This is a genomic window from Methylocaldum sp. 14B (assembly GCF_002005105.1).
Classification (GTDB): Bacteria; Pseudomonadota; Gammaproteobacteria; order Methylococcales; family Methylococcaceae; genus Methylocaldum.
On record NZ_MSCV01000033.1, the window covers coordinates 1 to 57,671 of the forward strand.

42 protein-coding genes, 1 tRNA gene and 1 riboswitch (1 of these 44 running past the window's edge) are annotated in these 57,671 nt (G+C 56.3%); of the genes, 9 read left to right on the forward strand and 34 right to left on the reverse strand.

The annotated features are described in order from the left end of the window. Positions 1–75 precede the first annotated feature (75 nt). Positions 76–151, reverse strand: a tRNA-Lys gene (locus B2A78_RS20120). A 364-nt stretch (positions 152–515) separates the two neighbouring features. Here B2A78_RS20120 and B2A78_RS20125 point away from each other — a divergent pair. Continuing rightward, positions 516–1,268 (forward strand): hypothetical protein, encoded by a 753-nt coding sequence (locus B2A78_RS20125; protein ID WP_077731843.1) that lies wholly within the window; start codon positions 516–518, stop codon positions 1,266–1,268. Between the two features lie 368 nt (positions 1,269–1,636). Here B2A78_RS20125 and B2A78_RS20130 read toward each other — a convergent pair whose 3' ends face one another. The 8 genes from B2A78_RS20130 to B2A78_RS20165 all read right to left on the reverse strand — a co-directional run bounded on the left by B2A78_RS20130 (position 1,637) and on the right by B2A78_RS20165 (position 9,754). Then, the gene (locus tag B2A78_RS20130; protein WP_077731844.1) at positions 1,637–2,911 is read right to left on the reverse strand and encodes an FAD-dependent oxidoreductase; all 1,275 of its coding nucleotides are present in this window, start codon (positions 2,909–2,911) and stop codon (positions 1,637–1,639) included. Positions 2,912–2,956: 45 nt separating this feature from the next. Next, positions 2,957–3,088: a cytochrome bd-I oxidase subunit CydX gene (gene cydX, locus B2A78_RS20135; protein WP_077731845.1), complete on the reverse strand. Its 132-nt coding sequence runs from the start codon at positions 3,086–3,088 to the stop codon at positions 2,957–2,959. Between the two features lie 9 nt (positions 3,089–3,097). Further along, positions 3,098–4,234 carry a cytochrome d ubiquinol oxidase subunit II gene (gene cydB, locus B2A78_RS20140; RefSeq protein ID WP_077731846.1) on the reverse strand — a complete coding sequence of 379 codons (1,137 nt, stop codon included), beginning with the start codon at positions 4,232–4,234 and terminating at the stop codon, positions 3,098–3,100. A 16-nt stretch (positions 4,235–4,250) separates the two neighbouring features. Further along, positions 4,251–5,822: a cytochrome ubiquinol oxidase subunit I gene (locus B2A78_RS20145; protein WP_156881288.1), complete on the reverse strand. Its 1,572-nt coding sequence runs from the start codon at positions 5,820–5,822 to the stop codon at positions 4,251–4,253. Then, a complete protein-coding gene (gene cydP, locus B2A78_RS20150; RefSeq protein ID WP_077731847.1) occupies positions 5,819–6,022 on the reverse strand; it encodes a cytochrome oxidase putative small subunit CydP in 204 nt (67 codons plus the stop codon). The genes B2A78_RS20145 and cydP overlap by 4 nt, the downstream gene beginning before the upstream one ends. Positions 6,023–6,553: 531 nt before the next feature. Then, a complete protein-coding gene (locus B2A78_RS20155) occupies positions 6,554–7,285 on the reverse strand; it encodes a DUF2182 domain-containing protein (protein WP_166642438.1) in 732 nt (243 codons plus the stop codon). Positions 7,286–7,330: 45 nt separating this feature from the next. Then, the gene (locus tag B2A78_RS20160) at positions 7,331–7,939 is read right to left on the reverse strand and encodes a DUF1326 domain-containing protein (RefSeq protein WP_077731849.1); all 609 of its coding nucleotides are present in this window, start codon (positions 7,937–7,939) and stop codon (positions 7,331–7,333) included. A gap of 222 nt (positions 7,940–8,161) precedes the next feature. Then, the gene (locus B2A78_RS20165) at positions 8,162–9,754 is read right to left on the reverse strand and encodes a sigma 54-interacting transcriptional regulator (protein ID WP_077731850.1); all 1,593 of its coding nucleotides are present in this window, start codon (positions 9,752–9,754) and stop codon (positions 8,162–8,164) included. A 253-nt stretch (positions 9,755–10,007) separates the two neighbouring features. On the opposite strand from B2A78_RS20165, the gene B2A78_RS20170 reads away from it, so the two are divergent. The 3 genes from B2A78_RS20170 (at position 10,008) to B2A78_RS26190 (ending at position 11,789) form a co-directional block, all read left to right on the forward strand. Further along, positions 10,008–10,658, forward strand: a complete 651-nt coding sequence (locus B2A78_RS20170; RefSeq protein WP_077731851.1) for a DUF938 domain-containing protein — start codon at positions 10,008–10,010, stop codon at positions 10,656–10,658. 22 nt (positions 10,659–10,680) lie between these two features. Beyond that, entirely contained in the window at positions 10,681–11,412 is a 732-nt protein-coding gene (locus B2A78_RS20175; RefSeq protein WP_077731852.1) for an SDR family NAD(P)-dependent oxidoreductase, read from the forward strand. A gap of 212 nt (positions 11,413–11,624) precedes the next feature. Continuing rightward, entirely contained in the window at positions 11,625–11,789 is a 165-nt protein-coding gene (locus tag B2A78_RS26190) for a hypothetical protein (protein WP_166642439.1), read from the forward strand. A 32-nt stretch (positions 11,790–11,821) separates the two neighbouring features. On the opposite strand, the gene B2A78_RS20180 is transcribed toward B2A78_RS26190, so the two are convergent. Beyond that, complete coding sequence (locus B2A78_RS20180; protein ID WP_240502610.1) at positions 11,822–12,664, reverse strand: methyltransferase; 843 nt, start codon at positions 12,662–12,664, stop codon at positions 11,822–11,824. 233 nt (positions 12,665–12,897) lie between these two features. Between B2A78_RS20180 and B2A78_RS20185 the strand changes: the two genes are divergently transcribed. Next, positions 12,898–14,559, forward strand: coding sequence for a hypothetical protein (locus B2A78_RS20185; RefSeq protein ID WP_077731853.1), 1,662 nt, complete (start codon positions 12,898–12,900; stop codon positions 14,557–14,559). Between the two features lie 51 nt (positions 14,560–14,610). Here B2A78_RS20185 and B2A78_RS20190 read toward each other — a convergent pair whose 3' ends face one another. The 6 genes from B2A78_RS20190 to B2A78_RS20215 form a co-directional block, all read right to left on the reverse strand. Then, positions 14,611–15,063 carry a YaiI/YqxD family protein gene (locus tag B2A78_RS20190; RefSeq protein WP_077731854.1) on the reverse strand — a complete coding sequence of 151 codons (453 nt, stop codon included), beginning with the start codon at positions 15,061–15,063 and terminating at the stop codon, positions 14,611–14,613. 312 nt (positions 15,064–15,375) lie between these two features. Then, positions 15,376–17,031, reverse strand: coding sequence for a peroxidase family protein (locus B2A78_RS20195; RefSeq protein ID WP_077731855.1), 1,656 nt, complete (start codon positions 17,029–17,031; stop codon positions 15,376–15,378). 354 nt (positions 17,032–17,385) lie between these two features. Beyond that, positions 17,386–18,900: an FAD-dependent oxidoreductase gene (locus B2A78_RS20200; protein WP_077731856.1), complete on the reverse strand. Its 1,515-nt coding sequence runs from the start codon at positions 18,898–18,900 to the stop codon at positions 17,386–17,388. 222 nt (positions 18,901–19,122) lie between these two features. Beyond that, the gene (locus tag B2A78_RS20205) at positions 19,123–19,299 is read right to left on the reverse strand and encodes a DUF2970 domain-containing protein (protein ID WP_240502611.1); all 177 of its coding nucleotides are present in this window, start codon (positions 19,297–19,299) and stop codon (positions 19,123–19,125) included. Between the two features lie 79 nt (positions 19,300–19,378). Beyond that, a complete protein-coding gene (locus tag B2A78_RS20210; protein ID WP_077731858.1) occupies positions 19,379–19,807 on the reverse strand; it encodes a hypothetical protein in 429 nt (142 codons plus the stop codon). A gap of 16 nt (positions 19,808–19,823) precedes the next feature. Beyond that, positions 19,824–20,219, reverse strand: a complete 396-nt coding sequence (locus B2A78_RS20215; protein WP_077731893.1) for a hypothetical protein — start codon at positions 20,217–20,219, stop codon at positions 19,824–19,826. 249 nt (positions 20,220–20,468) lie between these two features. On the opposite strand from B2A78_RS20215, the gene metH reads away from it, so the two are divergent. Then, the gene (metH, locus tag B2A78_RS20220) at positions 20,469–24,170 is read left to right on the forward strand and encodes a methionine synthase (protein WP_077731859.1); all 3,702 of its coding nucleotides are present in this window, start codon (positions 20,469–20,471) and stop codon (positions 24,168–24,170) included. A gap of 113 nt (positions 24,171–24,283) precedes the next feature. Continuing rightward, complete coding sequence (locus B2A78_RS20225; RefSeq protein ID WP_168175485.1) at positions 24,284–26,107, forward strand: TonB-dependent receptor; 1,824 nt, start codon at positions 24,284–24,286, stop codon at positions 26,105–26,107. 7 nt (positions 26,108–26,114) lie between these two features. On the opposite strand, the gene B2A78_RS20230 is transcribed toward B2A78_RS20225, so the two are convergent. Then, positions 26,115–29,156, reverse strand: a complete 3,042-nt coding sequence (locus B2A78_RS20230; RefSeq protein ID WP_168175486.1) for an AAA family ATPase — start codon at positions 29,154–29,156, stop codon at positions 26,115–26,117. 851 nt (positions 29,157–30,007) lie between these two features. On the opposite strand from B2A78_RS20230, the gene B2A78_RS20240 reads away from it, so the two are divergent. Next, positions 30,008–30,259, forward strand: coding sequence for a glutaredoxin family protein (locus B2A78_RS20240; protein WP_077731863.1), 252 nt, complete (start codon positions 30,008–30,010; stop codon positions 30,257–30,259). 63 nt (positions 30,260–30,322) lie between these two features. Further along, positions 30,323–31,711 (forward strand): class II fumarate hydratase, encoded by a 1,389-nt coding sequence (locus tag B2A78_RS20245; RefSeq protein ID WP_077731864.1) that lies wholly within the window; start codon positions 30,323–30,325, stop codon positions 31,709–31,711. 340 nt (positions 31,712–32,051) lie between these two features. Here the strand turns inward: B2A78_RS20245 and B2A78_RS20250 are convergent, their stop codons facing one another. The 17 genes from B2A78_RS20250 to B2A78_RS20335 all read right to left on the reverse strand — a co-directional run. Then, complete coding sequence (locus B2A78_RS20250; RefSeq protein WP_077731865.1) at positions 32,052–33,674, reverse strand: MraY family glycosyltransferase; 1,623 nt, start codon at positions 33,672–33,674, stop codon at positions 32,052–32,054. A 203-nt stretch (positions 33,675–33,877) separates the two neighbouring features. Further along, on the reverse strand, positions 33,878–35,458 hold the full coding sequence (gene xrtD, locus B2A78_RS20255; protein ID WP_077731866.1) for a VPLPA-CTERM-specific exosortase XrtD: 1,581 nt from the start codon (positions 35,456–35,458) through the stop codon (positions 33,878–33,880). Positions 35,459–35,975: 517 nt separating this feature from the next. Then, positions 35,976–36,530, reverse strand: coding sequence for a YdcF family protein (locus tag B2A78_RS20260; protein WP_168175487.1), 555 nt, complete (start codon positions 36,528–36,530; stop codon positions 35,976–35,978). Between the two features lie 114 nt (positions 36,531–36,644). After that, positions 36,645–37,913: a glycosyltransferase family 4 protein gene (locus B2A78_RS20265; protein WP_077731868.1), complete on the reverse strand. Its 1,269-nt coding sequence runs from the start codon at positions 37,911–37,913 to the stop codon at positions 36,645–36,647. A 156-nt stretch (positions 37,914–38,069) separates the two neighbouring features. Continuing rightward, the gene (locus B2A78_RS20270) at positions 38,070–38,561 is read right to left on the reverse strand and encodes a putative colanic acid biosynthesis acetyltransferase (RefSeq protein WP_240502612.1); all 492 of its coding nucleotides are present in this window, start codon (positions 38,559–38,561) and stop codon (positions 38,070–38,072) included. An 89-nt stretch (positions 38,562–38,650) separates the two neighbouring features. Next, on the reverse strand, positions 38,651–39,925 hold the full coding sequence (locus tag B2A78_RS20275; protein WP_077731870.1) for a glycosyltransferase family 4 protein: 1,275 nt from the start codon (positions 39,923–39,925) through the stop codon (positions 38,651–38,653). Next, positions 39,922–40,995 (reverse strand): acyltransferase, encoded by a 1,074-nt coding sequence (locus B2A78_RS20280; RefSeq protein ID WP_168175488.1) that lies wholly within the window; start codon positions 40,993–40,995, stop codon positions 39,922–39,924. The genes B2A78_RS20275 and B2A78_RS20280 overlap by 4 nt, the downstream gene beginning before the upstream one ends. 1,205 nt (positions 40,996–42,200) lie before the next feature. Continuing rightward, entirely contained in the window at positions 42,201–43,700 is a 1,500-nt protein-coding gene (gene wzy / locus B2A78_RS20290) for an O-antigen polysaccharide polymerase Wzy (RefSeq protein WP_143735244.1), read from the reverse strand. A gap of 145 nt (positions 43,701–43,845) precedes the next feature. Continuing rightward, positions 43,846–46,425, reverse strand: a complete 2,580-nt coding sequence (locus B2A78_RS20295; protein WP_143735245.1) for a hypothetical protein — start codon at positions 46,423–46,425, stop codon at positions 43,846–43,848. Positions 46,426–46,550: 125 nt separating this feature from the next. Next, positions 46,551–47,678, reverse strand: coding sequence for a glycosyltransferase (locus tag B2A78_RS20300; RefSeq protein WP_077731875.1), 1,128 nt, complete (start codon positions 47,676–47,678; stop codon positions 46,551–46,553). Next, positions 47,675–49,003, reverse strand: a complete 1,329-nt coding sequence (locus B2A78_RS20305; protein ID WP_168175489.1) for a lipopolysaccharide biosynthesis protein — start codon at positions 49,001–49,003, stop codon at positions 47,675–47,677. The genes B2A78_RS20300 and B2A78_RS20305 overlap by 4 nt, the downstream gene beginning before the upstream one ends. Before the next feature lie 5 nt (positions 49,004–49,008). Continuing rightward, on the reverse strand, positions 49,009–50,133 hold the full coding sequence (locus tag B2A78_RS20310) for a glycosyltransferase family 4 protein (RefSeq protein WP_077731877.1): 1,125 nt from the start codon (positions 50,131–50,133) through the stop codon (positions 49,009–49,011). A 305-nt stretch (positions 50,134–50,438) separates the two neighbouring features. Further along, positions 50,439–51,380, reverse strand: coding sequence for a GDP-L-fucose synthase (locus B2A78_RS20315; RefSeq protein WP_077731878.1), 942 nt, complete (start codon positions 51,378–51,380; stop codon positions 50,439–50,441). Next, positions 51,373–52,461: a GDP-mannose 4,6-dehydratase gene (gmd, locus tag B2A78_RS20320; protein WP_077731879.1), complete on the reverse strand. Its 1,089-nt coding sequence runs from the start codon at positions 52,459–52,461 to the stop codon at positions 51,373–51,375. Before gmd ends, B2A78_RS20315 begins: the two co-directional genes overlap by 8 nt. Positions 52,462–53,630: 1,169 nt before the next feature. After that, positions 53,631–55,790: a hypothetical protein gene (locus B2A78_RS20325; RefSeq protein ID WP_205780847.1), complete on the reverse strand. Its 2,160-nt coding sequence runs from the start codon at positions 55,788–55,790 to the stop codon at positions 53,631–53,633. 363 nt (positions 55,791–56,153) lie between these two features. Beyond that, positions 56,154–57,050 (reverse strand): hypothetical protein, encoded by an 897-nt coding sequence (locus B2A78_RS20330; protein WP_077731880.1) that lies wholly within the window; start codon positions 57,048–57,050, stop codon positions 56,154–56,156. A gap of 114 nt (positions 57,051–57,164) precedes the next feature. Beyond that, positions 57,165–57,253: riboswitch (cyclic di-GMP riboswitch) on the reverse strand. A gap of 286 nt (positions 57,254–57,539) precedes the next feature. Next, positions 57,540–57,671, reverse strand: partial view of a VPLPA-CTERM sorting domain-containing protein gene (locus B2A78_RS20335; protein WP_077731881.1) — the 3' portion only. Its footprint extends 777 nt past the window's final position; 132 of the gene's 909 nt are visible here — the last part of the coding sequence; the start codon falls outside the window, past its right edge; the stop codon is at positions 57,540–57,542.

The window sequence follows — 57,671 nt, forward strand, 5'->3', positions numbered from 1 at the left end:
AAAAACTTTTGCGCAAAATTTGGGCAGCACGCCAAAATAAAAAAGGCCTGCATCGCTGCAAGCCTTTGATATTCCTGGTGGGCCGTGCTGGATTCGAACCAGCGACCACTGCATTAAAAGTGCAATGCTCTACCGACTGAGCTAACGGCCCAAAGAAGCGGAAATTATAATGACTGATTTCTTGTTCTTCAAGTCCATTACAAATGCTCTTTGCAATCCGCGACGGATCGAAGATCGGAATGAGCATTCATAATCTCTGGGCTTCCGTGTGCCTTCGATGGAAGGGATAATCACGGCTTCTCCCGCTTGCACCGCCGGCCCCACTCTGTCTCACTGTCTTTCCAGATATCCATGGCGCGCCTGAAATCCCCGCGCGCGTAACATTGCGTTATCCTAACCTGCCTGACAATTACTAAATCTACCAAACTATCGGCTATCGACCGGTCTTTTCCGGTCGTCGCATGAATCAATGTGGTGATCTGCGATTACCGCCATTACCGAAACTGCGCCGAGCTATGAGATTCACAAAAAGTCTTTTCAATACGCTGCTTTTATCCTTTTTTCTTTTCGCCCTGAGCGGATGTGTTTATTTCCGGCTGCTGGAAGCAAAAAATCAACTGGCCGACTTCGAACGGAATTTCCGGGTTCAGGTGACCGATGACTATTTTCACCTTGATTTCTTGCACCCGGTGCTATTGAGCGAGGATTTCCGCTATCTAACCAAACTCCATCCCAGCCGAATCGAAAAATTGCCACTGGGGTACCGGTGGTACCTGGATTTCCACCAAATGGATAGCCCTGCTCAGCCGGGAAAAACCATCGTTTTCCGCATGACGTTCAACGGGAAAGACAAACTCTCCGGCTGGGATTTCTCGCCGGTTTTTCTGGAAATGGCCCCCGCGACGTTTCTTGAGGCATCGATCAGGTCTCTCGGCAAAGGCAAGGTTGACGAGGGTCGTCGACAGTTGAAGGTCGATGCGGAAGACCTGCCGAGGGTTTCGGCAGCCCCTCCAAACCGGCGAAAAATTTTGGAAGTGTTGGGCCACCCGGCGGAAGAATCGCTGAAGGACGGTATGACGCTCTATGTTTACCGATTCAAGGCCGACGCCGTTCCGCTGGGTGAAGAAGGCGAAAATAGGCGGATTGCCGTAGCCAGACTTTATTTCAATCCGGTTACGGACGAATTGGTAAGAATGTCCAGCCGCTTTGTAGGCTTGAAGATCGCCATCGATTACCGAAAGCTCATCCAACTGAGCGGTCCCGGTTGAGATTTGTCGGTAAGAATCACCAGGGAACCTTCAACCTGTCTCACGGTCATTACAGTAAATACCAAGTGTTTTACTTGGTTTTTTAAGTTAAGACCGGAGGTTGTTATGGCCGTATTAGAAGCTACGACGTTAGTACTGGCACTTGGAACGATGTTCGGTATTTTGATTTCTCGCTTCAAGTAATTCAGTAGACCGTCAAAACGCGGCCGGTGTAGGTGTTTACGCTCTTGACGAATAAATGCATCGGCCGCGTCATTGATGAATTCCCGAGCCGCCTGTTTTCGCCCATTGGACCAAGACGGCGGCGTTTTTTTTCGGCTCTATTCGGTCCGGCGATCTACCTGCTGTGAGCCCCGGACCACGAATCATTAGCTCTTTTTTAACCGCACGATGCCCATCAGCCTCAAACCCAAGCGTTCGTAGAAGGGTTCGCTGATGCCTTTACGAATCTTGCGGATGAAATACTTCTCGAATGCGATCTTGGCCAAGTGTACCCAGCGCCCCTTGCTGGCCCAGGTGACGTTGCGCGGCGGAATCTGGGGACGGGCGATGAAGGCCACGCCGGTATCGCCGAGATCGGCCAGGCACAGGGCATTCCAGGTCGCCTTATGCGAGGGCTCCTTGCCGTCCAGCTGCTCGCGGATATTGTGCGCGGTAGCGGTCACCATGGATTCGATCATATAGCCGGTCTTGGGCGATCCCGTGGGTACGGGCGTGGCTTCCACCGGCGGAATGGCCACGCAGACGCCGACCGAGTAGATGTTCTTGAAAGTCGGGTTGCGCTGATACTCGTCGATTAGCACGAACCCCCTCGGATTCACCAGCCCTTCGATTCCGGCCACGGCATCGACGCCCTTGAAGGCGGGAATCATCATGGCGTGCTTGAACGGCAGCTCGTGCTTCTGCTTTTCCTGTCCCTTCTCGTCCACCTCAATCACATGCATCACGCCCTTCTCGATGCGGTCCACCTTGGCATTGGTGATGGCCTTGATGTGATGCTGGCGCAGTTCACCTTCCAAAAGACCCTTGGTGTCGCCCACGCCGCCCAAGCCGAGATGGCCGATATAGGGTTCGGAGGTAACGAAAGTGATCGGCACCCTGTCGCGAATCTCGCGCTTGCGGAGATCCGAATCGGCGATGAAGGCGTACTCGTAGGCCGGCCCGAAACAGGATGCACCCTGAACTGAACCGACGATGATCGGGCCCGGGTCCTTCACGAACTCGTCCCAGAATTCGCCGGCTTCGGCAGCGTGATCGACGTGGCAGACGGACTGCGTATGCCCGTGCGGACCGAATCCCGGCACTTCCTCGAACGCCAGCTTGGGCCCCGTGGCGATGACCAGGTAGTCGTAGTCGACATTGCTGCCGTCGGCCAGCTCGACCTGGTTTCGGTCGGGATGAACCCGAGTCACTTTCTGGTTGATGAAGTTAATCCCTTTTTTCTTGAGCATCGGCGCCAGTTCGACCTTGATGTCGTCCGGCTTTCGCCATTTGACGGCCACCCAAGGGTTCGACGGGACGAAGTGAAAAGTCGGGCTGTCCGAAATGACACAGACCTCGTCTTCTTTCCGGGCCAGGTGTTTCATTTCGAGAGCCATCGGAACGCCGCCTATGCCGGCGCCTAATATAACGATGCGGGCCATGATCAGCCTCCTCCGTTCTAGTTGTTAATCAGACTTTTGGTCGAACTACTTTGACGAACTACGCGACGCGCCGATCTCGCCGGCGTCCATATTGCATTCTGCCTCCAGCCACATCGCGTTGATGATGCCGAATGCGCAAGCGAAACCGACACCCAATATCCAAGCGAAATACCACATGTTTCTACCTCAATATAAAGAATGCTGATCCTTCAGCACTTTCTCCGGGGTAACGCTACCCCACAACACCCTATACACCCAGCGGGTATAAGCCAGAACGATGGGCAGGAAGATCACCGTGATCCAAAAGGCCAAAGCCAGGGTGAAATGGCTGGAACTCGCGTCCCAGATAGTCAGGCTGTGATTCGGATCGGTCGACGAAATCACGAGATACGGAAACAGCCCGAAGCCAAGCGATAGCAGCACCCCGGTGATGCCCAGCGAACTGAACAAAAAAGCTCCGACGGACGTGTGTTCCAGGGCCGAACGCCAAGCCAGGAGCAACCCCCCGAAACCGAGCGCGGGCGCGACTAGCATCCAGGGATGGGACATGAACTGACGCAGCCAGCCGGACGTCATGGCCACCGTCTTGTTGAGCGGGTTGGACGGGGCATCCGTACCCGGCATGGCTGTGATCTCCGGAAGATTCATCCCGAAGACAACCCATAGAGCCGCCAGGGTCACAGCGCCGATTACCACGGGCCCCAGGACCCGCACCACCGCCAGTGCTCGACGGTAGAGCACGCCTTCGGTGCGCCACTTGAGGTAAATCGCACCGTGAAAAAGGCTGATGAGCAGGCCGAGCACGCCGCAGAACAGCGCGAAGGGATTGAGCAGGGCGAAGAAGCTGCCGTCGTAATACGGCCGGAGATCGGCATCGAAATGGAACGGCACGCCCTGAACCAGATTTCCCACCAGAACGCCCAAGAGGATCGGCGGCACCGCTCCTCCGATAAACAGCCCCCAATCCCAGGCATTGCGCCAGGCGGGATTCTCCAGCTTGCTTCGATAATCGAACCCCGCCGGTCGGAAGAACAAGGCGAACAACACCAGCAGCATGGCCACGTACAGCCCCGAGAACAGAGTCGCATAGACCAACGGCCACACGGCGAACAAGGCACCTCCTAAAAGGACCAGCCACACCTGATTGCCTTCCCAGGTTCCACCGACGGTATTGATGACGGCCCGGCGTTCGAGGTCGTTGCGCCCGACAAACGGCAGGAGCGCGCAGATGCCGAAATCGAATCCGGAAGTCAGGACGAAGGCGATGATGACCACCCCGGTGAACAGCCACCAAATAATTCTTAGAGTCTCGTAATCGAACATGGTTTTTCTCCCGGTATTACGGCACTGAAGCCGCCGGATTCGTCTCGAAGTAATACTTCCCGGTATGCAGACTGCTCGGCCCCAGACGCACGTACTTGATCATGAGGAACATCTCGATGATCAGCAGAGCGGTATAGAAGAACACGAATCCGCCGATGCTGAACCAGAGCTGGTCGGAACTGATGTTGGACGCGGACAGATGGGTCGGCAGCACGCCCGAGATGGTCCAGGGCTGACGGCCGTATTCCGCCACGAACCAGCCGGCCTCCGAAGCGATCCACGGCAGCGGGATGCACCAGGTGGCGAGCCTGAGCAGCCATTTCTTTTGGTCGGCTACGCGCGTCGCGCAGAAATAGAAGGCCATGGCGAACACAAACAGCATGGTGAACCCGGCCGCGACCATCAGGCGGAAAGTCCAGAACAAGGGAGCCACCCGCGGAATCGTGTCGTTGGCCGCCTGTTGAATCATCTCCTCGGAAGCGCTGGCCGGATCGGCGGTGTACTTCTTCAGCAACAGGCCATACCCGAGGTCGGTGATGTGCTGGTCGAACAAAGTCTTGGTCGGCTCGCTCTTGTCCCCTGCCCGAATTTTCTGCAACTGACCGTAGGCGATCATGCCGCTTCGGATGCGCTTGGCGCTCTCGGCCCGGAGGTCCTTTAAGCCCTTGACATCCTCGTCGACGGAGCGCGTGGCGATGAGTCCCAGTACGTAGGGCACCTTGATGGCGAAATGGGTCTTTTCCGCTTCCTGGTCCGGGAATCCGATTATGGTGAAACTGGCCGGCGGCTCGTGGGTGTCCCATTCCGCTTCGATGGCCGCGAGCTTGATCTTCTGTACCTCGCCCGAGGTATAACCGCTTTCGTCGCCGAGAACGATCACCGACAGCACCGAAGCCAAACCGAACGCCGCCGCGATGGAGAACGAACGGCGGGCGAAGCCGAGATCGCGCCGCCGGATCAGGTACCAGGCGCTGATGCCCAGCACGAACATGGAACCGGTGACATACCCAGCGGCAACGGTATGCACGAACTTGACCTGCGCCACCGGATTGAAGAACACGTCCGCGAACGACGCCATCTCCATGCGCAGGGTCTCGTAGTTGAACGCGGACCCGACCGGGTACTGCATCCAGCCGTTGGCGATGAGAATCCACAAGGCCGAGAAACTGGTTCCGAAGGCGACCAGCCAGGTGACCGCCAGGTGCTGAACCTTGGTCAGTCTGTCCCAGCCGAAGAAAAACAGGCCCACCAAAGTGGATTCCAGGAAGAAGGCCATCCAGCCTTCGCTGGCGAGGATAGGGCCGAAGATGTCGCCGACGTAGTGGGAATAATAGGCCCAGTTGGTTCCGAACTGGAATTCCAGGGTGATGCCGGTGGTCACGCCCATCGCGAAGTTGATGGCGAACAGCTTGCCCCAAAACTTCGTCATGTCTTTATAGACTACCTTCCCGGTCATCACGTACACCGACTCCATGATGGCCAGAATGAAGGCCAGCCCCAGGGTCAGGGGCACGAACAGAAAGTGATACATGGCCGTGAGGCCGAATTGCAGCCTCGACAGGTTGACGATTTCTTCACCGGATATCATTTGATGCTCTCCTGGCGGACAAGAGGCGTGCGGTCTGATGAAAACAGATCCGCGACGGCGGGTTTCGGGACGTTTGGATCATGCCGGAAGAACGCGAACCACAAGACACTCAGCAGGACAATCTTGAGGACCAGAGCCAAGGCAATTTCCCACCGGAAATGGTCGCGTCCCTTTGAGAAATCTGAAGTGACGTTATTCATATCGAGTTTCCGGATGTTATTAATTCGTGGGCCACGGCGCTGCGTTACCCATTGTTATCCGGTCTCACGAAAGAAAAAGCCGTCCCTGGCCAGGGGGGAAACGCCGTTCTTTAGGGTTGGTCCCGCATGCTCGCTGATGACGGCGGATGCAGCCCGTCATCGTTTCCGGAGGGATTAGCCCTATATCACAGTTTGCTAATGTATTAACAAGCTCCGTGCCAAGCCGTATAACCCTTCCCTAGCAGGCCAGGAATCGGCTGCACCGCGATTTCGACGTTTCACCTGAAACGGCATTGAAACGGCGCGGTATATCCTGAAACAAAATGAAACTTAAAATACATCCGAGCGCTGACAGCCCTCGTCAAGGCAAGACCTTGCCCTTGCGCCGCTGCAAAGTTCAATTCGGTACAGGCGACGGGGGGCCGGCGAAAAACTTCGGTCGACAGAAAACGGAGCTCGAAACTCGTCCGATGGAGAACCTTGGGTGAAACCTGAGTCCCGATCCCCGCGTCTCAGGCGTAGTTCTTCGCGTCACAGCCACTGCACGCAACCCCAGGCAATCAACCCGAAGCCGATCAGTTTTCGTGTGCTTTCCCCTGCGCCGGGAACGTAGCGCTCCGCCAAGATCGCAAGGGTAATCAATCCCATCCACAGGACGTTCATGATGCCCACGGCGAACATCACCAGCATCTCCGCCCAACAGCAGCCCACGCAATAAAGACCGTGATGCAAGCCCAGTCGCAATCCGCCGCGCCAGCCGGGCCGTCCATGACTGAGAAGAAATCCCATGGGTGCGCGGCAGTGGCTCAGACAAGCCGTTTTCCATGGCGTGAATTGATAAAGGCCGCTCATAATCAGAATGGACCCGGACACCATGGAGCTGCGGCTATCCATCATCGGGGTTAGCCATCTCAAGCCGTGGAACTGCCACTGAAGCAAAGTGGCGATGATCCCGAACCCTACCCACAGCACGAAATAACCCAGTAGAAATGTCGGCAGATTAATCCGCGTTTCCGCCCGTCGCCCTCGGTCGATACGCACGATCAGCATCGTCATGGGCGCAACCACCGGCAGCATCATGGCCAGCATCATGATCAGCCACATCGACGCGGTCAGCCCGAAATCGGTCAAAGACCAACGCCAGGTACCGGTCGGCGGCATCCACATCCGGTCCATGGGCAAGCTGTTCATCGCCACTTGCTGCTGATAGAGCGCCCACCACGCGGCGATCGTGGCGGCGCCCAGTCCCGCGGCAATCAGCAAACCCTGGATCGTACTCTTAGAAATTCTCGCCGAAACGGCCATGGCCTAGGAGTGATATACGAAAGGGGAGAAATAGCCGTTGCGCCCGGAAAACTCCCAATCGAAGCCATAATCCCGATAGCGGTAAGACCCCGACTTCGCCACCACGGAAGGGTGAGACGGCACCACGCACAGAGGCGGATTGGCAATCGTGGCCTCGCCGCCGGCTATGCCGTCGATGGCGCGGATACTCACTTCCGCGAGATCGGACATCAGAAGACGCCGCTCCTTGCCGAGAGCCTCGTAGGTCATGGGCACGTGCTTCACACCGAGTACCTGGCCGACGAACCCCGCCAGTACGGCTGGATGTCCGCCGGACTGGCCGGAAAAGATTCGGACCAGAGCGTCCGACTGGGCACTATCCGCCCGTTCATCGAGATAAAGCGCCGCCTGCCAGTTGCCCTCCTTCATGTGTCCCGGCGCATAACACGCCAAAACCACATTGAGCCCGTCCAGCGTAACGCCTTCCGAACGACCTTTATCGATATGCCAGGCGACGAGCAGCTTGCAATCTCCTTCGCTAGGGGGATTGAACCACACGCACGGGCAGGCCGTTTCGCAGTTGCACGCTTCGAAATAGTTGCCTTCCAGATGCCAGGAATTGGATGTACTCATAAGTCGACTCCGTCAGATATGCTCATTGAATCGGCGTTTTTGGACAAGTTCTGGTCTAGAGCGTTTTTCATCCCAGTGTACGGATTCGTGTCGGGAAGGAAGAGCGTAGGTCGGCAATCCCTTGCCGACAAAGCCCTTTGCCGAGCCGGTACGTCGGCAAGGGATTGCCGACCTACATATGGGGCTCCCTTACACCGAATCAGAAAATGCTCTAAAACCGGGTTATCGATCCTTGGCTGTCTTGGACCTTTGAGGGCGAAACAGCGACGGATCGATGTCGAGCTCGCTCAGTTTCAGATATACCGCGCGCGGCGTCAGCTCCATCCATTCCGCCACCTGGTTGACGTCGCCCTGAAAACGCTTCAGCGCTTGCTCGAGGTATTCGCGTTCCGCTCGGTCCAAGACGTGTTTACGGATTGCCTTCCAGCCGCTTTCCAAAGGAGCGGCGCGATTCGGCCCGAGTTCGGCGTCTTTAATGAAGTTACCTTGAGTGAACAGCACCGCCCGTTCCAGGACGTTTTCCAGCTCTCGAACGTTGCCGGGCCACGAGTATGCCCGTAGCCTGTCCATGAGTTCGGCCGTCACGCCATGGATTTGCTTCCGGTAGCGAACGGCCAGACGCTTCAAGATCAGGTCGACCAGATGAGGGATGTCTTCCGGTCGTTCGGAGAGCGGCGGGATTTCCAATTTCACGACGTTGATACGGTAGTACAGATCCTTGCGGAAACTCCCGTCGGCTACTGCCTTTTCCAAATCGCAGTTTGTGGCGGCAATGATCCGCGTGTCGACACTCAAAGTGCGGTGCCCCCCTATCCGCTCCAACTCGCCCTCCTGCAATACCCGGAGCAGCTTGGTCTGCACCGCCGGCGTCAGTGAATCCACCTCGTCCAAGAACAAGGTTCCGCCATCGGCCCGCTCGAAATAACCCCGGTGAACCTCGATGGCACCCGTAAATGCCCCCTTCTCGTGGCCGAACAGCACGCTCTCCACCAAACCTTCGGGAATCGCCCCGCAGTTCACGGCGATGAAGGGTTTTTCGCTGCGCTCGCTCATGGCATGGATAGCACGCGCGACCAACTCCTTGCCTACCCCCGTCTCGCCGCGGATCAACACCGTGGCCGGGGTAGGCGCCACGATTTCGATCGCTCGCAATACCTGCTGCATGGCGGGCGACTGTGCCACGATGACCGGCCGTTCGACGCCCGGGAGCGTGGGACAGCGGCCGCTCATTTGGCACCATATCCGATGCATACGCTCTTCGATGCGGGCTTGTAAGTCGCCGGCAAGCGTCTGATCCGGCTTAGACTCCGGTTGGTTTCGATATTCGACCCCCGACAACCCTGCGGCGGTCTCGGGATTCAGATAGACCCCCACTTGACAGCCGTCATGGCCGAGCGCGATACGCCGCTCCAGCACGACCTTGGCGTAGCCGAAGTTGCGCGCCGCGATGGCGCCGAACACGCTGGACGTCATTCGGCACAATTCCGGTGAGTTCTTCACCCCCTCGCCGAACGGGCAGCAACTGCTGGCCACACGAATGCACTCGGCATCGCTGGAAACCAATGAAAAATGGCCGCCGATCTTATTCTTGAGTCCAATGATCAAGTCCGCGTAGCGCTCTCGATCGAGAGCCTCATCGAGGCCGTATTCGGCGCGGAACGTCTCCTCGAAAAACCGGCCCGCGCTACGGGCGATTCGCTCGATGATCTGCTCCGCCTGCGCCGTGCCCGCCTCCTCGCACAGATCCATCAGTTCGATGACGAAGGTCTGGAGAAATCCAATCGGCGTCAATTGCGAAAAGCTTGCCTGGTTCATAAAGGGCGCTCGTGCTACATCATGGACTTAATAGCCTAAACCTGATTTTCGAATTAAGAAATCATTTTTCATCAACTGAAATAACATTTCATAAACATATCGAATAGCTATTTACTACAATACTGATTTTATTGGCTTTTTTCGTTAAATAATCCTGGCATACAAGCTGCTGCAAAATGCACGTCCCACTTTAGGACACTGGCGCAATCTGATTACAACATTACAAAAAGAACATTCCACGAGGATAACCTTTATGTCTCAAGAAAGACCGCCGCTCGATCCGCATCCCTTAAGTCCGTATGTTTCCTGGGCGGGACACCGCAACCGCGATCCGATCCTGGAGGTTTTCAAGCAGAAATTCCCGTCGACACCGGGCAACGTCCTGGAGTTCGCCAGCGGGAGCGGCATGCACATCAACTATTTCGCGCCATATTTCCCGCATCTGACGTTCCATCCGACCGACCTGAACGAGCACGCCCTGGAAAACATCATGCGGGTTACCTGGGAAAACCGAGTGCAGAACGTCGCACGGCCGAGCCAGCTCGATCTGACGCGCGATGAGACCTGGCCGAACCCGGACGAGCGGCGCTTCGACGTCATTTTTGTCATCAATATCTTCCAGGTGGCTCCGATTTCCGTCGCGGACGGCATGATGAAGTGCGCCTCGCAATTGCTGAACGAGGACGGCTTTCTGTTTGTCTACGGTCCCTTCAAGGACCACGGCCGATACACCACCGCATCGAATCATGAGTTCGATCAGATGATCCACTCAGCCGGGGTTTCCGAGTGGGGCCTGAAGGACATCGCCGATTTGGAAAAAGCGGCGAGCGCTTATGCCCTGGGGTTGAGCGAGAAGATAGATATGCCGGCCAATAATTTCGGCTTGATCTTTAGCCGAAGTTAGCGAACCGAACGGGTACCATGATATGAACGACCATAAAGCTGTCGTCATCGGGGTTGGGCCTAGCAAGGGTTTGGGGGCCGCCCTCGCCCGCCGCTTCGCGCGCGAGGGGCTCAGGGTTTATGTCGGAGGCCGCACTGCCGAAAAACTGGAGCGCGTCGCCGGGGAAATCCGAATGGCCGGCGGCCGGGCGGTTCCCGTCGTAACCGACGCCACCGTCGAAGGCGACGTCATATCCTTGTTCGAAACGGTTTCGGGCGATCCCGGCGAGCTGGACATTGTCGCCTGCAACGTGGACAGCAATCGCCGGGCACCGCTGCTCGAAACCAGCGGCGACATGTTCAGACAGCTTTGGCTGCAGAACGCCTACGCCGCATTTCTGGTGGGACGGGAAGCCGCGCGGCTGATGGCTGATCAAAGGTACGGGACCTTGTTCTTCACGGGCGCCAGCGCTTCGCTACGCGCCCGTCCTCCGTTCACCGCCTTCGCCGCGGCAAAAAGCGCTCTACGGGCGCTGGCTCAGGGCATGGCCAGGGAGTTCGGACCGCAGGGCATCCACGTGGTGCATGCCATCATCGACGGCGTCATTGACGGCGAGCGGGCCCGAAACGCATTTCCCGAATTCGTCGCCCAAAAAGGCGCCGACGGACTCCTCGATCTCGACGCGATTGCCGATACCTACTGGCAGTTGCACAATCAGCACCGAAGCGCCTGGACGCACGAATTGGACCTGCGCCCGTTCAAGGAGCCGTTTTGATCTCGTTTCCTTTGCCTCTAAATGGAGATGGCTCCGTTTGCGGAAACATAAATGTCGGGAAAGGATTCCCGACCTACTGGACAACACAAGTTCGTAGGTCGGCCATCCTTTGCCGACGCCCGTTTCCACGCTTCTTTTCATCGAGCGGCTACCCCGGCCATTCCAAGCGGTCTAACATGCGGACAGTCCGCGATTTTCGGAGACTCGCCGCCATGGATACCTATCTTTTGACATTGGGAGCGCTGCTCGTCGCCGTGCTCAGCGCATTCTTCGTCGGGGCCATCCCCTACCCTTACGGCTGGCTGATCTTGACCGCACTGCTCATAGCCCGGTGGCTGCAACTCAAGCAAAGCGATGATCGAACCCGGCGACGTTAGCGTCTGATTCGGGTAGCCGTCCGTCCGAACGCCTATTTGGTGAACTTGAGAGTCATCCGGTCGCTCTCCCCGATCGCAAGGTAGCGTGCCCGATCTTTTTCGCCCATCCGCAAGGTCGGCGGCAGAGTCCATACGCCTTCCGGATGATCTTTGCCGTCTTTGGGATTGGCGTTGATTTCCGATTTGTCGGCCAGCTTGAAACCGGCTTTTTCGGCCAAAGCAATCACATAATCCTCGGTCACATAGCCGCTTTTCTTCATATCCTCGAGCGAAGTGCCGGGCTTCGCGCGATGTTCGACCACGCCCAGCGTACCGCCGGGTTTCAAAACCCGGTACACGGCTTTGAACATCTCGTCCGCCGTACCGTCCGCCATCCAGTTGTGCACGTTCCGGAAGGTCAACACCAGATCGGCCGTGCCCGGCGGTGCAAAATCGGCATCCTTCGGATTCTGCATCGAAGTCGGCACAACCCGGTCGTAGACGTCCGGGCGCACCTTGAGCTTGGCTTCGTATGCTTTCTGTATCTTGACGGCGTAATCGGGCATGCCCGGCCGAACCGGGCCGAAGCCGGCCGCGTAGAGCTTTCCCTCGTCACGCAGGACAGGAGCCAGAATCTCCGTATACCAGCCGCGTCCGGGCGATATTTCGACTACCGTCATATCCGGCCGCAGTCCGAAGAATTGCAGGGTTTCCTTGGGATGCCTGTATTTGTCCCGCTCGCGATTTCCGGGGTCCCGGTGATCGCCTTGAAGCGCCCGATCCAGCGATTGGTCGAGCGTAGCGCTCTCCGCCAACTCCGGCGCCGAGACGATTCCGCTGATCAGCGCACCGAACAAAAGGGTCTTGAACATCTGTGCCAAGGAATGCAATTTCATGCTGGTCTCCATGCTTTTCGGGAATAATGTAACGTTCTCTTTTGCTTCCGGCGCAGAAGCAACCACGCCGTATCCGTATTCACCCGCCCGGTTCTATCAAAATCGCCAGTCGAGGTAAACCAAGTCCCTGAAGGCGACGATCGTTCCGAACTGACTTGCAACCAAAAAACTCGGACCGCTCGATCGCTTGTTCTACAATCGTTTGGAATATTCAACCAAGGAGAGAGATTCCCATGCATTGGAGAGAATGGCTAGACCGCAACGTTCTCGACCTCGGCCGCCAAATGCGCCTGAGCTATCTTCCGCCCCTCATGGTCTACATGGCGGCCGGAATTTCCGGACTGACCGGCATCGTCGGCACCTTTTTCGTCAAGGAATATCTGGGCCTGTCTGCGGAGTTCCTGGCCGCCCTCAGCTTTTGGATGATGCTGCCCTGGACCTTGAAGATGCCTATGGGGCATCTGGTCGACTTGATCTGGCGCCACAAGTCCGGCCTCATCATTCTCGGTGCCGGGCTGATTTCCGCCAGCCTCTTGATCATGATCGGTCTGCTCGACAAACCGGACGCCATGCGCGAGCTTATGCCGATCGAAACCTGGTACGTTCTTTCCGCCCTGCTGGCGCCGGTCGGTTACGTATTGCAGGACACGGTGGCGGACGCCATGACCGTCGAGGCCGTACCTCGCGTGGACCGAGAAGGCCGTCCGGTCGGCGACGAACAGCTTCGCCTGGCCCACACCACCATGCAGACCCTGGGGCGAGTCGCGATCATCGGCGGCACCGTTCTGGTCGCCGCCGTCAACGTATACCTTTTCAGCGGCGTCGAAAACCTTGGCGAATTGGAGAAAGCGGCGGTTTATCTTCAGATTTACCGCCTGGCGCTGATCATTCCGGCCGTTTCCGTTCTTGGCGTGGCGTTGGCCGCCGCTTTGCGCTGGCGCGACGTACAGCGGCTAGCCGCTCAAGGTTTCGAGATGGACCAGATCGAGCGGTTCCTGGGAAGACCCATGGACGAATTGCCCGAGGCCAACTGGTGGATTCTGGGCGGCGGCCTGGTGTTCGTCCTGTTCTCGGCCAGCATGGGCTTGGCCGCCGTGCCACTCAACGAGGAAATCATCTTCGCGGGTTCTCTCGGCATCGTGTTGTTCCTGATGCGGCAATTGACCCGAGACCTTCCCGAGCGCGCGCGACACGAACTCTACGCCACGGCTATCGTGATTTTCGCATTCCGCGCGATCCCCACGACCGGCGCCGGTTCGACCTGGTGGATGATCGACGAGCTCGGTTTCGATCAACAGTTTCTATCTCAGCTTTCGCTGGTCGCCAGCGCATTGACGCTGTTCGGCATGTTCATCTTCCGCCGCTTCATGGCCGAGCGTCCGATCACCTATATCATTGCCTTCTTGACCATTGCCGGCGCCGTCCTTTTCTTGCCCAATATCGCGATGTTCTACGGATTTCACCATTGGACCGCCGCCCGCACCGGCGGCGTCGTCGATGCCCGGTTCATCGCCCTGATCGACACGGCGCTCGAGTCGCCCCTGGGCCAGATCGCGATGATCCCGATGCTCGCGTGGATCGCCAACTCGGCTCCGGAAAGGCTCAAGGCAACCTATTTCGCGGTCATGGCCGCCTTTACCAATCTGGCGCTATCGCTCTCGCAACTCGGCACCAAATATCTGAACCAGATATTCACCGTCACGCGCGAGGTCAGAAATGCAAGCACCGGAGCCGTAGAAATTCCAGCCGATTACAGCGAACTCGGCGCGCTGTTCATCACCGTCGCCATCGTCGGACTGGCGATGCCGATGGCGGCTATCTTCTTCGTCAAGCGCTCGCTGTTGGCGGAACCGAAACCCGAACCGGCCGCCGCGACCGGCTTCGAGCGCTATTGACGGGCTGAGGCACGGCGATCGAATAGGGTCACGGTGGACGTGAAGCTCTGGTCAGTTCCTGCCTTGTCGGGATAAGAAACGATCCAGCTGATTCGCGAACGCCTGGCGGTCGCCCTGGCTCAACGACGAGGGGCCACCCATTTCGACCCCGCTATTGCGCAGCTCCGTCATGAAGTTTCGCAACGTCAGTTGTTCGCGGATATTGTCTTTCGTGTAGAACTGCCCCCTCGGGTTGAGCGCATAACCACCCTTCTCGACGACTTCGGCGGCTAACGGGATATCCGCGGTAACCGCGAGATCGCCGGGCTGAATTGCCTGAACGATTTTGTTGTCGGCCACATCGAACCCGGCGGGCACCTGAATGGCCTGGATATAACGCGACGGCGGCGTTCGAAGGGGCTGGTTAGCGACGAGAGTCAGCGAAATTTGCCGTTTTTCCGCCGCACGATACAGAATCTCTTTGATGACGTTCGGACAGGCGTCGGCATCGACCCAGATTTGCATGACAAGTTTCTTCACTAGTTAAGGCTGCACCAAGTAAATCCATCCGCCACAGCCACCGGTGAATCATCGAATTGAGCTATCCTGCCCATCTTCAACCCATGCCCGTGATTCAGCCGATTGTAATACGAATGGTACCAAAGGACGCTTATACCATCGTTTGGCGCGAGCGGAACGTTCGCAGATTGTCCCGGTGATAGGCACGGAGTGCCACAGTAAGTCAACCGTCAGTGCCATCATTGCTCTTTCACGGTGACATCGACCGGACCGCGATAAGCCTCCGCCTAATCGCCATCGGGTGCTCTGGCCCCTGCCTCAGCGATCGTGATTCGGTGCAAAAAACACGTTTTTCTGAATCTTCCGTATCGACGTATTGCGGCGAATGATGTCGGACAAGCGCGTTTGGCGCACCATAGCGAGATCCTTCCCCTTCAGGGTCCGCGTATACCAGTAGCGATCTCCGGAACGAGTGCGGTGGAACTGATCCATCAGTATGGCTCTCAGCGTTTCGCCCAACATCGTGCCGGGCATGTCGTCCTCGCAGAGAAGACCCACGAACATATCGATGTCGTCGACGTTGCCGTAAAGGCGCTCCAAGCTCGTTGCCATAGCCCGATCCGAGGTGATCTCGGAGAAACTGGATCTGCGGGGTAAGCCAAGATCCGCACGCGCGGTATTGAAATCGGGCAATCCCATGTCACGGCCGCGCTGGATATTGAACGCAACCAGATCCAACCCGCCGGCCTCCGGCGCACCGAACAGAAAATTGCGAACATCATCAACGATTTTTTCATCCAGCTCCTGCATGCGCTGCACCGCCACACCGCGGATGAGAGGATCGATGCCACGGCCGGCCAGCATGGGAGGCGTGGCCTCGAAGAATGCTTCCCGCAATGAAAGCGCGCCCTCCCTGATCGGCGAGCCGTCTTCGTTGAGACGCAAGATTGACGGGCTGAGCATGGTATGCCCGAGCCGAAAGGCGGCTGTCGAAAAAAGCGAGCTGAGCCCCGGATTGACCCCGGCATCGTAGCTCGATCTCATATGAAGGCCGCCTCGCCCCAAAAGCGCCGGCAGATATTCCTCGTACGTAACATGCTGAATTTCGGCGATGACGATTTCCCTGGCGCGCTGATACAGTTCTTCGTCATCGAGATCCGGATTTGCCTCGCGAATTCGGTCGACCTGGTAATTGTGTTCGCGCATGAACAGCGTATGCATGGCCGCAAGCGTGGGCTGCTCGTTGGCCCGGATGTCGCCCGCGACGAATAGAGCCGACGAAAAATTCGGTTGCTCGGGCGAACCCGCATTGGGTTGGGTCCCGTCGTTGTACGGGAGCAGATTGCCGGACGAACCTTTCAGATACGGCCCGGTCCGAAGCCAGCGGGCACGAGCCTCGTCGGACCCGTAAATCATGGAGCCGTCGATGTAAGCGGTAATTTCATTGATCTGCTCGCGCGGGTTGCCGGTGCTCGTCCCGGTGGCCGGATCGAAGATGGCGCGCGAGAAAGGCATCGTCTTTGTGCCTGTTCCCCGGGGATCGAAAAACGGATCTCCCGCTGGAATCTTGATCGGAAAGCTTTCGGCCGTTCCTTGGGTGAGTCCCATATCGTGGTCCAAAAATTGCCCCCAGGTCCACATGAAATCGCTCTGGCGGCCTTTCGCGGGAATCAGATCGTCATTTTGGGCGAAAACGGCATTGCTGATTTCGCGGGGACTCGGACGCGAGGCCCCAGCCGGCAAGGAAATGCCGTCCGTATAGTGAGCTCCGCTCGCGCTGCGCAGCAGGTAAGCACCGGCCATACCCCATGTCGGATGGGCGATGTTATTTCCGTAACCGTCGATGCTTCGGTAGTCCTTTGCATGAACGGCTCCCAACACGGAATAAACGGTTAGCGCCACCGCAGTCCAAAGCGCGGCGCCACCTCTTTCAGGAGTCTGCCGTAAATCGGCGGGGTGTTCGTCGGATTGCATAGCGTTTACGTCCCTGTGCGCTACTGTAAAAAGACGTTTTACCGGGCGTTAAGGATTTCTCCTAATGTCCAAATCCGTTTAATACGGCCATCGAGTCAAACCGGTCGCACGACGCCCGCGAGCGCACCTGCTCGACCGTTAATCAATGAACCGAGCCCTGACTAAAGATGCATCTCCGGAAAAACAAAAAGTATCGCGACTTGAACAAATAATTACTCAAATGCGACACGAAAAATAATCAGGATGATTACCGATCAAGAATTCTGGGACAACCGCCCAAGCTTAGCGGCGAATCCAGGGAAGTTTGCGACGATGGTTCACGGCTGAATTTTCTTTACCGTCTCCTGTGGCCGGTTACAACGATACAGGCTCGAGTTCCTTTCGCGTCGGCCCCGATATCACCTTTCCTTCGGCATCGAAGCGCGAGCCGTGGCAAGGACAATCCCATGACTTATCCGCTTTGTTCCAGTGAACGATACAGCCGAGATGCGTGCAAACGGCGGATACAGCGTGAATTCGGCCTTCCTCGTTTCGATACACGGCGGTTTTTTTGCCGTGGAGATCGATGATCTCTCCTTCCCCGGGCGCAACCGTCTCCACCGTTTTTCTATGACCGGACGCCAATTTGTCCCTTAACCACATTTCCCCGACATGGACGTTCTCCTTCAGCAACTTTCCGCCCGATGCCTTGAGATTCACGCGCGTAGCCCGGTAGAGCTTCGCCCAGCGGTTGTGGTTGCCGATAATCTCGTCGGAAATGATCGTAGCGGCCACCGTGCCGTTGGTTAAACCCCAGGCATTGAATCCGGTTGCCGTATAAAGGTGCTTCGAGCCGGGCGTGAGATGACCGATATAAGGCACTCGGTCGGCAGCGTCGTAATCCTGATTGATCCACTCGTATTCGATAGAGGTGACCTGAAAGCGGTTTTGGACGAACCACCTGAGCTCTCTCGACTTCTGCGCCGTGTCGGCGTGCCCCGTCCGATAGCCCTGTCCCGAAACGATCAGCAACGGCCCTTTATCCGTCGGATGGACGCGAACCGAATATTTGGGCTCTCCCACCGACAGAAACATGCCGTCGGGGACTTGCTCCGGGGCAACTCGAATCCCGACGACGACATGTTGTCTCGGAAACACTTTGGCGAAGAATCCGCCTTTATCCAGAATGGGAATATTGGTGGCGATGACCACGTCTCGCGCCTCGACTTTCCCCTTATCGGTCAGCACCCGGCACGGGGTACCCTCTTCGACGTCCAGCACTCGAGTATTCTCGAAAACCGCACAGCCGTCGCCGCTCACCGCCTGTGCGACCGACAGCAGGTATTTCCGAGGGTGGAAACGCGCCTGGTGATCGAAGCGTACCGCGCCGGCAATCGGAAAAGGCAAGGTCGTCTCGGTGACGAAATCGACCGGCAATCCAAGCTTCGCGGCAGCTTCCATCTCGGCTTCCAATGCCGGCACCTGCTCCTCCGACTCGGTAACGGTAAATGCCGACTGACGCTCGAAATCGCAGTCGCTGCCGAGTTGCGTCCGTATGGTGTCGACTATCTCGATCGCGGCTTGATTCGACTCGGCATAGGCGCGAGCGCCGTCTTCGCCGAAAGTTTTGATCAGATAGGAATAGATAAGACCGTGGAGCGAGGTCAATTTGGCGGTGGTTCGCCCCGTGACCTGCCCGACGATCTTCCGCGAGTCGATCACCGCCACGCTGCGCCCAGCCCGTTTCAGCAGAAGCGCCGTGGTGAGGCCCACGATACCGGCACCGACAACGGCTACATCGACGGAAAGATCGCCCGGAAGTTCCGGATAGCCCGTTTCCGGCGTCGAATCGATCCAGTACGAGACATGTTTGGTGGGAATATCGGCCATCCTAGCCTCCGTTTAGTCCTTAGGGATCCCTGAATCGCTTACTAAACGTAAGCGTTAAGTCGCGAAACGAAGCGGCATGGGCACCGCTTCAGGGAAGATTAATCGTCGCCTCCAGAATTCGTCAACCGATCTCCTCGACAAGCGACACGCCGAAATTCTGTGCAAAGAAAAACCCCGCGGCAAACCTGCGGGGTTTTTGACGGCGTCACCGTTCAAGCGTTCCTACGTCCCGGCGGATTTGATCACCAGATTCACCACGGCAATGACGGCCACCACGAACAGCACCGTAAAAATGATGCCGCCGATGATATAAGCCTTGGCTGAGCCAAAGGCGAAATCGCGCTCCCGGTTAGCCGAGCTTTGAACGCCGAAAGCCGCCGCGACGACACTGGCAATCACCTGAAATACCGTAGGTCTTTTTGAATTAGAATCACCGGAACTCATAGTTGTCATCAAATCTGCCGAACAAAGCCTATTTTTAAGATGCGATCGTTTTCTTTTTGTTCAAATAAAATTTGACGCCAAAGGCAACTGCGGTAACCAAGAGAGCAATCGATATCGAGATCGCGTTACTGCTGATGACATCTTCATCCACGTTTAAGGCGTAAGTCCGCACGTAGGTCGCGATGAAGTACAAGGTTTGCACCGTGGCTATGGAAAAGAAGAACGAAACCAAGAATTTATCGAGCGCCCTGTATTCCGTGAACTCCATATGATCGAAGAACAGCTTGGTAATCGCGTAGCCCGGCAGAAACATGATAAAGATCGTGATCAGAATCCGTTTCGCGTAATAGAAAGGGGACGTGGTCGTAAACAACGACATCAGCACGATAAAGATCGCGCTAATTCCCAACATGCCCAGCCACATCGTTCGGTCATCTTTATTGAACTGAAAAAACTTATTCATATCCGGTTTCCTCTAATTATTGTTTTTTAAAGAAATAAAATCCTTCGATACCGCCTTTCAGGATCATTCGGTCGGGCGTTTTTTCGTAGACCATGTAATCGATCGTTTTTCCCGGCCGCCCCGGATCATCCGCCACGATCTTGCCGTCCACGACCTTGTACTTCCACTCGTGCCGATCTTCCGCTTTGAAATGCCGGTTGTAACCCGAAGTGACGATGGTACCGTCAGATTTGAATTCCCAGGTCCTATTTTCCTCGATCTTGGGTTTATTAAGTGCCGGAGCCACCGACTCGAGGCGCCACGTACCCACAATTTCGCTGTTGTCTTTTAGCGGGACTTCTCCCAAAGCGGTCGTCCCCATGGCTCCAACAAGCCAAATCAGGCCGGCTGCGCCGAAAGCTCGAAAATTCATAGAAATCTCCCCGGAACGTTTATTGTAGCGGTTGCTCTTCCCCGCAAAAAAAGAGGCATCCGTGGGGCGGAACAGCTTGCTATTCTTGAAAGCGAGCCGAATTTTGACATCATTCATTTCCTTATGGCAAGGAATACACCGGCTTGCCGCGCATGAACCGGTTTATTGCCGGACCGTCTGTCTCTAAAATAGAACTCTTTGCCGTCAAAACGCCGGTTCGAATTCTCCCTTACCCCGGAATATCCCACGATGACCGATTTGAACGCCCGCACCGCACTATTGAGACAACTTCTTTCCGAAAGGATTCTCTTCCTGGACGGCGCGATGGGCACCATGATCCAAAGCTACCGGCTCGAGGAAAAGGATTATCGCGGAGAGCGTTTTGCGAACTGGCCGAAAGATCTCAAGGGCAACAACGACCTGCTCTGCCTCACTCAGCCGCAGATCATCCGGGCGATTCACGACGCTTATCTGGAAGCGGGTGCGGACATCATTGAAACCAACACCTTCAACGCCAATCGGGTCAGCCTCGCCGATTACGGCATGGAGGAACTGGCTTATGAGCTCAACGTGGAAGCGACCCGGCTGGTGCGGCAAGCGGTCGACGCCATGTCCGAGAAGACTCCCGACCGGCCGCGGTTCGTCGCCGGCGTATTGGGCCCGACCAACCGCACCGCCTCGATTTCGCCGAACGTCAACGACCCCGGCTTTCGTAACGTCAGTTTCGACGATCTCGTCAGCGCTTATTACGAAGCCACCCAAGGCCTGGTCGACGGCGGCGCGGACATCATTCTCATCGAAACGATCTTCGACACTCTGAACGCCAAGGCCGCCGTCTTCGCCGTGGAACAGTACTGCGACGACCGCGGACTCCGCTTGCCGGTCATGATCTCGGGCACGATCACCGACGCCTCTGGCCGCACCCTGTCCGGGCAAACCGTGGAGGCTTTCTGGAATTCGCTGCGCCACGCGCAACCCATTTCCATCGGCTTCAACTGCGCGCTGGGCGCCAAGCAGCTCCGGCAGTACATCGAAGAGCTTTCGCACATCGCCGACACCCATGTCTCGGCCCACCCCAACGCCGGACTTCCCAACGAATTCGGCGAATACGACGAATCGCCGGAAGCCATGGCCAAGGAAATCGCGGAATGGGCGGAGCAGGGATTTCTGAACATCGTAGGCGGCTGCTGCGGCACTCGCCCGCCCCATATCAAAGCCATTCGCGACGCCGTGGAGCATTTCCCGCCGCGACATCTGCCGGCTATCGAACCGAAGTGCCGCCTGGCCGGGCTCGAGCCCCTGAACATCGGCCCCGAATCCTTGTTCGTCAACGTGGGCGAGCGCACCAACGTCACCGGCTCGGCGGCCTTTCGCCGCCTGATCCGCGAGGAGAAGTACGAGCAGGCCATCGACGTCGCCCGCCAGCAGGTAGAGAACGGCGCGCAGATCATCGACGTCAACATGGACGAAGGCATGCTCGACTCGCAGGCCGCCATGGTCCGTTTCCTGAACCTGATCGCCTCTGAACCCGACATCGCGCGCGTGCCGGTGATGCTGGACTCGTCCAAATGGGACATCCTGGAAGCCGGACTGAAATGTCTTCAGGGCAAGGGCATCGTCAACTCGATTTCGCTCAAGGAAGGCGAAGACGCGTTCATCCGCCACGCCAAGCTGGTCCGCCGCTACGGCGCCGCGGTCATCGTCATGGCCTTCGACGAGCAGGGCCAGGCGGACACGCGCGAGCGCAAGGTGGAAATCTGCGCCCGCGCTTACAAGATTCTCACCGAACGGGTCGGACTCCCGGCCGAAGACATCATCTTCGACCCGAATATCTTTGCCGTCGCCACCGGCATCGAGGAGCACAACCGCTACGGCTTCGATTACATCGAAGCCGTGCACCAGATCAAGGAAACCCTGCCCCATGCCCTGGTCTCGGGCGGCGTTTCCAACGTGTCTTTCTCTTTTCGCGGCAACAATCCGGTGCGCGAAGCCATCCACGCCGTCTTTCTTTACCATGCGATCCGTGCCGGCATGGACATGGGTATCGTCAACGCCGGACAGCTCGCGATTTACGAAGACATTCCGGCGGAACTTCGGGATGCCATCGAGGATGTGATCCTCGCGCGCCATCCGGACGCCACCGAACAGCTTCTGTCCATCGCCGAGAAATACCGGGACGAAGGCGGAACCGTCGAAAAGAAGGAAGACCTCGCGTGGCGCCACTGGCCGGTCGAGAAGCGCCTGGAACATGCGCTGGTCAAGGGTATCGACGAATTTATCGAGCAAGACACCGAGGAGGCCCGCCAGCAATACGCGCGCCCCTTGCACGTCATCGAAGGTCCGCTCATGCAGGGCATGAACGTGGTCGGCGACCTGTTCGGCGCCGGCAAGATGTTCCTGCCGCAGGTGGTCAAATCCGCCCGGGTCATGAAGAAATCGGTGGCCTATCTGATGCCCTTCATGGAAGTGGAAAAAGCCGGCGGTACGATTCAATCGAACGGCAGAATCCTGCTGGCCACGGTCAAAGGCGACGTGCACGACATCGGCAAGAACATCGTCGGCGTCGTGCTGCAATGCAACGGCTTCGAAGTGATCGATCTGGGCGTCATGGTGCCTTGCGAGAAAATCCTCGACGCGGCGCGCGAGCATGATGTCCACATCATCGGACTGTCCGGTCTGATCACGCCGTCGCTGGATGAAATGGTCCATGTGGCCAAAGAAATGGAGCGGCTGGGCTTCACTCTGCCCCTGCTGATCGGAGGCGCAACCACCTCGCGCGCCCATACCGCCGTCAAGATCGAGCCGAACTACAGCGGCCCGGCGGTTTACGTGACCGATGCCTCGCGAAGTGTCGGAATCGCCGGGAGTCTTTTAAGCGAAGATTTGCGGGACGATTTCATCTCGCAAACGCGGCGCGAATACGAAGAGGTGCGCCAACGCCACGCGGGACGCAAGGCACAAAACCCGCTGCACGAGATCGCCGCGGCGCGCGCCAACGCCTTCCATGGCGATTGGCAGCATTACGTGCCGCCGCATCCGACTTTCTTGGGTCTACGGGTATTCGACCATTACCCGTTGCGGGAAATTGTCGATTACATCGACTGGTCGCCTTTTTTCCATACCTGGGAGCTGGCGGGCAGCTACCCGAAAATTCTCGACGACGAAGTGGTCGGAGAGCATGCGCGCACCTTGTTCAAGGACGCTAAGGCCATGCTCGAAACCTTGGTCGCGGAAGAGTGGCTGACCGCCCGCGCGGTGGTCGGATTCTTCCCGGCTAACGCATCTGCCGACGATATCCTGCTGTATGCCGACGATACCCGGAAGGAAACGCTGACCGTCCTTCGCCATCTGCGCCAGCAGGCGGTGAAACCGCCCGGCCAGCCCAATTACTGCCTGTCCGATTTCGTGGCGCCGAAAGAGAGCGGCGTGCCCGACTATATCGGGGGCTTCGCCGTTACCGCCGGCCACGGCATCGAAAAACATCTCGACCGCTTCGCCGCCAACCACGACGACTACAGCAGCATCATGCTCAAGGCCCTGGCCGATCGTCTGGCGGAAGCCCTCGCCGAACTGATGCACCGGCGGGTTCGCCGCGAGTTCTGGGGCTACGCGCCGGACGAGCAGCTCAGCAACCAGCAACTGATCGCCGAGGCGTATCGGGGCATCCGCCCTGCCCCCGGCTATCCCGCCTGTCCGGACCACACCGAAAAGGCCGCGCTGTTCGAACTGCTGGCAGCCGAACAGAACAGCGGCATCCGCTTGACGGAGTCTTTCGCGATGTACCCCGCTTCCTCCGTCAGCGGATGGTATCTGGCACATCCGGCGGCGAAATATTTCAACGTCGGCAAGATCGGCCGCGACCAGGTCGAGGATTACGCGAAACGGAAAGGCGTGACGCTTAGGGAAGCCGAACGGTGGCTGGCGCCGATCCTGGCTTACGAACCGGATTAGCCTTCGATAATCGCTAAACACGATTCATGGTCAAGGTGGGCAAACGGGGTCTGGCCGGTCCGGCCGCGGTCTTACTGATTGCGCAGTGTGCACCGGCTTCATTGCGAGCGGATATGACGGAACTGCCTCCGGTGACCGTGATTCCCACGGACGGTCTGCCCCAAACCGCCGACAATCTCTCACGAGCGCTTACGAACAATGCCACTTTTCGGTCACGGAATGACGTCGAAAGTTCGCAGTACAGCAATATCAACGATTTCCTGCGCGGAACGCCGGGCGTTTTCGTGCTCCGGGGCAGCGAGGGCCGCGCCGTGGGACTGAGGGTACGCGGCGTGACTTACACCCAAGGCATGGTGACATTCGATGGCGTACCGTTACTGACGGCACTGCCGGCACTGAGCTGGCTCGATACCATTCCCGCCGAAGCCTTGGGCGGAGCTACCGTGGTTCTCGGTTCCAACCATGCCTACTACACCAGCCAAGCTTTGGGCGGCAGCATTCAGTTGAGTTCCAAACGGACCACGGAAGATTATGGTTTGGTTCACGCGGAAGGGGGAAGCTTCGGAACCTTCCGCACGACACTGAGCGGCGGCTTGCTGGCCGAGCATGCCGACATTTCCGTCACCGGAAGTCGGGTGAACCAATTCGACGGTGCGTACGACGCCATACCCGACCGGGGCAATCCGGAGCGGGACCGCTTCGGCAGCACCTTAGGGATAGCGCGATACGGCGCGCGGTTCACGCCGGATTTGGCCGTGGACGGCAGCGTCCTCTACAAAGACTCATGGCAGGACGCCGATCTACCGGGGGTGACTCCGGCCGGTCTTCCCACCTTCGTCGACAGTGCGACCACGGATTTTCACGAAAAACTGTGGCTGACCCAAAATACCGCCTCAGCGCATCTGACCGATGACTGGACCAGTCGGTTGCAGCTGGCCTACACCGAGAACGACGTCGCCGCTCGAGCCGGGCGTCTACCGTTCAGTTTCAGCAGCCATTTGATGTTCGCCGATTGGCGCAACAGTCACGCACTTTTAAACGATCAGACGCGCCAGCGATCCTGGCGACTGGTGTGGGGTGGGCAGGTGCGTCACGAGCATGGGGAAAGTGAACATCCCTTGCAATCGTCGCAATTCCACGACGAGCGAAAGACCGTGATCGGATTTGCCGAGCTGCAGGCCGATTTGGGGAAATGGTACCAAGAAGCGGGCGTCCGGGTGGAAAGCCACGACGACTACGGCAAACACACGCTACTGCATTTCGGGTCTCGCTGGGACGTTTCGTCATCCTTGAGCCTCCGGGCCAACGCGGGCACCGCATTCCGCGCCCCCAGCTACGGCGAACTGTATATGCCGCTCTTGGGCAGTCCCATTCTCAAACCGGAGAAAGGCTTGACGGCAGATGCCGGATTCGATTGGGTGCCGATCCGCAATCTATACATCTCCGTAACCGGCTACTACGGTCGCTATAACGACCTGATCACTTCAGAAATCAGCTTGGGACGCTTTGTTCGCCTCGGCAACACGCCGCGGGCCCGCATCGCCGGAGCAGAGGCTTCGTTGGAAGTTCTCTGGTCCGAACAGCTCCGCAGCGGTCTGGACTTCACTTATCAGTACAGCCGCAATCTGGACAACGACCGGCCTTTGCCGGTGCATCCGGAAAAATCCGGCCGCATCTGGACGCAGTGGAACCTGGATGCCTTGCCGCTGAGCCTCCGCGCGAATGCAACATACCAAGGCTCGCAATGGAACGATAGCGCGGCGACTTTGGCCACGGACGACACCGTCCGTGTCGATCTCATAGCCACCTATCGCGTGTTGCCGCAACTCGATCTTTATGTGCGCGGTGACAATATTACCAACAACCGAACCGGCGGCATCTACGCCCGCTACACTCCCGGAACCACGGTATTCGGCGGAATTCACGCGAAGTTTTGATTTGGAATTACTCGCAAATGCCGGTTAACAGCGGATGTCGCAGCAGCGACTGACGCAGGCAATCCGCCTCGTCCATGGATTCGGCCAAGCCTCGAAGTATCGCTGCGCTGCGATGGCGGTAGGTTTCCGCTTCAGGGAGGCGTCCCCTTCGGCTATCCAGCTCCGCAGCGGTTGCGTACACCCGCCATGCCGCGAGTGCGGCCTCGATCGTACCGAGATGGGACAACGCCTGTTCGACTTCCGCCCCAGCCGTATCCAATGCCTTTCGGCCCATGGCCACTTCGGCCAACAGCCGATGTCCCAGCGCCAGATAAGCCGGATCGGGAGGCAAGGCCGAGAGCTCGCAAACCTTGTTGGCCTGCTCTTCGGCTTTTTCCCACTGGCCTTGCGTCAGCCAGTATTCACCCAGGCCCAAATGAAAGAGCGGCCGCAGGTACCAATCCATCAGTCCCTGACACGCATCCAGCAGCTGATCGGCTTTGGCGAAACTCTCGAAGGCTTCGGCGTGTTGCCTCAAACCCAGATGGGCCGCCCCCGACCGGATCAGTCCGAAAAAGGCATTCGAGGAATCCCGCTGGTCGTGCATTTTTTCCATCGCGGCCTGGCACAGACTCCGTGCACCTTCGTAATCCAAAGCCTGCTCGTGTAACCAGCTCATGAGCAGAGTGAAATGGATGATTGCAAAGACATTGCCGTTCCTTTCGGCCATCTCTAATGCTTTGGCGATATGGCGCCGGGCTTCCCCCCACTCTCCGATGTGCAGCATCGACCTTATGCAAAGGGCCTCGCAAACCATGTATTGCAATGCGTCGCCCCGGTTCTGAGCGATCTCCATTGCCTCGCGTGCGAGAGCGATCGCCGACCGATAGTCGGCCCTGGCGTATTCGAAACTGGAATGCAAGGTGAGGCTGGCGTTAAGCAATTCGCGATTCCGCGTTGCGCGGGCCATATCCATGGCCTTTCGACAATCCCGGATGTAGTGCTCGCTCCATCCCTGCAAAGTGTTATGCCATCCAGCCCAGGAGCCTCGAACCAGGATTTCGATCATCTCGTCCTTTAAATCCAGAGCGCGTTCTACCGCCTCGGTCACTAACGCGAGGCAGCGGGGCCGATCCATCCAATAACAAACCCTGCCTTGTTCAATCAAGGCTTTGAGCTCCCAAAGCGGAAGACCCGCGCTGACCGCAAGCTTGCGAATAGCCGAAAAGTCTTCCATGGCGCCATCGGTGTCGTCCATAGAACGCTTTACGACACCGCGTCTGAACAGCAATTCCATGATTAAGGCCTCGCGTTCCGCCTCCGGAAGCGACTCGGACAGGCGTAGCGCGTGGCTGATGTAGTCTATCGCTTCTCGGTTGGCATAGCGGCTCACGGCGTTCTCCGACGCCAGACGCAGATACATGATTGCCTTAGACAGCTGTTTGCCTTGCTCGAAATGATTGGCCAATTCCGCCGCGATCGTTTTGGATTTCTCGCCGTATCCATTTTCCAAGCATTCTCCGGTGGACCGGTGCAACTGCATCCGGCGCCCGGGCGCAAGGCGGCGATAAAGGATTTCGCGATAGAGGGAATGCCGAAAACCATAGCGTCCGGCCATTATCCCGTCCGCCCACTCGTCGGCACCGCATGACTTCAACATCTGGCCGCGCCGGCGGAGTTCATCGCAACACAGTTCGATCGTCGCCAAATCTTCGCCGGATACGGCTGCCAGCAGTGCCGCAGACCATTCGACGCCGAATACGCTCGCCATTTCGAGCAAGCGCCGCTCGGAAGCGCTCAGGCGATCGATTTGCGCGTCTATCATTTCCAAGAGATTATCGGGTATCGCCAGCTTCGAGCCCGTATCGTAGGAACTCGATGTAAGGCGCCCCAAATCGACCAGATGTTCGACCAGATTTACCATGAAAAAGGGATGGCCCTCGGTCCATCGGTAAATGGACGACGATAAAGTCTCATGCCCCCCCTCTTCGGGATAGCGCGATACCAAATATTCCTTGATTTCGTCCTCGCCCAGACCGCACAAGGCCAGCTCGGCGCATAAACCGCGCGCCTGCAATTCGTGCCTGATCCGCTTGATCGGGTGTTGCGTCAAACTTACGTCGACCGGTCGGTATGTCGCGATGACGAATAACTGAGCCGGTGAACTTCGACGCCCTAATAGAGAGATAAGATCGACCGTCGCATAATCGCCCCAATGCAAATCGTCGATCACCAGGACCAAGGGAAATTCGGAGCTGATGCTCTCGAAAAACTCCGCCGCCTCTCTGAGCATTCGGGCATTCGTTGCGCCCAGGACCTGCTGGCTGAGCTTGTCCTTATCCGCGGGCGTCAAGACCGAGTTCATTTGCATCAGCCAGGTCGGTGCATGTCGGTGCAGCCGGTCGACCAATTGCTGCGCGCCAGCTCCGCGGCATTCGTTCTCCAAAGCCTCGATCAAAGGCATAAACGCCTCTCCCGCACCGCACTGTTCGACGCATCGGGCGCGTAGCAGCCCCAGATTCGTGCCGTTGGCGCGAGCCAGAAACATATCGATTAGGGTGGTCTTGCCTATCCCGGCCTCGCCGGTGAAGAAGACTATCTGACGCTCACCACGCCTTACCCGTTCGAAGCGTGCTTCCAGCCATTCCAACTCGCTCCGCCGCCCTACCCAATACATCGAATTCACATCATGGGCTGCGCGATTGGCCGCTATTGGCGACAGTGCCGGCGCACGAACTTCCCGGCTGTCTGCCTGCATTACCTCGGCAATGAAGCGATAGCCGTGTTTCGCCACCGTTTCGATGTAAGTGGGTGACTTCGGATCATCCGCCAGAGCTTTGCGCAATTCGTTGACGCATCCTTTAAGAACCGACTCGCTGACAAAGCGGCGATGCCAGACCGCATCGAGCAAAGCGTCCTTGGTTAACAGCCGGCCGGGATTCATAAGCAAGTAGTGCAAAAGCGCAAAGGCTTTCGGCGGCAAGCCCACCACCTCCGACCCTCGCCACAAGACGGCGTTTCCGGCGTCTAGCCGAAAAGGGCCGAATAGCAAACTCTTACCGATCTCCATACCTACAGGCTCCGGCATTCGTGGTTAGCATTGCAGTTGGCGGAACAAACCATATTTGACCAAAAACTGACCGTTTTCTGACGACTTTCGAACCTTTACAAATCAAAATCCAACCCTCATCAGCAAATTGGCACGCCGGGTGGTGCGGATTAAAGACGTTATCATCGTAGCGTCTCTCCCTTCAGGATTTCGATGGAGCTTGCCGCGCAGAGCGCTTCCTCGATAAGGCAAACCGGGCGAATTGCCAGTCTGCAAGTAAATTCATTTCGCCGTCTGTGACAAATTACCTCGTTGACAATCAACAGATTCGGCCGGCGGTCATTTCGGTAATTCAGAACGCGGAGAATGCCCAACCGTCTGGCGATTTTCCGTGCGAACAACGCACGCGGCACGCGCCCGCTGCTCGCTAAACGGAGGGCTAAGCATAGCGGTTCCGGCGACCGTTTGGCGACCGGGATCGATTACCCCGCATCGTTTCCAAGCTGGAAACGATGGAACAGGCGCGCTGTCGACGAATACCTGCCATAAGCGCCCACACTTCGGACGTCGTGATGAAACCACGCCCGACATTATCCGATGCGACATGAAACGGGCGTTTTCTCTTTTGTCCTCGCCAGAAAAACGACATCGCCGCTGCTTGAGTACCTCTATCCGTAAGGCCCCCCACTTGTGGAGCGGTCGAACAATCTTCGTTCGGCATGTTTCCCCTCTAATCTGATAAGCTTAGCCGCTCGCGAGCGATGTCCCCGTGACATCCGTCACTGCCCCTATCACCGAGGCCAGATTGCCGCGCTCCGGAACCGGACGACGATGCGCAAACTTCCGGCCGTATCCAGCGAGGACGAGCAAGATTGATTCGACTAATACTTTACGGCACACACGGTTGTCATTTGTGCGAAGACGCGGAATTTCTGCTGTCTAAAGCGATTCAAGCGAAAGGCGCCGAGATTCCCGTCGAGATAGTAGATATCGCCGAGAAACTCGAGTTGGAACACCGCTATGGCGTACGGATTCCGGTCGTGCGCGATTCCGCATCGGGTGCCGAACTCGGCTGGCCCTTCGACGAAGAACGGTTAGGCGAGTTTCTCCATAGCCTGTCCTAGTCCGGCTTATCAAACATCATGCGGCCTAACTAATCCGTTAACACTTAACCGATTTTCAATGTCATGAACCAAAACGCTTTCCGCATCGAAAAAGACAGCATGGGCCAATTGCAGGTGCCGGCCGATGCCCTTTATGCCGCCCAAACTCAGCGCGCGGTGGAAAATTTCCCGATCAGCGGACTCAAGATGCCGCCGGCCTTTATCGCGGCCGTAGCCTTGATCAAGCAGTGCGCCGCCCGCGTAAATAGAGACTTGGGCGTTTTGGACTGCGGCTTTGCCGAGGCCATCGAGCGGGCAACGCAGGACATAATCGACGGACGTTACGGCAACCAGTTTCCGGTCGACGTATTCCAAACCGGTTCCGGCACCAGCACCAACATGAACGTCAACGAAGTCATCGCCACGCTTGCCTCCCGTGCCTGCGGACAAAGCGTGAGCGCCAACGACCACGTCAACATGGGGCAAAGCAGCAATGACGTCATTCCGACGGCGATCCACGTCAGCGCTGCGCTCGCCGTCAACGCACAGCTCATCCCCGCACTGGAGCATTTGCAGACCACGATCGTCTACAAGGCGCAATCGATCGAGCACGTGGTCAAGACCGGACGCACCCATCTCATGGACGCCATGCCCGTCACCCTGAGCCAGGAACTCTCCGGCTGGGCGTTGCAAATCCAAAACGGCGTTGAGCGTCTGCGCGCCTCATTACCGCGTATCTACAAACTCGCCCAGGGCGGCACGGCCGTAGGTACGGGCATCAACGCCCATCCGGAGTTCGCGGCGAAAATGGCGGAGGCGCTTTCCGACGCCACGGGCCTGCCGTTCGCGCCCAATGCCTCGTTTTTCGAAAGCCTGAGTTGCCAGGACGCGGCCGTGGAATTGTCGGGCCAACTGAAGACCGTGGCGGTCAGCCTCATGAAAATCGCCAATGATCTCCGCTGGATGAATTCCGGCCCCCTGGCGGGTCTAGGTGAAATCGAACTGCCGGCGCTACAGCCCGGCAGTTCCATCATGCCGGGCAAAGTCAATCCGGTGATTCCGGAGGCTGTTTGCATGGTCGCCGCACAAGTCATCGGCAACGATGCCACGATTACTGTCGCCGGCCAGTCCGGATCGTTCCAGCTCAACGTCATGCTGCCGGTCGTCGCATACAATCTGCTGCAAAGCATCGACCTGCTGGCGAACGTCTCGCGTCAATTGGCGGATAAGGCCATCGCCGATTTCGTCGTTCGTGAAGACAATTTAAAGAAAGCGTTGGCACTCAATCCCATTCTGGTTACCGCGCTGAATCCCGTCATCGGCTATCTCAAAGCGGCGGAAATCGCCAAAGCGGCCTACAAGCAGCAACGGCCGATCATCGACGTGGCCGCCGAAATGACCGGGATTCCGCGCGAGGAATTGTCCGAGCTTCTGGATCCCGCGAAGCTGACGGAAGGAGGCATTCAGGGCTGAAGGGATTCGTCGGCAAGGGATTGCCGACCTACGTCGAACCGCCGGGTCGTAGGTCGGGAATCCATTCCCGACAAGGAATCAATTTTTTGTAGGGTGGGTTAGGCCGCGAGGCCGTAACCCACCGAGCGACCGCGAATCGGTGGGTTACGCTGCGCTAACCCACCATCGATGGGTTTCGCTTCGCTCTACCCATCCTACGATGAATGTCCATTCGAATGCCGAACGGAATAAGCCGTTGACTGTGCGAATAAATTCGCACCTACCACGGCGCCCCCCCCCGTTTTTGGGATGAAACGCTCCGCTGATCTCGGGCCGCGTTCGAGTGTACGGAGAACCCGGCTCAAAGAACCATCCAGCGAGCCAGCGCGATCAGAGCCAGCATCCCACCGCTCCGCACCGCCCAGACGGTTCCGCTCCCGCGGCGCAGGACGTATTCGACGCCGTACAGCAGGATCGCCGATTGGACGGCGATCTTGGCGTAGTTGACTTGACTAAAAACCGGTAAGTTCGCCGCGACCAACAGCACGAACATCACCAGGAAGTCCGACGGCGTCAGGGTGAAGTAGCGCCCCGAAAACCGCACGCCCACGCCCACGATGACGGCCAGCAAGGCGATAGCGTAATTGAACCAGCGCTCCGCCTCCGAGTACTCGAAACCGGCGGTCTGGGCGAGATAAACCACCAGGATCACGCTCGAGTAAACGGCCACGCGCTCGATGAAGCCCGCACCGGGAAGACGAGCCCCTACCCAAACCAGCCAGGTCACCAGAATTCCCGCGGCAAACACCGCAATCTCGTCCAGATCCTCCTCCTTCGTTGTGACGGCGGTTGCAACCAGGAACAACGGCACGGCGAGACGGACGGATTGAAAAGCCGTTTTGTCCAGCCAGGCTTTCTCCAGAATCAAATTCAATTTTCGGGTGAGAAACGACGCCTGGCCACGGTCGACTCCGTGTAGGCGCCAACGGAACGCCTGTGCGAGCGGGAAGAATGCTCCGACCACGGCGAACAGGGCCAGATAGATCGCCAGAACCAATAGGTCGGACTCGTAACGGAGAAAATACGCGAGAAGAATGCAGGACGCCTGGACCACGTACGTCGTCAGCACTGCCTCATAATGGTCGAAACCCAGAGACAGGAGCTTATGGTGAAAATGGTTCCGGTCCGGCTTGAACGGCGACACGCCGCGAAGTATCCGATGCCCCATGACCAGCAAAGTGTCGATGATCGGCAATCCCAAGATCAGCAGCGGCAAAGAACCGCTCAGCGCCGTATTGACCTTTTGCGTAAGCAACACGGCAAGAACGCCCGCCGAGAAGCCCAGAAACTGGCTGCCCGTATCGCCCATGAACACGATGGCCGGGTGGGTGTTGTAGCGCAGAAATCCCAAGATGGCGCCCAGGATGGCAACAGCAGTCGCTATTGTTTGATAGCCGTCGGCCAAATCGGCTAGAAACGCAATGCAAGCCAGACTCAGAATGCTGAGTCCCGCCGCCAGTCCGTCCAAACCGTCGGCCAGATTCATCGCATTCGTCACGCCGAGCAAAAAGAATACCGTCAGCGGGTAAGCGACGGCATCGGGCAGCGTTCCGCAGTCCCAAAAACACAAGCGGCGGATCACGATGTCGCCGAAAACGACCACCACCAGCACCGCCACGAACTGACCGAAAAACTTGATCTTGTAGTTCAGGTCGTAGCGATCGTCGAGTAAGCCGAACACGCTTAGAATGCCGACGCCGAGCAGGCAGATCCGGAATCCGGAATCGAGATCGAACTCCAGGAGCAGCGCCACGATGGTCGCAATGACCATGCCGATCCCGCCCACCCGTGGAATCGCCGAAACATGGACCTTCCGCGCATCGGGAACATCCACCAGGCCGAGCGGCGCAGAAAATCGGATCAGTGCGGCCACCAACACCATGGCCAGAAACAGGGTGGTCAAGAACAGCACAAAAAGCTGCATAGAAAATCCTTATCCGTACCTGCCAATACCGCTAAATTAAGCTCCATACCGTCGTTCCGGCAGGGAATGCCGGAACCCAGAAGCCAGGGATAGCATCAGCCTGGATCACATCCCCGTGCTCTGGATACCGGCACTCCCTGCCGGTATGACAGCTTGACTTAACGGCTTTGGCGTACAACTTCGGCAAAATTAAGCGCATGCGTCTAATCCGCGATATAACGATTCAATTGCGGCTTCAAGACACGCAGGAACTCGTTGAGCCGCGCCTCGCCCGTCGCGAGCTCCTCTCCGCGGGGAAGATAGGTCGTGAGCCGCACTAGGGCGCCGTCGGTACGATTAAGCGTCAGCGCATCCCAGAACAGATACCACTTCACGGCATATTCGTTGGTCAGATTGCGCCCGCGCTGCTGAAACCAGTAGTAAACGAGCTGGCGATCCTCGCCTTTCTGAATGACCAGGCGGTTGATCCTAAGCGGATCGCCTTCCTCGCCGGGAAGATCGGCATTCACGGTCTCCAGCGATTTGATTTCCCAACCGCCGCCCGGAATGCAGGAGCGGGGCGAATGTATCGACTCGCCCTTGCGCTGGGAGGCGTAATAGGCGGAATAAAAATTGACCGGCATGACCCCGTCGCGGACATAGTTAGCCAGAATGTAGTCATCGAATTTGAGCGCATCGATGTATTGCTGCTCCATCGTCTCGCGCCGCCCCGTCCAATCGGCCAGTTGCATGGGGAAATCGACGAACTCGGCACGAGGAGGAACGAATTCTTCCCGATGCTGCAGGAGTTGAGCACCCCCCAATGCCACGACCGAAAGCCCCAGCACCGGCCAGTATTGGCGCGGCAAGGTGCGCTCCCGAAACAACGCATCCTTCGGCGACGGTTCCGGAAACGCCAAACCAAACACTTCCAGCAACGGCCGCGGCTCCCGCCCGATCCTGGCCAGCAGCCACATTTCCCCCACCAGTAGGCCGGTGCAGGCCATGAAGATTGCCCAGCCCTCGAAATCGTGCAGGAATCCTTCCGCCATCGATTTTCCCCAGTACTCGACCATTACCCCGATGATGCCGATGCGAAAGCTGTTCATCAGAATCGTGATCGGAATGCTGGAGAGAAAAATTACGGCCCGTTTCCACAATGCCACCTTGAAGAAATAGGCGCACATGAACGAGAGGCTCATCAGGGGAAAGAGATAACGCAGCCCGTTGCAGGCTTCCACCACCTGAAGCTTGTACGAGCCGAGGTCGATGATATTGCCTTCGAGATAAACGCTGATATCGCAGGCCCGAATGAAAGAGACGCCGAGTGCCGAGGAAAGAAGCTGAAGTTTGCCCGACAGGCCCTGGTAGAGAAAATTGGGCAAGGGAATCGAAAAAAACAAAAAGAACAGCGGTATCCAAATCTGCTTGAATATCTTGAACCCGGTCACCGCGAGAACCAGGCCGAACAAGACGACCAGGAAGGCATACTGGACGATGATGTAGAGCGTCGCCAATTCGCCCAGAAAATAAAGTCCCAACCCCAAGCCGACGACACCTACACCGGCCCAGGAGCCTTCGAACGGCAACCGGGCCAGTTCGTTTTTTTTCTGCCAGATCAGGAAAGCGGTGATGAACGGAATCAGAAGACCGTGGCTGTATTCCTCGCTTGTCGTCCAGTATCCGAAGACGAATTTGAGGCCGTCAAAAAATGTAAATACCGATATCCCTATCAAAAGGCTGAACCACCCCCAAAACTTGAGTCCGATATCCCACAATTCAGTTTTCGAATCTGTTGCAACCATTATGTCCGGCCTTTCTCTATTTCTATTCTTAGTGCCTGCCCCAAATAAGGCGATATCATCCGCTTAACTCCATTCGGCATTCGAGCGAACATTCATCGTAGGATGGGTAGAGCGAAGCGAAACCCATCCTACAAAATGAATTCCTGACTGAAAGCAATTTGGAATAAGTCCTACCCCGTTATTCCAATCGCAAACAGCCCATTCCGCTGGCGCCCAAACTCCCGTTTGGGCGTCCTACCCGAGAAGCTCTAGCTTCCAGAAACCGCACGCGAATCGAGAAGCCGGAGCTTCCCAAACTGGGTTCCCAAACGGGAGTTTGGGAACCAGCACAACCAGCGCAAGGCGCAAACATCGCTTTAGTCGCGGGACCTTCCCTACGTGGCATGGCAGCTTACCTTAACGGCACTGGTCCAGTAGGCCGTTCGCCCTGAGCAAAGTCGAAGGGCCTGTCCTGAGCAAAGTCGAAGGGTTTCTAGGGTCAACTGGAATAGCCTCCTATTACCCAAGATATCTAAACTCAAACATACTTAACGCGGTAATAAAAAAGCTTTATGAATTCTTTAAGTACAAAGGAAGCCGAGATTTTGTTTTCCCACCACAGACTTGGATTCCACCAACGCGGCCGGCTCGCGATCAAACGATAATCGATATTCGAGACACCCAATACCCGCTCGCAAACCCATCCGAGCCGCCGGAAATGTGGCGGATCGGAAACGATAAGGACGCTGCTCCAGCCGTTTTTCTTAACCAAATCCCTTATAACGTGCGCTTCTTCCCATGTGCTTTTGGCGGAACTGTCCAGCAGAATTGTTTCACTCGACACTCCCAACGACCGGAGATAGCTATATCTCGGATCGTTCGACGGTTCCCCATTCCGATCGTGCGCTTTCTGTACTCCGGTTAAAAGAACATGCTCAGCCCACCCGTCGCGCATCAAAGATCCGCCCGTCGCCACTCGCGTTTCCCACCCGCCGCCCAGAATCACGACCAAGTCGGCCTGCCGAGGATTATTGGACTCGATAGCCAAAAAATCGCCCGCACGGCTGCCAAGCAGCAATGCAATGGCAAACACCGAAATCACTGCGCACCATGCGACACGCCACGCAACGAAAGATGCCGACACACGAGTGACAACCGACACCGACTCAAGATACCGCCCCGTCCTCAAATTCATCGCCCGAAAGAATTAGAAAGTCCTTGAATAGCTCGAATCCGAGCTCTCGGCTGCTTTCTCCGACCCGAAGGAATCCAGCAGGTCCTTCCAGGCCGCGACGGCCCGCGGACGACTGAATCGCCGCTCGAACTCGGTCCGTGCTCTCAGCCCCATTTGCCGGCAAGCATCCGGATCGGACTTCAAGGCCTCTATATACCGAACCAGTCCTTCCGGATCTCCAGCGGAAACGGCGTACCCGCAGTTCACCGCATTCAAGACTCTCGGGATTTCGCCGTCCGGGTCGCCCACGAACAGCGTCGGCCGACCGGCCGCCGCGATACCGTAGAACTTGCTGGGGACGATCAACCCTTCGAGACCCGGTTTGAGACAAACGAGATGCGCATCCGGAACGCTCAAGCTGAGTCCGAGCTTTTCTTTTGGTTGGTACGGCCGAAACAACACGTTCGTTAAGGCGTGCGCTTCGATCCATTGCTCCAGCGCAACACGCTGCGCGCCGCTGCCGATAAACAGGAACATCATCCTCTCATCCCGGTCCCGGAGGATCTCCGCCGCTCGAAGAATGGTAAAGAACTCGTGAGCCCGCCCGAGATTCCCGGAATAACCCACGACGAATTTGTTTTCGAGACCCCATTCCCGGCGCAATTCGTTGTCTTCCGGCGCCAAGGGCTTGATATGGTCGCCGTCCGCCCAATTCGGGATCACCCGAACACTCTCCGCATCGACCCTCTGTTCCGAGAGCTTTTGCGCCATCAACTCGCCCAATACCACGTTGCAGGCCGCTCTACGCAAAGACCAGTTCCGTAGGCTCCGGGCCAAAGGCATGGCCGGACCGATCGCTTTCATATCGAGTTCCGTCGCCACCTCGGGGAACAGATCCTGAATCCAGTTCACCAAAGCAGCGCCCCGAAGGACCGCGACCAGCCCACAGATCACCGATATCAGCGGCGGATCGGTCTTGGCGACAATCACATCGCCCTTGGCCGTCAACCGCAACAACACCAAAAATGCGGACAGATAAAAACTCGCATAATCCAAAGCCCGGCCGAGCAATCCGGCCCGACCGAACCGCGTGGTCCAAATCCGGAAGATGCGAACGCCGCGTATATCCTCCGCCTTGGTCAGTTCGGCAGTAGGCCGGTCGTAAAGCTGGCGGCTGGTGACGACGTTCACTGGATAACCCTCGCACGCCAGGTCGAACGCTAGATCGCTCAGCATTTGGCTGGTCGCCGAATGGTCCGGGTAAAAGTACCGGTTGACGAAAATGATCTTATGGTTAGCCATTCCGAATTCCTAATCACACGTTTTCCATTAGGTGAAGACACTCCATGTTCGGCAATGCGGTTCTTCGATGTTGAACACGAAAAACCGCTCGCGCGCATTGCCGTCGCAAAATTCGCCTGCGGCGGCGAAACGTCATCGCCCAATGAGGGTAAAACGTCATTCCTGCATCACTCGATCTTTGATTTTCCGAGCCGGGGTCCCCGCCACCACTGTCCACGGCTCAACGTCCTTCAACACCGTAGACCTGACTCCGACGATCGCGCCTTCGCCAATGACGACGCCCGGTCCCACGAAAGCGTCCGCCGTTACCCAAGCCCCTGCCCCGACCGATATGGGCGCTGTTATCAGAGGTAGGTCGGCGCGCGTGTAATCGTGGCTGGCACTGCACAAATAGCTGTATTGGCTGACCGTGGCGTGAGCGCCGAGGTGAATCTTGTCCACGCAATAGCAATCCACGTGATCCCCCAAGCAGCTGTGGTCTTCCATCTCCAGGTTCCACGGCGCCCAAATTTTCGAGGAGGGATACACATAAACCCCTTTGCCGATACGAGCTCCGAATAGTCTCAACAACATCCGCCGCCAGCCGTGGAATGTCCTCGGACTGGGGCGGTACAACAACAGCCACAGCCACCCCCATATCGCTCGCAAGACGCGGTTTCCCAATGGATGCGGGCTGCCAGAACGGTGGGAAAGCTTCGCGAATCTGGACATAGGCTGTGACTGAATAAAGAGCTGTATCAGGAGTAATTCTCGATGGTCGCACCGTCATCCAAGACCGCCCGAACTGCGTCGAGAAAACCTTTAACGCTATGCTGGACACCCATCTCCTCCGCGATGCGCAGAGATCGCTCTTCCATGCGACGCCTGAGGTTGGAATCAGCGATAACGGTGCTGATTGCATTCGCCAGGGATTGAACGTTCCCGCTGGGATAGACAATGGCATTTTCATTTGGCCGTGCGGCGTCGCTTTTTCCGACACAACCGATCTGGTCGCTTACGATCAGCGGCAATCCCACACAAATGGCCTCGCGGGCCGAAAGACCATAAGGTTCGCGATCCGAGGGAAAAACCAATACATCGGACATCGCATAGATTGAGGGCAGCAGGTCTACGTTGATGAACCCACCGAATATCGCCGGCAGATTTTCACGACTAGCATAGGTTTCCAACTCGGAGCGTAACGCCCCGTCTCCCGCAAAGAAAGCCACAACCTCTCTGCTTTCTGATGGTTGCCCACGCAAAAGCAGCAAGGCATCCAACAAATCCCTAGGCCGTTTCCAAGGTACAAGCTTTGCCACGAGCAATAACACTAAGGCGTCCCGCGCTATTCCATATTTGTCTCGCAAGAATTCCCGAATCTCGAATCTCCGATTCCATGCCTTTGAAAACGAACCTTCATCCACCGTAAACGGACAGCGGTGAAACTTTTCCGATGAAACGCCATAATGCCGGTAATAAGCCTCATTGTTATCACCGGTAGAGAGCACTCTGTCGAATTGACTCATCAGAAGAGTAATAGCTGGACGTTTTATCAAGCTCTTGATTCTCCCCCGTTGAAACAATAAAGAGCTATCCGACCATAGTAAAACAGGTATCCGCTTCCATCGGCACCAAACTAAAGCGCGCAACAAGGTCAACTGAGCATATCCGTGAAGCTGTACCACCTGAGGCTTAAATGCCGCTAGCGCCTGAGTAATGCTAGGATTATTCACCGCCCACAATCCGGTCTCCCTAATACCGTTGGCTTCAGGCAAAAACTCGTGAGCATAACCCTCAAGCAAATCGGTATTCCAGCGGATTTCCACACCCATCTGCCGATCAAAATAGCTCTTTGCACCGATATTTGACGCGAAGAACACCTTGAGCTCAAATTCGGGCACGGCAGCGAGTGCTCGGTATAAATGAACATGGTGCTGGATGGGATGAGAAACGACTATCGCAACACGAATTTTATTCTTCGTTGTGTTTCCCGGTTCGAATGACGTTTTATTAACTACTTCAGCGACTGTCATTCTTTTGATCTCGACAACACAAAAACAGCTCTTTTACCAAAAACCCACGATCCGTGATTTAGATACGGCCTCTCGAAAAAAAACCAAAATGCAGCCGCCACTATTACATGTACTACAATTTGGCTGCCAATCAAAACGAAATACGGAGTTTCCGCAGGTAGTATTCGGTCGGTAAATGCTAAAACAATGTTAAGGTTGAACTGGTGAACGAGATAAAGGCTGTATGAAATCAGACCAATGCTTCCAAGAATAAAGCTCGCACGGGAACTCCTATACCAGTTTTCAAACCGGTGTAATGCAATCAACAGTAGTCCAAACCCTGAGGCGAACATCAGATCGTCATACCGAGTTGCCTCCCAATCTCGTTCAGACCCGAGAGTAACCATCATCGCAACAATCCAACCCATGGCAAGAAACAGATCGATGCTCCATCGCATGGGGTTGCCTTTCAGTCGGGATAACCTGTAGTACACAAGACACCCAACTCCAAACATGGCGAAATATTCCAAAAATAAGCCGTACGATAAGTGATCTATAAATAGATTGAATACAACACTTAATGCGACGCATATCCAGACAAGCCTAAACATGTCTCTCGCTCCATTCTTCCTCTGCACATATGTAGCTATAAAAAGAGGAAGACCCATTAGCAAATAAAATTGCTCTTCATAACAAAGAGACCAATGAGCAGTTACAAAAAGACTGGGATTATCAATTGGATTTGTAGCCGGAGAAAAAACTAATGTCAACCACTGCGTGAGTGTAGCCGATTGGATAAAGTCGATTACCGGTCTGTTTAGATCGTTAATACCCGTCGTAACTAGTTTTATAATTCGAGTGCTGATATAAAATAGCAACGAAGCCAAATATGGCGGATAAATACGATTGATCCGCCGTCTCATGTAACTCCCAAAAGACATTCCGTTACGCAGCGCCGCCTCGGCACTCGCGGTAATGCAATAGCCACTAATCACAAAGAAGCACATGACGGCAGGGCCGCCTACCGGCACATGTGATACATGATGAAACACTACAGCAAGCGCAGCCACTCCCCGCCACCCATCTAGCATCGCATACCGCTCATGTACTCTATTCGCCATCTATAAACCTTAAAAGCAACAACTAGGACGGACTAACTTCACGACATGCATTAACTACGCAGGACTACCAAGGCAACGCGATTACAAAAGCGACTCGTTAATCGCTCCACAGCCAAAAATATGTTTGCTAGCGCCAAAGTAAATATAATGGAGATTGCTATAATAACGAAAATAAAAGAGTTTGTTAGAGTATGGTTAGCATATGACCATACTATCAAATACGAGGTTACCGATATTATTACAGCAAATTGGCATAGATAGACTGGAAACGAAATCGCCCCTAGAGCCCTCGAAATTCTCGATACAAAAATGCTTTGCAAAAAGTTATTACAATAAATAACGTAGAGCACGATAGCTCCCATAATAGTATTGAACCATAAATGTCCTCCACTTATTCGATTCGAAAGTCCGCCCAAAACCAATATCCCCATAACAATGACAGCAGCGCCGACCGGATTGGCAACGAATCGTTTCGAGCGAAAAAAATGGCCAATACTCCTTAAATAACATAGTAATACGCCGCACATAAATGATGCATAATGCAGATCGAAAACATAGAACATTCCAATCATGGCACAAAGAACGACAATAGGATGCCTTAACTGTTCATACATCTGGAGATACAAAAAAACAACCAATGATCCAACCAACTCGATCGACATCGTCCACAAAAATGGATTATATGAATTCGCAATAGAATGCTTTGTGAATACCCAGACATAAGAGTAATATAGCATCCTTAATGGATCAGCCTTAAATGGCAACATTCTCCCCAACCAATCCTCTCGGTTTACAATATATGCCGCTTTCGCCGAGTAATTAAGATTCATTTCCATTAATAGATAAACCGTGAAACAGGAGAAAAAAATGGGGATAGCGAGTCGAAAATAACGTTTTACGATTTGTCGGCCAATTACACTTCTCTGGCGCGAACTAAAAAATGACGCGGAGAGAGCATCCCCAGATAGTATAAAAAATATCGTGACTGCTAACGGGGCATTAAAAATCATTTCACATACACCCTGTTTAAAAGCAGGATATATCGTACCAAACGTTTCCGAGAATAGATGAAATAACAGGACTATGAATGCCGCCCACCCCCTAATCCCATCTATTACTTCAAACCTCGTGCTTGATGCATTCAACGTTTCCTTCCCGTGATTCATACCATTTTCTCATACACCTGATTGCGTTACCCGGCGACTCCTCATAATAAAATGAAGAACCAGAATTAATACTGTCGACCGAAGGAAAAGTGCATATTGCTGAGCTATCCCCGTTTCAGACTTTATGACTAGAAGATAAGCTGCGCTTGCGAGTATCAAGACACGCGTGACAGTTAAAGTATTCTGTAAACTACTGATAACACCAATCACACCAAGGCTAGCTCCAATCAGAAACATGCCTAGCATCACACCCAACCACGAATAGTTCCAATACAATTCGCCAAGGAATGATGTCGATATATAGGTATCTGGATTTAAAGAGAGATGCAGTTCCCTGTTGAATAACTGCCCCACCGGTATGTGCGGCTTATCCGGCATAATCAACCTTGGTATAAAAACGAGTGGCAACTCCACCAACGTATGCCCGTCCTGATATGGCACATCTTTCCCGACCCGAGAAACTATCAACTCCACTATAGATTTAAAGTCAACACGACCAACCGTAGCTCGTATACCCGATATAACGTCGTTGGTTTTTTGATTGGCTGTTAACGCCTTATTAAACAGGCTGGAGAAATCGCCAATACCTTGAGCAGCAGATAAATGCCGTTCTCCAAGTGTTGCCCTATAGGCATACGATAGAGGGACGTAGAAAATAACGAGTGAAATTCCGATGATTGCCCAACGTTGGGGAATCTTACCGTCGTGAAGCCACTTGGTTGTGATGAATATCAATATAAAAAAAAATCCAATCTCCTTGGAGTTGAGCATCAAGCCCATCGGAACCTTCATTGCAGCGATGCTCAATATCAGAACCAGCAGAATTCTACTTTTGGAAACTAAATAAGCATGTGACAACAATACTGCTCCCGGCAGCTCTAACATACGCGCCAATACTAGCAAACTATCCTTGGTCGCACCTTGACTTACGTATTTTTCCCATCGTCCCGATGTCAACAATATGTCCCATGTCGACCAAAGGGATAGCCCGACGCAAATTAAACCAAACCACACCAATTCGCGTAACCGCCAATCCGTTATTAACCATTTATCGGCACGTCTACGAAAAACTGCTACGCCAACGACGTAGCCGATAAGCCAGAAACTAAGCCCAGCCAAAATGGCAAGTTCGGCGTCTGTCAGCATCGAAGCCGATGGTGCTTTCCATCGACCAGGTAAGTCGATCAGGTATGACAGAAAATCGCTCGCACCAAAGAATAAAAAGAAGACGGGACCCGCCATGACTGAGATCATGAGCGGGCCTTTCTTTTGGTCTATAAAAAACATGGGGAACGAAAGCAACGCGAAAAGCAATACAAGGTAAGGTGCGGGGTCGTGTCCTGTAGGTGTGTTGGCGAAATCGATAATGAAAAGAATCAGAAGAAATAAGACATTCGTTCCACCATAAAACATTAAACGCGACAAAAACCCGCGTCTTTTTTCTGGGACAACTCCTTTTGAAGCATGATTGCCACGGAGGTACGAGTGTGGACCTACTGCAATAGTCATTATTGGATTAGCAAAAAATCGGAGATTTAGTTATTGTCAATAGACCCGAAATCAAGCGCTCACGATATTGAAAGACAGGCCTCAGCATGTCATTCCTCTATCTAATAAAAACTTCGATGACAGAGAACCCATCCTCTTTCAATCGTCACTCGCATACTCCGGATGACACAGATGATGCGGTAATTTTTTGGGTATTACTGCCTTTGTCCTTCACACGCAACTGGCTTGCAACGTTGGTGCATGTATTGGAGTACAGCGAGGTATTCCAAACCGTTGCTGCATTTGTGAGCAAACCAACACGGCCGAGTTGTCCACCGACACAAGTTTTTATCGGTGCGGCCCCAACTACGTCCTTGATGACGTTGTGGTGAACTAGCGTGTTGTTAATGACCTTCCATTTGTTGGGTGTCGGACCATCCCACCAACTCGGTACCATGGATATCGCCCCACCGGCAAAGCCGTCCGCCTGAATCACGGTATTTCTCGCGATGGAAATCCCATACGCAGCTATTGGCGGCGTGGAAGCAGGTGTCGGCGAAGCCCCGTACGATGCCATGATTCCCGACCAGCTACAGTCCGAGTTCCAGTTGTATTCGTGATCGATGGTGTTGCCCCGGACTTCGAGGAAATATTGGAAAAAGGTCGATGCCTTACACTCCGGGCAGACGGAATCGACGGCACTATAGAAGGGATGCAAGGTAATACCGGAGGTGTCGTATTGGTGATTGCCTTCGATGACCGAGTCGGCGGCCTGAGCCCACATTCCGATCACGCCGCCGCCCTCTGGATCAGTCGGTTTACTTTTGCGATTGCTCTTGAGGCAAAGCGGTGAGCGATGGTCTACCCGATTGTCCACGGTGTAAACCTGCCAGAATTCCCGACCTACGGTTAACCGACTTCCCGCTTTAGGGACTACGTCCCAAGCCGGCGAGACAGTTAGCGTCACTCCCGCAGCATCGGTTTGATAGGAAACGATGCGGCGCACCTGCCCAAGGCCCCGTCCCTGAGCAATCTGTACCCAGTGTTCGTCGTAATAGCTTGAGGATGTCGGTTTCCCATTTTGCTGCTTGACCAGAGGACCGGGTACTCTGACGGTATCGGACGTCGCCGCCAGCACCTTCTGTGCCTTGGAAAAAGCAAAGGTGTTATGGTTGTTGTCGAATGCTATCGCTTCGCCGTCGCCGGTCTTATCGGCCGTACAGGTTGCCGTGTTCTGAGACACCAGTACATTCTCCTGGTTATTGCGCAGGTGCCAAAAGAAGGCGGCGCGCCAGCCTTTCGGATCGGTCGCCGGGTTGTATAAAAACTTGGTCGAGGCTCCATCCGCCGTATTGCCGCTGAAATCGAGCCGCCTGGATGCACCGATCTGGCTGGCAATGGTTCCCTGCCTGATCGAAACGTCCATATAGCTGCCGGGTTTGAACGTATTGAACGCGACGACAGAATCGTCCATGTGGAATTTTTCGTTCACATTGTTCGAGTCTCCATCTATGAATAACGCGGTATCGTAAGCACCGAACTCGTTGTAGGTGACGAAAAGGCGCTCGACCGACAGCCCGCCATTAACCACAGCGCGAAACGGTTTATCGAAAACATTTCTCGTAATCACGACGTCCTTGACTGCTTTCGGCTCCTTTTCATCATTTGCCGTGTACCAGATTTTGCCCAACTGCAAGATGGAAGCCCGGCGAGCGGTCGACTTGTATTTCCGGGCATCCTTGAAGGTAATGCCCTGTACCGTATTGCGCCCCAGCAGGGTAAAAGTTGGAGACGGTCCCTGATGGTTGTCGTCCCATCCGGCACCACGAATCACGGTCGTTGCAGCGGCGCCTTCGCCGACTAGGTTCACACCCTCGGGGACAACAATGCCCGCCCTATATTGCGTAGCCGAACTATCGCTGAGGTTCCACACGCCTTTGCCAAACAGCACGGTGCCGCCGAGAGGCCCTTCTGCGGCATCCTTTATGGCATCGTAGACACAACGGGTGTCGTCTTTTCCATCGTTGGGAAAACATCCGTAGCGGTAAACCGGAAACTCGACCATTTCTTCCGGATCGGGCCGTACTGACAGCTTCTGCTTATCCAATCGAACCCAACTCACGCCGTCACGGCTGACCTCGACCGTGTAAACACCTGCCGGCAGGACGGCAGGCAAATCGACTCTAGCCACGTAGTGCTCGATCGCAGTGTCGGGATTGCCGTCGTCGGAAGCAGAAAGCGTGTAAGCCGGTTTCGACGGATCGACATTGACGAGTCTTACCTGCGTCAGTTTGCCGGGAACAGGCTGTAAATTCCGACCGACGACCTTCAGATAACGGGGCAGCGACGCCACCGAGTCGGTTTCATAGACGTACGCCGGACTGATCCAGAGTGGCCGGGCGTCGTTGATCAATACACCGTTGCTCCATTGCTGATCTCTACCCCGCACCCACAAGGCATAGGACCGGCCATTCTCTACGACCTTCGGCAGCTTGATGGTCAACGAGTCGGGAACATTGCCGTTGCTGATTACTGGCGCAATACCCGTGTTAGACGTCGAATTCGTCGGTACCGAGGATGGAGGGCGGAGTTCCCGAGTCGTATCGTCAACGGCCTCATACACCACGATATCGTCCGGAGCGAAGCCATAGCCGGGCAGAAGCAGAAGATCATCCGGTTCGGCCCGCACCGGACTTTGGTAGGCCGGCTGACTGTATAGCGTTGCGGAAATTGTCAGCTCAGGCATCGCCGCAAACAGCAACCCGACAAGAGCCGGAGCCCATGAACCAAATAGAGGCCGCGAAGGAGACGAACCGCCACGTTCAGTCGGTGCTTCTGAGGAAGATATGTTTCTCTTGCCCATTTCGCGCCTCAGGAAATTACGAAATCAGGTTTTGGCTCATCGGCGAGCAGCCATCCATAAACAGCGTCCATCATTCCGGCGATCTTCAGCCACCCAAAGTCCTCCTCGATCCACTGCCGTCCCTCGCTGCCCATTGAATGGAGTTCCTCGTCCGTAAGCCGCATGGCCGAGGCCAGCACTTGTTTCAACGCCTCCAGATCCGGCTGTATGCACCATCCGCAGCCGCGCTTGTCCAGTTCAGTCCAGGGAGTTTCCACAGTGGTAATGACCGGTGTCCCTTGCGCTAAGGCTTCGGCAATGGCGATCCCGAAGTTCTCGGAGAAGGTCGGCAATACGAATAGTCGGGCCGATGCTAAAAGTTGCTTTTTGTCCTGTCCCAAGACTTCGCCCAAAAATCGCAAGCGAGGTGCGCCACTTTCCCGCGCCAGCTGCACCATACTGTGGCCGTAGGACGAATCGATTTTCCCGGCGATAAGCAATTCCCATTCGGGATACTGATCCGCGATCGCGCACCAAGCCGGGATCAACAGGTGCAAGCCCTTTTTCTCATGAATGCGGCTGAGAAAAACGAGGCGTTTCCCCTCTTTGGGGATATCCGACACATCCGGAATATCAACGCCGTTGGGAATGATCGCCACCGGTTGCCGAAATCCCAGCCTTCTGACATCGTCCAGTTCTAACGGCGCAGTGACGTGAAAACAGTCGACCCGCATAAGCGCTGGCCTTTGCAAGCTATACCAAAAGGGCCTTTTCACGGCGGCTTTGTATGCCCAACTCCAGGGACTGAACATGCCGCGTGGACTCCAAACCAGCTTGACCGGAGGCCGTGCTCCGAGAAAGAGCGGAAACAGATTGGCGATACGCCAGACTCCGTGACCGTGCAGAATTCCCGGTTGGCGAATCATTTCCTCCTTGAAATACCGAACGGCCGCCCTTGGCGCCATCCCGACGCGGCACGCGGGACCGTCGAAGGTGCGTAGCAGCGCCTGATGCGGCCATTCTTTTGGATCTTTTCCGAGAGCCGCGACCGTAACATCGTGCCCTCGAAGTTGCAGATGATGCGCAAGCGCGCCAACCGAATAAGTCGGCCCGGCCGAAGGGTTATCGACGCTTTGCAAAACTTGGTGGATTTTCATTTCGAGACAGTCATCAAACGCCGATCATCTTGACCATCATTGCGAGTTTGTAGACTTTGGACGCCTTGCTCCGAACTGCTTGCACCCGCCACGATCATGTTCATGACCATCTGAAGGCCGAAGTAAATCGGCACGGCGATGGCGGCGCCCGGCATGCCCCAGAGGACGATGCCGTAATATGCAATCAGCAGTCCGGAGACGGCTGCGATGCTTCGAACAGCCAAAATACGTCCGGTAAAACCGTATGCGTAACAAACTTTCTCGAAAACGTTCGAAATGACGAGCAAGCTGTAACCGCCTGCAATCCAGGGTATGAGATTCGCACCTACCCAGTATTCCCGCGCCAGGAAAATTTCCACAATAAAATCCTTAAGAAGGAACGATAAAACGAAACCCGCCCCCGAGATGAGAATGATCAGGACGAGCCATCTCCTCAATATCTTGTGGGCATGATCATGATTGCCGGCAGCGACACTCTGGTAATAAACGGGACGAACTGATAAATCGAAGGTACCGGCCATCATCAAAAAAGGCCGGCTCAATAATCCATAGGTGGCGGCATAGACGCCCGCCTTATCCACGCCGAGCAATGCAGCCAGGATGTAGCGATCTCCGACGCCGCTCACCGAATCCATGATGGCCAACGGAGCCAGCGGCAGAGAATACCGTGCGACGGCATGGCGCAGCGTCGGACATACCGCCAATTTCGTTTTGCCGGTACTGATCCTGCCTTCCGGCTGCACCAGCAGGTAAATCAGAATCAGCGTCAAGCTCGTTGCTATCGCATAGCCGGCGAAAACCGATTCGACGCTCGATTCCCACAACAAGATCGCCGCGATAGCCAACAAAGGCCTGCCCCAAGCCTCGAAAATGGTTATCAGGGAATAGGCCCGTTGGCGCCGAGCTGCGTTCAGCAATACCGTTTCGAGGTTTCGAAACCCCTCCAAAACAAACAGTAACGCCATCAACACCACCACGCCGAGTGAACTCACCTTAAAATGATTGATGATCGGCCAACTCAACGCCAAAGTGGCTAGCACAATGAGGATTCGTCGCCACAGCATGCTCACCAAAGTTTTCCGAAAAAGAGCGAGCCTGGATTCGGCATACTCCGGATAGAGCCGAAGCGAAGCCTGCATAATCGGGTTTATCAGCGTGCCTTGCACGACCGTGAAAGCACCCAGCAGCAGCGTGATCGAGCCATAAGTTTCCGGTGGGGCAAATTCGGTCAAGGCCCGTACTCCCGCCAAAGCGCCCAAGGCCGACATCACCTGGGCCAGGGCCGCCCAACCGCCTTCCCTGATCAATCGGCTTCTCGATTCCATGCTTTTCATCTACTTATTGCCAGACAGTCTTCGAACGCCTGGTGAACACGCTGCCGATAGCTGGCATGTGAGAAATAATCCAGCTCCTCCGGAACCCTGCGAGGCTTCTGCAAGGCTTTCAAGATGCCCCGCATGATGTCCTCGGGATCGAGCGGGTCGACCAATTCTCCGAGGAGTCCTTCGCGGAGCGCTTCACGGCTTCCGTCCAGCTTGCTGGCGACAACGGGAATGCCACAGGCCATGGCTTCCAGCAGAACAATCCCGAAACCCTCTCCGCGACTCGGCATCACATAGGCATCGGCAAGCCGGTAGTGATCGGCTTTTTCCGATTCCGCGACCATTCCGCTGAACACGACACGGTCGGCTAGCCCCAGGGATTTGACTTTCCCTTCCAGGCGCATCCGGTCTTCGCCGTCGCCCGCAATCAGGTAGGCAATGTTCGGAATCTCCTTCGCCAGACGGGGCAGGACTTCGATAACTTCGTCGAAGCCTTTGTGCCGCTCGAATGACGGCAGACGGCCCAGGGTCAAGAGCACCGTCCGATCCTCCAAACCGTAACGGGCAAGCAGTTCCGTGTTTTTCGGGCCGGGCCGGAAGGCGCTCAAATCCACGCAGTTGGGCAGCACGACTCCCTTCGCTGGATCGATCCCGGACCATTCGGCAAAACGCTTTGAGGTCAATTCACTAACGGCGATAAAAGCCGACACATACCGAGCTAACCGGTTGGCCAATCGGCTACGGGTGGGCGTCCAGGCATCTATGCCGTGCACAATCAGCACCAGCGGACATTTCGCCAACTTGCTCAAGAGCCAGGCGATAGGCAGAAGGTGGATATGTCCGCACACTACCAAATCGAAGCGCCTGTCGCGTAGCATGTCTATTGCGATCGTACGCACGTAACGAAGGCGACCTCCGACGCCGCGAACTTCATAATCGAGGCCTGGGGGAAAACTTTCGGTAATCGGAAATTTCACCAGCCGAGGATAAGCGACCACTTTCGGAGCTTTTGGATGGCTGCACAATGCGCCAAGAAAATCCTTATTGAATCGGGAAATTCCCCCATGACCGCCGAACGCGTCGGTGACCAATACGAGAATTCTTGTTCTTGTCGCTTTTTCAGGATTTTGCATCGATTCACAAGTTCTGTTTGTAAGAAAAGAAGCCTTCCTTCGATTACCCTAACCCCTGCCCTCTCCCAGAGGATGTGGCCTTCTTTTCTTTCTATTTAGAGCCTATCCCAGTAGGTCTCCAAAACCCTTCGACCGGCCTGTCCTGAGCGGAGTCGAGGGGCTCAGGGCGAACGGCCTACTGAGATAGGCTCTTAGTAAAACCCCGGATTGTTTCGATACCGTAACAGGCTGCTGTTACAGCTTTAGGGAAACTCGTCCAACAAAAGGTTATTTACCGTCAAAACACCCTAGCTCTTTCCACATCCCTACCAGCGCAACTCGTGTTGGTGAGCCAGGAACCAGCGATAGGTTTCTTCGATCCCTTGCCTCAACGGTATCCGCTCCCGCCACCCGAGGGCGTGGAGCCTCGACACGTCCAGCAACTTTCGCGGCGTGCCGTCCGGTTTTTCCGGATCGAACACCAAGTCGCCCTCGAAACCTACGACTTTCCGGATCATCTCGGCCAACTCGCGAATGCTGAGGTCTTCGCCCACACCGATATTGATGATGGCTTCGTCCGAGTAAGTCTCCATCAGAAACACCGCGGCATCGGCCAGGTCATCCACGTGCAGGAATTCCCGCCGCGGCGTGCCCGTGCCCCAGACGGTCACCGATTTCGCCCTCGCCGCCTTGGCGTCGTGGAACTTGCGGATGAGGGCCGGCAACACATGCGAGTTTTCCAGGCTGAAATTGTCGCCTGGTCCGTAGAGATTGGTCGGCATCAGGGCAATGGCGTCGAAGCCGTATTGGCGCCGGTACGCCTGGCACAGCTTGATGCCGGCGATCTTGGCCACCGCGTACCATTCGTTGGTCGGCTCCAAGGGACCCGTCAGCAGATAGTCTTCCTTCAAAGGCTGCGGCGCGTGTTTGGGGTAAATGCAGGAGGAGCCGAGAAAGACGAACTTTTTCGCACCGCTCCGATAGGCGCAGTCGATCAAATGGGTTTGGATCAACAGGTTGTCGCGGATAAAGTCCGCCGGGTAGGTGTCGTTGGCCCGGATGCCGCCGACTTTGGCGGCCGCATCGAGGACGATTTCGGGCCGCTCCGTTTCGAAAAAGCGCTTCACCTCCGCATGATCGGTGAGATCGAGCGCTTCTCGGGTCCGCGTCAGGATATGGGTATATCCCTGCCGTTCGAGACTACGGACCAGGGCCGAGCCGACCAGACCGCGATGGCCGGCGATGTAGATCTTGGCGTCTTTATTCATGGTAGTCGAACACCCGGTAGCCGGCTTGATGGCACAGGGCGTCGCGCTCCGCCGCTTTCAGATCCTCTTCGACCATTTCCTTGACCAGGCTCTGAAAACTGATGCGTGGGGCCCAGCCGAGCTTCGCCCGCGCCTTGCTAGGGTCGCCCAGCAGGGTGTCGACTTCGGTCGGACGGAAATAGCGGGGGTCCACCGCGACGATGCATCGGCGGGTAGCGGCATCGTATCCCCGCTCGGCAAGGCCCGTCCCTTCCCAGTGGAGCTCGATCCCAAGTTCCCCAGCGGCAAGGGTCACGAACTCGCGCACGCTGTACTGGACGCCGGTCGCGATGACGTAGTCGTCGGGCGCGTCCTGTTGCAGCATCAGCCATTGCATTTCGACGTAGTCCCTGGCGTGCCCCCAGTCGCGCTTCGCATCCAGGTTGCCGAGGTAAAGGCAGTCCTGGAGGCCCAGCTTGATCCGGCACAGACCACGGGTGATCTTGCGGCTGACGAAGGTTTCGCCCCGCAACGGCGACTCGTGGTTAAAGAGGATGCCGTTGCAGGCGTAAAGCCCATACGCCTCGCGGTAGTTCACCGTGATCCAGTACGCGTAGAGCTTGGCCACGGCGTAGGGCGAGCGCGGATAAAACGGCGTGGTTTCGGTCTGGGGGATCTCTTGAACCTTGCCGTAGAGTTCGGACGTTGAAGCCTGGTAGAACCTCGTCTTCTTCTCCAGCCCCAGAATGCGAATCGCCTCCAATAGCCTCAGCGATCCGAGAGCGTCGGTGTCGGCGGTGTAGGCCGGAGTTTCGAACGATACCTGAACATGGCTTTGCGCGCCGAGGTTATAGATCTCGTCGGGCTGGACCTGTTGCACGACGCGGATCAGATTGGTCGCATCGGTCAGATCGCCGTAGTGGAGGATGAAACGGCGGTCCTCGACGTGCGGGTCCTGGTACAAATGATCGACCCGGTCGGTGTTGAAGAGGGACGCCCGGCGTTTGAGCCCGTGCACCTCGTAGCCTTTCTCCAGCAGAAATTCCGCCAGATAGGCCCCGTCCTGCCCCGTCGTCCCGGTGATCAGCGCTACTTTTTTCACTGTGAACTCTTCTTTAGGTTCTTAGAGCCTATCCCAGCAGGCCGTTCGCCCTGAGCCCTTCGACGGGCCTGTCCTGAGCTAAGTCGAAGGGCTCAGGACAGGCCCGTCGAAGGGTTACTTGAGCCTACTGGGATAGGCACTTATTCCAAATGGCCTTCAATACGGTTTCGATTTTTGTCAGGTCGGTTAGGCTGCGAGGCATTAACCCACTCTGCGATTAATGTTCTTTTCCTTCGACGCTTGAATGTCCGCGATAAAAACTTCTGCTAAGCGATCAGCCTTGTAACACATCAAATCGAACATTTTTGTTACATTCCTATTCCCGGAATCTCGAGTCCGAGATACGGCACTTCCTGACCATGTCTTAGCTCCCGTCGGATAAATAGCTCGGGAGAAACTTCGTTCTGCGAAGCGTGTCCCCGTGATTCGGGGCTGAATAACTCGAAAGCAAAGGATCTGCCTACGTTGGCTCATCGGCTTATGGATTTACCTAGGGCATTTTCATACCGACTGTACGGGCACTCGCGAGTAGGTCGGGAATCCCTCCCAATCGCAAACGGCGTCTTCGTCGGCAAGGGATTGCCGACCTACGACCGTGCCCCCGTAGGTCGGGAATCCTTTCCAATCGCAAACGGTCGCTTTAGTCGCGACCCTTCCAATCGCAAACGTCGCTTTAGTCGCGACCTTCCAATCGCAAACGGGCCTTTAATCGGCCCCTTCCAATCGCAAACGGCGTCTCCGGGAACACCAAGGCGACGATTTCCGACACAAAGCCCGTCGGCAAAGGGTTACCGACCTACGACTGTAGCACCCTGTAGGTCGGCAATCCTTTGCCGACGTATCGGCTCGGCGAAGGGCTTTGTCGGAAGGGCAGCTCTGGCGCTCCCAGAGATGCCGTTTGCGATTGGGAAGGGATTGCCGACCTACGCTCTCCCCTCCTGGAACGAATCCGTACACCGGGATGGAAAACGCTCTAAGTACATTCAGGGAAGTCTTGCGGCATAGGCAACCTGCAGGACAACCCCGCCAATCAAGCCAATCTGTCGAGATTCCGCAAATATTTGCGGAATGTACTTAGGGATAAGCAACCTACGCCCGAAAGGACGAGTCCCCAGGGTTAGCCCGGTCGCCCGGCAACCTCGACGGATCGTCCTTCGGCATCCTCTCGTCTACTTCTTTCTCGACCCCTCCCCCCTGGAGGGACCACGATCCGTCTCCGGAACCGGAAAAGCTTCTTGCGGTCCGGCTACCATCGAGTCGCGCGCTTTTTCCTTGAGCTGGACGGCTCTAGCCAGCAGCTCATTGCGTTGGCCCTTGGCGCGGCCGGAAGCGGCGTTCCTCTCAAGCTTCAGCGCCTGACGGAGATGCGTCAGGGCCTCAGGATATACGATCAAAGTACCCTCCGTCAGAACCTCGATGGCATCCTTCGTGTCGGCCGCCGCCAATCGGATGATGTCTGTCGCGCTCCGGTCGCTCAGGCTCTGCGCTTGCAGATCCATCCGATTGGAACTCCGTATGTTTTCGAGCGCGTTGATGGTTCGCAGGAACATCGCGACGGCGACGACCTGGGACGAGTCGAGCTTGACGTGCCGGTTCTTGCCGGACGACGTCAATGAGCCGGGCGAATTATTGAACGCATCGGTGTTGTAATAGGCCACCGCTTCCTCGATCGTGCTGACGCTATTGTTGTGGAAGAAAGGCGCCGTATCCGCAGCTTCGACCAATGACGGGGTGTTGAACCGCCCGTCTCCGTAGCAGGGCTGGTCGTAGTCGGGACCGCAGTCGATTCTTGCGTGGTGCTCCTCTTTGCCGAATCCCCCATCATAAGGAATGCTGGCATCGACCAGGCGCGCCGGTTGATCCCGCATGTTTTCCACGCCGCTGTCACGCGTCGGATTCTTCTTGGTGGTCGAACTGTTGGCACCGGCATTTTGGTGGCAGCCATTGCAATTGGCCGTCTGACCGAAGATCGGATTGCCGCTGCCGTCGACGGGATTTTCCTTGGTGTCGAACAGCTGCTTGCCGCGCTCCACCAACGGAGAGGTGAACGTCAGGTCAGCCAGCACGATGTCCTCGCTGCGCCCCAGGGACAGCATATAGGCGACCAGGGCGTCCAATTCCTCGTCGGTGGCCAGACGAAAATCGACACCCGGAACCCGATTGAGCGTTCGGGTCATATGCTGGGCGATGGCGCCTTGCGCGAACAGCCGCAGGGAGCCGTCTCCCGGCGCGCCGTCCCCCGACCAGCCAATGGCGTTGGCAAATTTCGCGTCTTCCTCGAACTCGCCGCCGTCCGCCAGAGTTTCCGTGCCAATCGACGCCGCCAGGGCCAAGGTATGAGGCACGCTGCGCATGACGCCGGGCCGGTCGAAGCCGTCCACATTGGCAAGGACCAGGCCGAGTTGACGCAGCAATTGCGGCTTTTCCAAGTCCTTGAGCGCAGGGTCGTATTCGGCCACGAACAGGGGATCGTCCTTCGGAAGCTTGACGATGTATTTCGGGTCGATGGTGTGATTGTTGTCCGGCCGATGGCAGGTGGCGCAGGTGCGTCCGTTGCCGCCGAAGGTTTCATTCAGAAAAATCTCCCGCCCTCGGGCAATCTCCGCGCCGAGAACCGCATCGAGATCGTTCCGCTTTTTGGCATCTGCATGAGCGAGCTTGGGCAGCATGAATTCGAACGGCTTCGCCGCGAAGCCGGTATCCTGTCGGGGAAGATTCGGCCAGCTACCCACACGGGTCACGGTCCAAGGCTTGTCGCCGTAATAAAGCCTCTGCATGAAACCCGGAGTACCGAACAGCACGCCCCCCTCTTCGGGATTTCGTTTCTCTCGGGTAACGGCAATCAGATCCAAAGTGAATCCGCTCATGGCCAAGCCGTCGAGACGGGTCTTCAAGATCCGTTTCCCTTCACTGTTCGGTTCGAGACGGCCGAGCCTCTGCATGGCGTTGGCCTTCTCCTGTCCACCCGCCTTGTGCCAGCCGGTTTTATTATCGACCAGCCAAACCTCGTAGCCTCCCGCATCGAGTCCGCTGACTTCGACCGTCACCCATCCCTCCAGCAGGTCGAGCCGCATGCGTCCCTGCGCCCGGCTGAATTCTCCGGATAAGGCTTTCGAATAACCGAGCGGGATGGTCAGAAAACGATCGCCGCCGTCAGCTTCATAAGCGGTTTTCCAGCGGCTGTACGCGTTCTTCAGGGTTTCGACATCGCCGTGGCCTGTGACCAGCTCCGACTTGGAAACTTCGGTATCGGTAAGCAGCAGGTAGGCGACCGTACCCCCAAGCATGAGCGCCAGCGCCGCCAAAAGTGGAAACGTATTTTTATTCACGGACTCGTACCAGGATCGGATTTATTGGAAGAACGTAGCTATACAGACGGCGATCCCACTCCTACGGACGACCAACGCGCGAACCGCTGAGCCTTGCTCGGCCGTTGCGAAACCTTGGTCGCGAGGAGGTGTCGGACACCGCCCGCATTGGACGACCCTGTCACTACGTTGAAATTATTGTTAAACGAATGGTTACGGCACCCGCCGAAACCGGTCATCAACCCCAAGGCCTCCGGCATCGCTTTGAGCACGCGTCTGCCGTGTTCGGATGAGCCGGGACATATCAATGCTCTATGGCCAGATCGATCGGATGAGCCCGGGAGATCGTTCCACCCGGGCACTCTTGCCTCTCTGGTTGCCAAGTTATGCCGGAGTCGGTTTCGAAGTCCGGCGGCCGATGGTAAATACGCCAACCAAGGCACTGCCGAACAGCCATACGGCAGCGGGAATCGGAACCGGCTGGACTGTCAATTGATAATTGCCGGCTACGCCGCCCAAGGCGCCTATGATGATCGTGTATTCGCCCCCATAAGTGGTGTCGAGGTCGAATACCTGCGACAAGGTCTCGCCGACCGAGGATGCCACGCCCCAACCGAGCAGGGTGAGATCGTCGGAGCCCAGCGGATTGTTTACCGGGGTCGGATCGGTAAAGAAGGTATCGTGCCTAGAAGCGCCGGCACCGGTATCCCAGCCGCCGTAAAGCGCGTAGCCGAGTTTGAGGTTGGCGCCGCCGTCGGCAAGGTCGTCCGCCAGAGTGATTTTGAATTGCGATATTCCGGCATCCACGCAGCCCTGGGCGCTGCCGCCGCAGGACCAATGGATCAGGCCGAAGTCCGCTCCGTGGCCCCAACCCTGTCCGCCGTTGTCGGGATCGGACCAGGAAAGGCCGCCGACCCGCAGCATTCGATCCGTGGGAAGGTCGGGATCGTTATTGTTGTTATAGTTGGCAATCTGCCGCTGCAGGCTGCTGCCGTTGGTGGATGTGGGCGTGCCGGTCTCGATGGTGCGGCCGGCCGCCGCCGCGCTGTGCATGCCCGCATACCACATGACGGGCAAACTCCCGGTATAGCCGACACCGCCGTTGGTCCAAACGCCGCTCGCGTCGGTGCCCGGCATTCCGTCGGCGCCGTTGATGCTGCCGCCGGTGCCGTCGCCGTAACCGGCGATGTTGAACGTGGCGTGCGCGTGAGCCTCGGGCGCAGCGACCAATGTTCCCCCGAGCATTCCCGCGAGGGCCAGTATTGTTGCCGTGGTTTTCATACTATGATTCGTCCTCGTCACTGTTAGTGGTCGTCCAAAAGCTCGTTAACAGTGATGTCCGCGGCGCTTCACCGTACCCAATGGAGCTGCGCCGCGGTCCTCCCCATCACACTAGGAGGCGGCTCGGCCGTCTCGAATACTCCATAGCATCGAGACCCGAAGCTTTCCGGCCCCGCCTCGCGGCGGGTGTGGCGATTCGGACAGACCTAACGGCGGTCCATCCCGACAAAGATCCCTCGGGCGATCCCTGCCAGCCGATTCCTTGCGAATCCGTGTGTATCGCGTCTTTTTATGAGCCCCCTAAGCGGCGGACCCGGCCTTTGCTGAAACAATAAATATGCCACTAAATAATCATTGCTAATCAAACAGATAAATCGCATGCAAACGCCACCGACGTGGCAAATCACGCAGTCTCATGGGTGATTCCACACAAAAGTTCCCCGCTTAGAGCGCGGAAAGGAAGGCGTGTACATACGTCGAGGTCTTGTTTCAGGCGGGAACGGCCATGACGTTCTTGCGGCGCTGTCCCAGCGTGACCAAACTCGCGAGGGCGCTGCCGAACAGCCAAACCGCCGCGGGGACCGGAACCGGTGCGGTGCTGATATTCAAGCTGTACTCCGC

What these genes read in the sequence shown, in the direction of transcription:
- B2A78_RS20125 (WP_077731843.1), top strand. Translation starts at nt 516, where the DNA reads ATGAGATTCACAAAAAGTCTTTTCAATACGCTGCTTTTATCCTTTTTT.
- B2A78_RS20130 (WP_077731844.1), bottom strand. Translation starts at nt 2,911, where the DNA reads ATGGCCCGCATCGTTATATTAGGCGCCGGCATAGGCGGCGTTCCGATG.
- cydX (WP_077731845.1), bottom strand. Translation starts at nt 3,088, where the DNA reads ATGTGGTATTTCGCTTGGATATTGGGTGTCGGTTTCGCTTGCGCATTC.
- cydB (WP_077731846.1), bottom strand. Translation starts at nt 4,234, where the DNA reads ATGTTCGATTACGAGACTCTAAGAATTATTTGGTGGCTGTTCACCGGG.
- B2A78_RS20145 (WP_156881288.1), bottom strand. Translation starts at nt 5,822, where the DNA reads ATGATATCCGGTGAAGAAATCGTCAACCTGTCGAGGCTGCAATTCGGC.
- cydP (WP_077731847.1), bottom strand. Translation starts at nt 6,022, where the DNA reads ATGAATAACGTCACTTCAGATTTCTCAAAGGGACGCGACCATTTCCGG.
- B2A78_RS20160 (WP_077731849.1), bottom strand. Translation starts at nt 7,939, where the DNA reads ATGAGTACATCCAATTCCTGGCATCTGGAAGGCAACTATTTCGAAGCG.
- B2A78_RS20165 (WP_077731850.1), bottom strand. Translation starts at nt 9,754, where the DNA reads ATGAACCAGGCAAGCTTTTCGCAATTGACGCCGATTGGATTTCTCCAG.
- B2A78_RS20170 (WP_077731851.1), top strand. Translation starts at nt 10,008, where the DNA reads ATGTCTCAAGAAAGACCGCCGCTCGATCCGCATCCCTTAAGTCCGTAT.
- B2A78_RS20175 (WP_077731852.1), top strand. Translation starts at nt 10,681, where the DNA reads ATGAACGACCATAAAGCTGTCGTCATCGGGGTTGGGCCTAGCAAGGGT.
- B2A78_RS26190 (WP_166642439.1), top strand. Translation starts at nt 11,625, where the DNA reads ATGGATACCTATCTTTTGACATTGGGAGCGCTGCTCGTCGCCGTGCTC.
- B2A78_RS20180 (WP_240502610.1), bottom strand. Translation starts at nt 12,664, where the DNA reads ATGAAATTGCATTCCTTGGCACAGATGTTCAAGACCCTTTTGTTCGGT.
- B2A78_RS20185 (WP_077731853.1), top strand. Translation starts at nt 12,898, where the DNA reads ATGCATTGGAGAGAATGGCTAGACCGCAACGTTCTCGACCTCGGCCGC.
- B2A78_RS20190 (WP_077731854.1), bottom strand. Translation starts at nt 15,063, where the DNA reads ATGCAAATCTGGGTCGATGCCGACGCCTGTCCGAACGTCATCAAAGAG.
- B2A78_RS20195 (WP_077731855.1), bottom strand. Translation starts at nt 17,031, where the DNA reads ATGCAATCCGACGAACACCCCGCCGATTTACGGCAGACTCCTGAAAGA.
- B2A78_RS20200 (WP_077731856.1), bottom strand. Translation starts at nt 18,900, where the DNA reads ATGGCCGATATTCCCACCAAACATGTCTCGTACTGGATCGATTCGACG.
- B2A78_RS20210 (WP_077731858.1), bottom strand. Translation starts at nt 19,807, where the DNA reads ATGAATAAGTTTTTTCAGTTCAATAAAGATGACCGAACGATGTGGCTG.
- B2A78_RS20215 (WP_077731893.1), bottom strand. Translation starts at nt 20,219, where the DNA reads ATGAATTTTCGAGCTTTCGGCGCAGCCGGCCTGATTTGGCTTGTTGGA.
- metH (WP_077731859.1), top strand. Translation starts at nt 20,469, where the DNA reads ATGACCGATTTGAACGCCCGCACCGCACTATTGAGACAACTTCTTTCC.
- B2A78_RS20225 (WP_168175485.1), top strand. Translation starts at nt 24,284, where the DNA reads ATGACGGAACTGCCTCCGGTGACCGTGATTCCCACGGACGGTCTGCCC.
- B2A78_RS20230 (WP_168175486.1), bottom strand. Translation starts at nt 29,156, where the DNA reads ATGGAGATCGGTAAGAGTTTGCTATTCGGCCCTTTTCGGCTAGACGCC.
- B2A78_RS20245 (WP_077731864.1), top strand. Translation starts at nt 30,323, where the DNA reads ATGAACCAAAACGCTTTCCGCATCGAAAAAGACAGCATGGGCCAATTG.
- B2A78_RS20250 (WP_077731865.1), bottom strand. Translation starts at nt 33,674, where the DNA reads ATGCAGCTTTTTGTGCTGTTCTTGACCACCCTGTTTCTGGCCATGGTG.
- xrtD (WP_077731866.1), bottom strand. Translation starts at nt 35,458, where the DNA reads ATGGTTGCAACAGATTCGAAAACTGAATTGTGGGATATCGGACTCAAG.
- B2A78_RS20265 (WP_077731868.1), bottom strand. Translation starts at nt 37,913, where the DNA reads ATGGCTAACCATAAGATCATTTTCGTCAACCGGTACTTTTACCCGGAC.
- B2A78_RS20275 (WP_077731870.1), bottom strand. Translation starts at nt 39,925, where the DNA reads ATGACAGTCGCTGAAGTAGTTAATAAAACGTCATTCGAACCGGGAAAC.
- B2A78_RS20280 (WP_168175488.1), bottom strand. Translation starts at nt 40,995, where the DNA reads ATGCTAGATGGGTGGCGGGGAGTGGCTGCGCTTGCTGTAGTGTTTCAT.
- wzy (WP_143735244.1), bottom strand. Translation starts at nt 43,700, where the DNA reads ATGACTATTGCAGTAGGTCCACACTCGTACCTCCGTGGCAATCATGCT.
- B2A78_RS20295 (WP_143735245.1), bottom strand. Translation starts at nt 46,425, where the DNA reads ATGCCTGAGCTGACAATTTCCGCAACGCTATACAGTCAGCCGGCCTAC.
- B2A78_RS20300 (WP_077731875.1), bottom strand. Translation starts at nt 47,678, where the DNA reads ATGAAAATCCACCAAGTTTTGCAAAGCGTCGATAACCCTTCGGCCGGG.
- B2A78_RS20305 (WP_168175489.1), bottom strand. Translation starts at nt 49,003, where the DNA reads ATGGAATCGAGAAGCCGATTGATCAGGGAAGGCGGTTGGGCGGCCCTG.
- B2A78_RS20310 (WP_077731877.1), bottom strand. Translation starts at nt 50,133, where the DNA reads ATGCAAAATCCTGAAAAAGCGACAAGAACAAGAATTCTCGTATTGGTC.
- B2A78_RS20315 (WP_077731878.1), bottom strand. Translation starts at nt 51,380, where the DNA reads ATGAATAAAGACGCCAAGATCTACATCGCCGGCCATCGCGGTCTGGTC.
- B2A78_RS20330 (WP_077731880.1), bottom strand. Translation starts at nt 57,050, where the DNA reads ATGAAAACCACGGCAACAATACTGGCCCTCGCGGGAATGCTCGGGGGA.